This is a genomic window from Diaphorobacter limosus (genome assembly GCF_033100095.1).
In the GTDB taxonomy this organism is placed as follows: domain Bacteria; phylum Pseudomonadota; class Gammaproteobacteria; order Burkholderiales; family Burkholderiaceae_C; genus Alicycliphilus; species Alicycliphilus limosus.
The window spans coordinates 3177825-3233680 of the sequence record NZ_CP136921.1 but is presented as its reverse complement, the minus strand read 5'-3'; the positions used below and the strand labels follow the sequence as shown (position 1 = coordinate 3233680).

Annotated in this window: 55 protein-coding genes and 1 pseudogene (2 of these 56 cut by a window edge); 36 read left to right on the top strand and 20 right to left on the bottom strand. The window is 68.7% G+C overall.

Features of this window, described 5'->3' with window-relative positions; genetic code table 11:
- From P4826_RS15485 to P4826_RS15470, 4 genes are all read right to left on the bottom strand, one after another.
- Positions 1 to 768, bottom strand: partial view of an acetolactate synthase large subunit gene (locus P4826_RS15485; RefSeq protein WP_317701268.1) — the beginning only. The gene continues 888 nt to the left of window position 1, outside the view; the window shows 768 of its 1656 coding nt (coding positions 1-768); the start codon lies at positions 766 to 768; the stop codon falls past the left edge of the window.
- A 69-nt stretch (positions 769 to 837) separates the two neighbouring features.
- Positions 838 to 2328, bottom strand: a complete 1491-nt coding sequence (locus P4826_RS15480; protein ID WP_317701267.1) for a coniferyl aldehyde dehydrogenase — start codon at positions 2326 to 2328, stop codon at positions 838 to 840.
- Positions 2329 to 2338: 10 nt separating this feature from the next.
- Positions 2339 to 3973, bottom strand: coding sequence for a GMC family oxidoreductase (locus P4826_RS15475; protein ID WP_317701266.1), 1635 nt, complete (start codon positions 3971 to 3973; stop codon positions 2339 to 2341).
- Positions 3974 to 4028: 55 nt separating this feature from the next.
- Positions 4029 to 5639 (bottom strand): FAD-dependent oxidoreductase, encoded by a 1611-nt coding sequence (locus P4826_RS15470; RefSeq protein WP_317701265.1) that lies wholly within the window; start codon positions 5637 to 5639, stop codon positions 4029 to 4031.
- Between the two features lie 93 nt (positions 5640 to 5732).
- Between P4826_RS15470 and P4826_RS15465 the strand changes: the two genes are divergently transcribed.
- The 3 genes from P4826_RS15465 (at position 5733) to P4826_RS15455 (ending at position 7921) form a co-directional block, all read left to right on the top strand.
- Complete coding sequence (locus P4826_RS15465; RefSeq protein WP_317701264.1) at positions 5733 to 6767, top strand: AraC family transcriptional regulator; 1035 nt, start codon at positions 5733 to 5735, stop codon at positions 6765 to 6767.
- A 61-nt stretch (positions 6768 to 6828) separates the two neighbouring features.
- Complete coding sequence (locus tag P4826_RS15460; protein WP_317701263.1) at positions 6829 to 7203, top strand: CidA/LrgA family protein; 375 nt, start codon at positions 6829 to 6831, stop codon at positions 7201 to 7203.
- Positions 7196 to 7921 (top strand): LrgB family protein, encoded by a 726-nt coding sequence (locus P4826_RS15455; protein WP_317701262.1) that lies wholly within the window; start codon positions 7196 to 7198, stop codon positions 7919 to 7921. The genes P4826_RS15460 and P4826_RS15455 overlap by 8 nt, the downstream gene beginning before the upstream one ends.
- Positions 7922 to 8180: 259 nt before the next feature.
- Here P4826_RS15455 and lpdA read toward each other — a convergent pair whose 3' ends face one another.
- The 10 genes from lpdA to P4826_RS15405 all read right to left on the bottom strand — a co-directional run bounded on the left by lpdA (position 8181) and on the right by P4826_RS15405 (position 19098).
- Entirely contained in the window at positions 8181 to 9584 is a 1404-nt protein-coding gene (lpdA, locus tag P4826_RS15450; protein WP_317701261.1) for a dihydrolipoyl dehydrogenase, read from the bottom strand.
- 4 nt (positions 9585 to 9588) lie between these two features.
- Positions 9589 to 10881: a dihydrolipoamide acetyltransferase family protein gene (locus tag P4826_RS15445; RefSeq protein ID WP_317701260.1), complete on the bottom strand. Its 1293-nt coding sequence runs from the start codon at positions 10879 to 10881 to the stop codon at positions 9589 to 9591.
- 4 nt (positions 10882 to 10885) lie between these two features.
- On the bottom strand, positions 10886 to 11926 hold the full coding sequence (locus P4826_RS15440) for an alpha-ketoacid dehydrogenase subunit beta (RefSeq protein ID WP_317701259.1): 1041 nt from the start codon (positions 11924 to 11926) through the stop codon (positions 10886 to 10888).
- Between the two features lie 3 nt (positions 11927 to 11929).
- Positions 11930 to 13165 (bottom strand): 3-methyl-2-oxobutanoate dehydrogenase (2-methylpropanoyl-transferring) subunit alpha, encoded by a 1236-nt coding sequence (locus P4826_RS15435; RefSeq protein WP_317701258.1) that lies wholly within the window; start codon positions 13163 to 13165, stop codon positions 11930 to 11932.
- A 161-nt stretch (positions 13166 to 13326) separates the two neighbouring features.
- Positions 13327 to 14550 (bottom strand): beta-ketoacyl-ACP synthase I, encoded by a 1224-nt coding sequence (gene fabB, locus P4826_RS15430; protein ID WP_317701257.1) that lies wholly within the window; start codon positions 14548 to 14550, stop codon positions 13327 to 13329.
- Positions 14547 to 15068: a bifunctional 3-hydroxydecanoyl-ACP dehydratase/trans-2-decenoyl-ACP isomerase gene (gene fabA / locus P4826_RS15425; RefSeq protein WP_317701256.1), complete on the bottom strand. Its 522-nt coding sequence runs from the start codon at positions 15066 to 15068 to the stop codon at positions 14547 to 14549. Before fabA ends, fabB begins: the two co-directional genes overlap by 4 nt.
- A 117-nt stretch (positions 15069 to 15185) precedes the next feature.
- Positions 15186 to 16775, bottom strand: a complete 1590-nt coding sequence (gene lnt / locus P4826_RS15420) for an apolipoprotein N-acyltransferase (RefSeq protein WP_317701255.1) — start codon at positions 16773 to 16775, stop codon at positions 15186 to 15188.
- Positions 16775 to 17656, bottom strand: a complete 882-nt coding sequence (locus tag P4826_RS15415; RefSeq protein WP_317701254.1) for a CorC family transporter — start codon at positions 17654 to 17656, stop codon at positions 16775 to 16777. Before P4826_RS15415 ends, lnt begins: the two co-directional genes overlap by 1 nt.
- Positions 17657 to 17740: 84 nt before the next feature.
- Entirely contained in the window at positions 17741 to 18463 is a 723-nt protein-coding gene (locus P4826_RS15410) for a GNAT family N-acetyltransferase (RefSeq protein ID WP_425605178.1), read from the bottom strand.
- 149 nt (positions 18464 to 18612) lie between these two features.
- Positions 18613 to 19098, bottom strand: coding sequence for an Lrp/AsnC family transcriptional regulator (locus tag P4826_RS15405; protein WP_317701253.1), 486 nt, complete (start codon positions 19096 to 19098; stop codon positions 18613 to 18615).
- A 163-nt stretch (positions 19099 to 19261) separates the two neighbouring features.
- On the opposite strand from P4826_RS15405, the gene hppD reads away from it, so the two are divergent.
- Entirely contained in the window at positions 19262 to 20389 is a 1128-nt protein-coding gene (hppD, locus tag P4826_RS15400; protein WP_317701252.1) for a 4-hydroxyphenylpyruvate dioxygenase, read from the top strand.
- 1 nt (position 20390) lies between these two features.
- A complete protein-coding gene (phhA, locus tag P4826_RS15395) occupies positions 20391 to 21221 on the top strand; it encodes a phenylalanine 4-monooxygenase (protein WP_317701251.1) in 831 nt (276 codons plus the stop codon).
- A gap of 47 nt (positions 21222 to 21268) precedes the next feature.
- On the opposite strand, the gene P4826_RS15390 is transcribed toward phhA, so the two are convergent.
- The 3 genes from P4826_RS15390 to flgA all read right to left on the bottom strand — a co-directional run bounded on the left by P4826_RS15390 (position 21269) and on the right by flgA (position 22801).
- Positions 21269 to 21607 carry a hypothetical protein gene (locus tag P4826_RS15390; protein WP_317701250.1) on the bottom strand — a complete coding sequence of 113 codons (339 nt, stop codon included), beginning with the start codon at positions 21605 to 21607 and terminating at the stop codon, positions 21269 to 21271.
- A 42-nt stretch (positions 21608 to 21649) separates the two neighbouring features.
- The gene (gene flgM, locus P4826_RS15385; protein WP_317701249.1) at positions 21650 to 21973 is read right to left on the bottom strand and encodes a flagellar biosynthesis anti-sigma factor FlgM; all 324 of its coding nucleotides are present in this window, start codon (positions 21971 to 21973) and stop codon (positions 21650 to 21652) included.
- A 93-nt stretch (positions 21974 to 22066) separates the two neighbouring features.
- Positions 22067 to 22801 (bottom strand): flagellar basal body P-ring formation chaperone FlgA, encoded by a 735-nt coding sequence (gene flgA, locus P4826_RS15380; RefSeq protein WP_317701248.1) that lies wholly within the window; start codon positions 22799 to 22801, stop codon positions 22067 to 22069.
- A gap of 208 nt (positions 22802 to 23009) precedes the next feature.
- Here flgA and flgB point away from each other — a divergent pair, with 208 nt between their 5' ends.
- The 14 genes and pseudogenes from flgB to P4826_RS15310 all read left to right on the top strand — a co-directional run.
- Positions 23010 to 23426: a flagellar basal body rod protein FlgB gene (flgB, locus tag P4826_RS15375; RefSeq protein WP_317701247.1), complete on the top strand. Its 417-nt coding sequence runs from the start codon at positions 23010 to 23012 to the stop codon at positions 23424 to 23426.
- Between the two features lie 11 nt (positions 23427 to 23437).
- Positions 23438 to 23842, top strand: a complete 405-nt coding sequence (gene flgC / locus P4826_RS15370; protein WP_317701246.1) for a flagellar basal body rod protein FlgC — start codon at positions 23438 to 23440, stop codon at positions 23840 to 23842.
- Between the two features lie 16 nt (positions 23843 to 23858).
- A complete protein-coding gene (locus P4826_RS15365) occupies positions 23859 to 24521 on the top strand; it encodes a flagellar hook assembly protein FlgD (RefSeq protein ID WP_317701245.1) in 663 nt (220 codons plus the stop codon).
- Positions 24522 to 24562: 41 nt separating this feature from the next.
- On the top strand, positions 24563 to 25840 hold the full coding sequence (gene flgE, locus P4826_RS15360) for a flagellar hook protein FlgE (protein WP_317701244.1): 1278 nt from the start codon (positions 24563 to 24565) through the stop codon (positions 25838 to 25840).
- A gap of 25 nt (positions 25841 to 25865) precedes the next feature.
- Complete coding sequence (gene flgF / locus P4826_RS15355; protein ID WP_317701243.1) at positions 25866 to 26606, top strand: flagellar basal-body rod protein FlgF; 741 nt, start codon at positions 25866 to 25868, stop codon at positions 26604 to 26606.
- A 17-nt stretch (positions 26607 to 26623) separates the two neighbouring features.
- The gene (gene flgG / locus P4826_RS15350) at positions 26624 to 27406 is read left to right on the top strand and encodes a flagellar basal-body rod protein FlgG (RefSeq protein WP_317701242.1); all 783 of its coding nucleotides are present in this window, start codon (positions 26624 to 26626) and stop codon (positions 27404 to 27406) included.
- 10 nt (positions 27407 to 27416) lie between these two features.
- Positions 27417 to 28097 carry a flagellar basal body L-ring protein FlgH gene (locus P4826_RS15345; RefSeq protein ID WP_317701241.1) on the top strand — a complete coding sequence of 227 codons (681 nt, stop codon included), beginning with the start codon at positions 27417 to 27419 and terminating at the stop codon, positions 28095 to 28097.
- Positions 28098 to 29023: 926 nt separating this feature from the next.
- A complete protein-coding gene (locus P4826_RS15340) occupies positions 29024 to 30169 on the top strand; it encodes a flagellar basal body P-ring protein FlgI (protein WP_317701240.1) in 1146 nt (381 codons plus the stop codon).
- A complete protein-coding gene (flgJ, locus tag P4826_RS15335; protein WP_317701239.1) occupies positions 30169 to 31104 on the top strand; it encodes a flagellar assembly peptidoglycan hydrolase FlgJ in 936 nt (311 codons plus the stop codon). The genes P4826_RS15340 and flgJ overlap by 1 nt, the downstream gene beginning before the upstream one ends.
- A 13-nt stretch (positions 31105 to 31117) precedes the next feature.
- Positions 31118 to 33103 carry a flagellar hook-associated protein FlgK gene (flgK, locus tag P4826_RS15330; protein WP_317701238.1) on the top strand — a complete coding sequence of 662 codons (1986 nt, stop codon included), beginning with the start codon at positions 31118 to 31120 and terminating at the stop codon, positions 33101 to 33103.
- A 187-nt stretch (positions 33104 to 33290) separates the two neighbouring features.
- Positions 33291 to 34541, top strand: a complete 1251-nt coding sequence (flgL, locus tag P4826_RS15325; protein ID WP_317701237.1) for a flagellar hook-associated protein FlgL — start codon at positions 33291 to 33293, stop codon at positions 34539 to 34541.
- A gap of 64 nt (positions 34542 to 34605) precedes the next feature.
- Entirely contained in the window at positions 34606 to 35817 is a 1212-nt protein-coding gene (locus tag P4826_RS15320) for an HDOD domain-containing protein (RefSeq protein WP_317701236.1), read from the top strand.
- A gap of 211 nt (positions 35818 to 36028) precedes the next feature.
- Positions 36029 to 37429, top strand: a complete 1401-nt coding sequence (locus P4826_RS15315; RefSeq protein ID WP_317701235.1) for a sodium-dependent transporter — start codon at positions 36029 to 36031, stop codon at positions 37427 to 37429.
- 73 nt (positions 37430 to 37502) lie between these two features.
- Positions 37503 to 38471: pseudogene (locus tag P4826_RS15310) on the top strand (NAD(P)H-dependent flavin oxidoreductase); the annotation flags it as partial.
- Positions 38472 to 38599: 128 nt separating this feature from the next.
- On the opposite strand, the gene P4826_RS15305 reads toward P4826_RS15310, so the two are convergent.
- Positions 38600 to 40060, bottom strand: coding sequence for an aminotransferase-like domain-containing protein (locus P4826_RS15305; RefSeq protein WP_317701234.1), 1461 nt, complete (start codon positions 40058 to 40060; stop codon positions 38600 to 38602).
- A 117-nt stretch (positions 40061 to 40177) separates the two neighbouring features.
- Between P4826_RS15305 and P4826_RS15300 the strand changes: the two genes are divergently transcribed.
- From P4826_RS15300 to P4826_RS15280, 5 genes are all read left to right on the top strand, one after another.
- Complete coding sequence (locus P4826_RS15300) at positions 40178 to 40777, top strand: LysE family translocator (RefSeq protein WP_317701233.1); 600 nt, start codon at positions 40178 to 40180, stop codon at positions 40775 to 40777.
- Complete coding sequence (locus P4826_RS15295) at positions 40774 to 41685, top strand: DMT family transporter (protein ID WP_317701232.1); 912 nt, start codon at positions 40774 to 40776, stop codon at positions 41683 to 41685. The genes P4826_RS15300 and P4826_RS15295 overlap by 4 nt, the downstream gene beginning before the upstream one ends.
- A 120-nt stretch (positions 41686 to 41805) precedes the next feature.
- Complete coding sequence (locus P4826_RS15290) at positions 41806 to 42984, top strand: aminotransferase-like domain-containing protein (protein ID WP_317701231.1); 1179 nt, start codon at positions 41806 to 41808, stop codon at positions 42982 to 42984.
- A gap of 3 nt (positions 42985 to 42987) precedes the next feature.
- On the top strand, positions 42988 to 43956 hold the full coding sequence (locus P4826_RS15285) for a threonine dehydratase (protein WP_317701230.1): 969 nt from the start codon (positions 42988 to 42990) through the stop codon (positions 43954 to 43956).
- Between the two features lie 82 nt (positions 43957 to 44038).
- On the top strand, positions 44039 to 44710 hold the full coding sequence (locus P4826_RS15280; protein ID WP_317701229.1) for a histidine phosphatase family protein: 672 nt from the start codon (positions 44039 to 44041) through the stop codon (positions 44708 to 44710).
- Here P4826_RS15280 and P4826_RS15275 read toward each other — a convergent pair.
- Together P4826_RS15275 and P4826_RS15270 are read right to left on the bottom strand one after the other, a co-directional pair.
- Positions 44701 to 45900 carry a GGDEF domain-containing protein gene (locus P4826_RS15275; RefSeq protein ID WP_317701228.1) on the bottom strand — a complete coding sequence of 400 codons (1200 nt, stop codon included), beginning with the start codon at positions 45898 to 45900 and terminating at the stop codon, positions 44701 to 44703. The genes P4826_RS15280 and P4826_RS15275 overlap by 10 nt on opposite strands.
- Positions 45901 to 45996: 96 nt before the next feature.
- Positions 45997 to 46830 carry a creatininase family protein gene (locus P4826_RS15270; RefSeq protein WP_317701227.1) on the bottom strand — a complete coding sequence of 278 codons (834 nt, stop codon included), beginning with the start codon at positions 46828 to 46830 and terminating at the stop codon, positions 45997 to 45999.
- Between the two features lie 73 nt (positions 46831 to 46903).
- Between P4826_RS15270 and P4826_RS15265 the strand changes: the two genes are divergently transcribed.
- From P4826_RS15265 to P4826_RS15205, 12 genes are all read left to right on the top strand, one after another.
- Entirely contained in the window at positions 46904 to 49105 is a 2202-nt protein-coding gene (locus P4826_RS15265) for a protein-disulfide reductase DsbD family protein (RefSeq protein WP_425605177.1), read from the top strand.
- A gap of 61 nt (positions 49106 to 49166) precedes the next feature.
- Positions 49167 to 49541 (top strand): hypothetical protein, encoded by a 375-nt coding sequence (locus P4826_RS15260; RefSeq protein ID WP_317701225.1) that lies wholly within the window; start codon positions 49167 to 49169, stop codon positions 49539 to 49541.
- A complete protein-coding gene (locus P4826_RS15255) occupies positions 49542 to 50111 on the top strand; it encodes a GGDEF domain-containing protein (protein WP_317701224.1) in 570 nt (189 codons plus the stop codon).
- A 52-nt stretch (positions 50112 to 50163) separates the two neighbouring features.
- On the top strand, positions 50164 to 50388 hold the full coding sequence (locus P4826_RS15250) for an AbrB/MazE/SpoVT family DNA-binding domain-containing protein (RefSeq protein WP_317701223.1): 225 nt from the start codon (positions 50164 to 50166) through the stop codon (positions 50386 to 50388).
- Positions 50385 to 50771, top strand: coding sequence for a type II toxin-antitoxin system death-on-curing family toxin (locus tag P4826_RS15245; protein WP_317701222.1), 387 nt, complete (start codon positions 50385 to 50387; stop codon positions 50769 to 50771). Before P4826_RS15250 ends, P4826_RS15245 begins: the two co-directional genes overlap by 4 nt.
- Positions 50772 to 50847: 76 nt before the next feature.
- Entirely contained in the window at positions 50848 to 51117 is a 270-nt protein-coding gene (locus P4826_RS15240; protein ID WP_317701221.1) for a ribbon-helix-helix domain-containing protein, read from the top strand.
- Between the two features lie 6 nt (positions 51118 to 51123).
- A complete protein-coding gene (locus P4826_RS15235) occupies positions 51124 to 51453 on the top strand; it encodes a type II toxin-antitoxin system RelE/ParE family toxin (protein WP_317701220.1) in 330 nt (109 codons plus the stop codon).
- Between the two features lie 31 nt (positions 51454 to 51484).
- A complete protein-coding gene (locus P4826_RS15230; protein ID WP_317701219.1) occupies positions 51485 to 51850 on the top strand; it encodes a type IIL restriction-modification enzyme MmeI in 366 nt (121 codons plus the stop codon).
- Positions 51851 to 52051: 201 nt separating this feature from the next.
- On the top strand, positions 52052 to 54382 hold the full coding sequence (locus tag P4826_RS15220; RefSeq protein WP_317701218.1) for a class I SAM-dependent DNA methyltransferase: 2331 nt from the start codon (positions 52052 to 52054) through the stop codon (positions 54380 to 54382).
- Between the two features lie 129 nt (positions 54383 to 54511).
- Positions 54512 to 54685, top strand: coding sequence for a hypothetical protein (locus tag P4826_RS15215; protein WP_317701217.1), 174 nt, complete (start codon positions 54512 to 54514; stop codon positions 54683 to 54685).
- Positions 54686 to 54981: 296 nt separating this feature from the next.
- Positions 54982 to 55341: a toxin-antitoxin system HicB family antitoxin gene (locus P4826_RS15210; protein WP_317701216.1), complete on the top strand. Its 360-nt coding sequence runs from the start codon at positions 54982 to 54984 to the stop codon at positions 55339 to 55341.
- 83 nt (positions 55342 to 55424) lie between these two features.
- Positions 55425 to 55856, top strand: partial view of a L,D-transpeptidase family protein gene (locus tag P4826_RS15205; RefSeq protein WP_317701215.1) — the beginning only. Its footprint extends 591 nt past the window's final position; 432 of the gene's 1023 nt are visible here — the first part of the coding sequence; its start codon is at positions 55425 to 55427; its stop codon lies beyond the right edge, outside the window.

Here is a 55856-nt window from a genome sequence, read left to right as displayed (position 1 = left end):
CATTTCGGCCAGGTAGGCGATGCGTTCCACCGCCGGCAGGCCGGCGCCGCGCGTCAGGCGCGTGGGGAAGACCTCGGCCAGCAGCGGCACGCCGGCCTGCGCGGCGATGCGCGCGGCGGCCAGCAGGCCGGGTTTGCGCAGCGCCTGGCCGCCCAGCAGCAGGGCGGTCTTCTTGCCGGATCGCAGCAACTGGGCGATGGCCTGCACGCTGGCATCGTCGGCAGCGGGCGCCGCAGGCACGGCGGGCGGGGCGCAGGGCTGGGCGCCTTCGCCCCAGGAGACATCGGCCGGCAGGATCAGCGTGGCCACCTGGCCCGGCAGGCCGCGCGCGGCCTGCACGGCGTCCACCGCGTCCTGGCACAGCGCCTCGGTGCTGGCGCTGGTGCGCACAAAGCCGGGCGAGACGTTCCTGGCCACGGTTTCTATGTCGGACTGCAGCTGCGCGTCGTACTGGGTATGCGTGGTGGCGTGGTCACCGACGATGTTGACCACCGGCACCTTGCCCTTGCGTGCGTTGTGCAGATTGGCCAGGCCGTTGCCCAGGCCGCAACCCAGGTGCAAGAGCGTGGCGGCGGGCTTATCCGCCATGCGCGCGTAACCGTCGGCCGCGCCCGTGGCCACGCCCTCGAACAAGGCCAGTACGGCGCGCATGCGTGGCTCGCTGTCCAGGGCGGCGACGAAGTGCATCTCCGACGTGCCGGGGTTGGTGAAGCAGACCGCTATGCCGGCGTCGGCCAGGGTCTTCATCAATGCTTGTGCGCCGTTCATGGTGAACTCCTTTTTTAATAGCTGCATGCGATTGCTGGATAAGCGATAGCGGCTGTTTTTGTTCAAAATTTAACGGTTACGCCACAGCATGATGTTCAGCATCTTGCTGGCCAGGCCGGCATAGGGCGGCTGCAGGAAGTTGACGGTGCGCAGCGGCCCCTGTTGGAACACCGGGCGCAGCTTGGAGAAGGTCAGGAACCCCTCGTACCCGTGGTAGTGGCCCATGCCGCTGTTGCCCACGCCGCCAAACGGCAGGTGGTGCTGGCCCACGTGCAGCAAGGTGTCGTTGAGCGTGACGCCGCCCGACAGCGTTTGCGTCAGGTAATGCTGCTGCAGCGGGCGTTCGTGGCTGAACAGGTAGAGCGCCAGCGGGTGCGGCCTGTCGTTGATGTACTGCGTGACCTCGTCCCGGTTTTGGTAGCCGAGGATGGGCAGGATCGGGCCGAAGATCTCGCGCTGCATGACCTGCATGCCGTCGTGCACGTTCAAGAGCGCCACCGGCGGCATGATGCGCCGGGCCGCGTCGCCGCTCTTCCCCGGCGCCAGCGGTACGGCCTGCGCGCCCTGGGCGATGGCATCTTGCAGCATGGCCTGCAGCCGGTCGTACTGGCGCTGGTCGATGATGGCGGTGTAGTCGCCATTGCACAGGTCGGGGTAGCGCTCTTGCACGACGCGCTGTGCCTGTTGGATGAAGGCCTGCTCCTGGCCTGCGGGCACGAACAGGTAGTCCACATTGGTGCAAATCTGCCCGGCGTTGAGCATCTTGACCCACAGGATGCGCTCGGCCGCCTTATCGAGCGGGTAGTCGGGCGCGACGATGGCGGGCGACTTGCCGCCCAGCTCCAGCGTGACGGGCGTGAGGTTGGGCGCGCAGTTGGCCATCACGGCGCGGCCGGTCTGCGGCGAGCCGGTGAAGAACAGGTGGTTGAACGGCAGCTGGGTGAACAGCGGGCCTATGCTGCTGCCGTCTTCGCCACGATCGGCAAAGACGCTGACCTTGTCGGCCGCAAAGTAGCGCGGCAACACCTCTTGCAGCAGGCGCGCGAGTTGTGCCGAGTTTTCCGACATCTTCACCATCACCCGGTTGCCCGCCGCCAGCGCGCCAATCATGGGCTGCACGGCCATGGCGATGGGGAAGTTCCAGGGCACGACGACGCCCACCACGCCCAGCGCCTGGGGCTGCACCCAGGCCCTGGCCAGCGGGTACTGGCTGATGTCGAGCGGGCGCTTTTCGCGCCGCATCCAGCGCGGCAGGCGCTTGATGGCGTCCAGCAGCCCTTCCTGCGCCTGCAGCAGCTCGGTCATCAGGGTCTCGAAACGGCTCCTGCAGCCGTAGTCGCGGTTCACAGCGTCGACCAGGGCCTCGCGGTGGTCCACCAGCAGGCGGTGCAGGGCGCGCAGGTCGGCACGGCGTTCGGCCAGGCTGGGGCAGCGCTGCTTTTGAAAGGCGGCGTGCTGCGCGGCGAAGCAGTCGCGCAGGGGCTGGGGGATGTGGGTGGGCACGTTGGGCACGTTGGGCCGTTGAGGCAGCGGGGACAGGTGCTGGGCGTCGTTGTGCATGGGCTGGCCTTTACCCGAAGGAACCGGCGGAAGAGCGGGCGGGAGCGCGGGCGGCGGCGCGCAGCAGGTCGGCGCATTTCTCGCCGATCATGATGCTTGGCGCGTTGGTGTTGCCGGTGGTGATGTTCGGCATGACGGAGGCGTCGGCCACACGCAGCCCGGTGCAGCCGTGCACGCGCAGATCCGGCCCGACCACGGCGGCGGGGTTGTCGGCCGGCCCCATGCGGCAGGTGCCCACGGGGTGGTATTCGGTGTCGGCACTGCGCCGCAGCTCGCGCTCTATGCCGGCGGGGTCGTCGGCGCTGATGGGAGAGAGCATCTTGCCGCGCCAGGGTGCCAGCGCCGCGTCGTTCATGATGGCCAGCGACTTCTGCACGCCCTTGACCAGGCGCGGCATGTCGTCCGGGTGGCTGAAGTAGCGCGGGTCGATCAGCAGGCTCTGGCGCGCGTCGCTGCTGGCCAGGCGCACCTCGCCCCGGCTTTGCGGCCGCGTCAGCGTGACATGCAGGCCAAAGCCGTGGCCCCAGTGCAGCTTGCGGCTGTGGTCCTCGACGATGGCGGCGACGAACTCCAGCTCGATGTCGCTGGCGTGCAAACCGGCTTCGGTGCGAAAGAAGGCCCCGGCCTCGGCCACGTTGCTGGTGATGCAGCCGGTGCGCTGCGCCTGCCACTCGCGCATGCCGCGCAGCAGCGCCATGGCGCCCGAGGGGCAGACGCCAAAGCCGGCGTCGCTGCGCAGGCCCTTCCAGTTCAGCGATGCGGTGATGTGGTCCTGCAGGTTCTGCCCCACGCCGGTCAGCGCCTGCACCACGGCAATGCCCTGCGCCTGCAGCTGATCGGCCGGGCCCACGCCCGAGCACATCAGCAGCTGGGGCGAGCCGTAGGCGCCGCCCGACAGCACGATCTCGCGGCGCGCGCGCACCAGGCTTTGCTGGCCGCCGCGCACGATGTGCACACCCTCGGCGCGCCGGCCCTGCCACTGCAGGCGCAGGCACTGGGCATGGGTGAGCACGGTGAGGTTGCTGCGTCCCAGGTGCGGCGTGAGGTAGGCGCGCGCGGCGCTGCAGCGCTCGCCGCCGCGCTGCGTGACCTGGGCCGGCCAGCAGCCCTCTTGCTGCGCGCCGTTGTAGTCGGGCGTCTGCGCCAGGCCCTGCGCCGCGCAGGCGCGCAGGAACGCCTGCGAGGTGGGAAAAGGGCTGCGCAAATAGGCCACGCCCAGCGGCCCGCCCTGGCCGTGGTAGTCGGTGGCGCCAAAGCATTCGCTGTCTTCGGCGCGCTTGAAATAGGGCAGCACGCTGGCGTAGTCCCAGCCGGGGTTGCCCTCGGCCGCCCAGCGGTCGTAGTCGCTGCGGTGGCCGCGGCAGTAGATCATGGCGTTGATGGCGCTGCTGCCGCCCAGCACCTGCCCGCGCGGCTGAAAGCCCTGGCGCCCGTTCAGCCCCGGCTGCGGCACGGTGGTGTAGTGCACTGAGTTCTTCTTGAGCTGAGCCTCGGCCACAAAGCCCAGTGGCGCGCGCGTGAGGACGCTGCTGTCCGGCCCACCGGCCTCCAGCAGGCAGACCGTGACGGCGGGGTCTTCGCTCAGGCGGCTGGCCACCACCGAGCCGGCCGAGCCGGCGCCGATAACGATGTAGTCAAACTCCATATTGTCTCCTGAATTGCTTTTAATTTGATAGCTGTTTGCGCTTTACCAAAAAGCGCTAGAGTCCATTTTTTATATGATTTGCCGCAGCCTTCGCCGTGAGGATGCAGCCGGGCAGGAAGGTGCCCTCCAGCGACCGCTTTCCGCTGGCGCCGCCGCCGCCAAAGCCCGCCGCCTCGCCCACGCAGTACAGGCCGGGGATGGCTTGTTCTGCCGCATCCAGCACGCGGCTGTGCAAATCGGTCTGCAGGCCGCCCAGGCTTTTGCGCGTGATGAGCTGCATCTGGATGGCGATGAACGGGCCCGCACCTCTCATCTGCAGCGGCGCGGGTTTGCAGGTGCGCAGCCTGTCCGGCCCCCACTGGCGCGCATGCAGGATGCGGCGGATTTGCGCGTCGTCCTCGGGCTTGGCGCCGGGCGCAAAGTTCGCATCAAAAGCGTCGGCCGTGGCTTGTAGCTGCGCGGGGGCTATGTCGTGCGAGGCGGTGAGCGCGTTCATCTTCGCGGTCAGCTCGGCCAGGCTGTCGGCTACCAGGAAATGCGGGCTTTGCTGCTGCATCTGGCGCACCAGCCGATGGTTGCCCAGCAGCGTTTCCTTGAGGAAGGCCAGGAGCTGCCGGTCGCGGATGCGCTGGTTGTGCTCGGCGCCGGAGATGGCGAACTCCTTGGCCGCGATACGCCAGTTGAGCAGGTGCCAGGTCCAGGGCTTCTCTTGGCTTGCCACGCGCTGGCACAGCCAATGCGTGTCAAAGCCGGTGACCAGGGGCTCGGGACCGATGCGCTCGCCCCGGTGGTTCAGCCACAGGGCCGATTTGCACGGAATGGTGGACAGCCCATGGCCGGGGAAGTGCGGGAACGGGTGCGGAAAGCCCGCCGCGTAGTTCCACATCTCGCCAGCGTGGGTGATTTGTGCTCCCAGCTGGTCGGCGGCCAGGTGGTGCAGCCGGCCGTCGGCAAAGGGATGCGCGCCGTTGAGCATGGTTTTGGGCTGCGGCCGGTCGCTGGGCCAGTTGCGCCGCGCCTCCTCATGGCTGCCGTTGATGCCGCCCATGGCCAGCACGACGGCTGGCGCGCGCAAGTGCACCTCGGCACCCGTGGCCTCGTCGATGGCCAGCGCGCCGCTGACCCGCCCAGCGGTGTGTTCGAGCTGCGTCACGCGGTGGCGGTGCAGCAGCGTCAGCTTGCCGCCGCTGCCCGCCGCACGCAGTTGCTCAATCAGGCGCAGCGTCATGCAGCGCGAAGTGCCCCACAGCAGGTGGTAGCGCGCCACGCTGTTGCCCTCGCCGTTCCTGCCGCGCTCGACCAGATTCACGGCGGGCATGAACTTCACGCCCTCTTGCAGCAGCCAGTCGTAAACCTCTGTGGCCGAATGCTCGACGTAGTAACGCGCCCAGGCCTGCGGCCAGCGGCCGTTGGGGTCGAGCTCACCAAAACGCTGCCAATCGGCCAGCGCCCGCGCGGGGCTGTCGGGGATGTTTTTTTTGGCTTGCAGCCGGGTGCCCACCAGCGCCATGCCGCCAAAGGCCCACAGGGCCAGGCCGCCGAAACGCTCGGGGCTGTCGCGATCGACCAGAGCCACGCTGCGCCCGGCGCGCAGCGCCTCCAGCGCGGTGACGATGCCGGCCAGGCCGCCGCCCACGACCACCAGGTCTGCCTGCAATGCTGTCATGTGTTTGTCTCCCTGGGGCCAGCCTGCCCCTTCTTGTGGTGGCGAAGATAGCCGCTAAGATGGCCGGGTGATTGACTTTTCAGGACATCGCACTTGACTTTGCAGGCCACCGTATCCATGGGCTGGGTGGGCACCGTGCTGGCCGCTGCCGAGCGGCAGGGCGTGGCGCGCGGCGCGCTGCTGGCCCAGGCCGGCATTGCGCCCGAAGAACTGACGGCCGAGCGCTGGCCCATCGATCACATCACGCGGCTGTGGCGCGCCGCGGTGCACTGCACGCAGGATGCGGGCTTTGGCCTGAAGGCCGGCGCCGGCGTGGGGCCGGCCAGCTTCAACGTGGTGAGCTACCTGCTGCAGTCCGCGCCCACGCTGCGCGCGGCGCTGGCGCTGGTGCAGAAGTACCAGCGCCTGATCAGCGACGGCGGGCGCTTTCAGACCATCACCGGCCCCGAAGCCTGCTGGGTGGTCTATCACCCCCGCCAGGGCGCGCTGGCCTTCAGCCCGCACCAGATCGAGTCCGTGCTGGCGGCCGTGGTGGTGTTTGCGCGCTGGGTCACCGGCAGCGCACTGCGGCCCCAGCGCGTGCAACTGAGCCAGGCGCGCATCGGCCCGCTGGCCGGCTACCGCGAGGTGTTCCAGTGCCCGGTGGACTTCGAGCAGGCCTTCAGCGGCGTGCTGCTGGCCAACGCCCAGCTCGATGCGCCCCTGCCCCAGGCCAATGCCCAGCTGGCGCAAGCGCACCAGCAGCAGGCGGCCGCGCGCCTGGCGGCCCTGTCCCGGCAGGACGGGCTGGAGCAGACGCTGCGCATGTGGATCGCCAGCCAGCTGCAGGGGCAGGCGCCGGCGCGGGCGCAGGCGGCGCGCGCCCTGGGCCTGTCCGAGCGCACCCTGGCGCGGCGCATGCGGGCCGAAGGCCTGAGCTACTCCGCGCTGCTGGACGGCGTGCGGCGCGACGCCGCCCTGCAGGCGGTGGCGCAGACCACGCGCGCGCTGTCCGACATTGCGCTGGCCCTGGGCTATGCCGAACCCAGCGTGTTCACCCGCGCCTTCAGGCGCTGGACCGGTGCCACGCCCGGCCAGTGGCGCGGCCGGGGGGCGGCGGACATGCGCGCCCAGCCACCGGCCGCCTGACGATTGCAGTACAACAGCCACCCGCCGTCTCCATCCACCATCTCTCAAAGGAACCCAACCCATGCGCGCACTTCAAGGCATGACCTGGCTGCTGACGCTGCAGCTGGTCGGCGAAGCCCTGGCCCGTCTGCTCAGGCTGCCGTTTCCCGGCCCTGTCGTGGGCATGTTGCTGCTGGTGGCGTCGCTGCACTTTCGCGTGCTGCGCGAGCCGGTGCATGCCGCGGCCACCTATCTGCTGTCGCACCTGTCGCTGTTGTTCGTGCCAGTGGGGGTGGGCGTCATCACCCACCTTGATCTGCTGCGCGACTATGGCGTCAGGCTGATGCTGGTCATTGCCCTGTCCACCTGGGCCGGCATGGCCGTCACGACGCTGCTGGTACGCGCGCTGGTGCGCAACCCGCAGGATGCACGCAAGGAGGGATCTACCGATGCCTGATTTTGTCCAGCTCTGGGTTTACCTCTCGTCCGCGCCGCTGTTCGGCCTGACGGCCACGCTGGCCGTGTATGTGGTTGCACACGGGCTGTATGTGCGCTCCGGCCAGGCCCCCTGGGCCAATCCGGTGCTGTGGTCGGTGGTGGTGCTGGGCACGACGCTGATGCTCACCAAGGTGCCCTACCCCACCTATTTTGCGGGCGCGCAGTTCATTCACTTCCTGCTCGGGCCCGCGGTCGTGGCGCTGGGATTTCCGCTGTGGGACAGACGCGAGGAGCTGGCGCGCAACTGGGGCCGCCTGCTGATCGCGGCGCTGGCCGGGGGCGCCACGGCGGCCATCGTGGCGGTGCTGGCGGGCTGGGCCATGGGGCTGACGGGCGAGGTGCTGCGCTCGCTGGCGCCCAAATCCGTCACCGCCCCGGTGGCCATGGGCGTGGCCGAGAAAATCGGCGGCGTTCCGGCGCTGGCGGCGGTATTCGCCGTGCTGGCGGGCCTGGTCGGCGCGCTGTCGGCCAAGGCCTTGTTTCGCATTCTGGGCGTTGGCACCAGCGATGCCGATTGGATCGCGCGCGGCTTTGGCCTGGGCACGGTGTCGCACGGCATAGGTGCTGCGCGCGCCCTGCAGGTCAATGCCGACGCCGGCGCCTACGCCGGCCTGGCCTTGAGCCTGCAGGTGCTGCTGGCCGCGCTGCTGATACCGCTGGTGGCCCGCTACTTCTAGTGCAGTGTTTGATGCTTGATGGAACAAATAAAACCGATGGATTTTTGGTCTGGGCTAGGCGCAAACCGTAGCGATAGCCGTAGCTATCGCGAGGATTTGCAACGCCGTCCGGGCCGAAAAGGCGCGGTTTTATGTTCCAGATAGCGCCGAACACTGCACTAGTGGTCCGCATCCGCTGATGCGGCTCTCCCGCAAGCGGCGACGGGCCCATGCCAGCGCCGGTCGACTGCCGGCCGAGGCGCTGGATGCGCAGCAGGCATCAGATATGCAGCGCCTGCCCCAGCGCACGCAGCGCCGCCTCCTGCACCGCCTCGCCCAGCGTGGGGTGGGCGTGGATGGTGTGGCCCACGTCCTCCAGGCGGGCGCCCAGCTCCAGCGACTGGCCGAAGGCGGCGGCGAGCTCGGACACGCCGCGGCCCACGGCCTGCCAGCCGAGGATGACATGGTCGCTCTTCCTCGCCACCACGCGCACGAAGCCGCCGGTGGCCTCCAGCGTCATGGCCCGGCCGTTGGCGGCGAACGGGAAGGCGGCATCGATGCAATCGATGCCGGCGGCGCGTGCCTCGCCCGGGGTCTTGCCGGCCACCACCACCTCGGGGTCGGTGAAGCACACGGCAGGAATGGCCACGGGGGCGAAGCTGCGGTTCTTGCCGGCGATTTGCTCGGCCACGCATTCGCCCTGGGCCATGGCGCGGTGCGCCAGCATGGGCTCGCCGGTCACATCGCCAATCGCCCAGACATTGCGCATCGAGGTGCGGCAATGCCCGTCGATGGCCACATGGCGCCCGGCCATGGTCAGCTGCAGCGATTCGAGGCCAAAGCCCGCGGTACGCGGCCTGCGGCCGACGGCGACCAGCACGCGCTCGGCGGGCAGGGCGAATTCCTCGGCGCGCTCGTCGCTGCGCACATGCACGCCATGCTCTGCATCCCAGCCCTGCACGCTGCAGCCCAGGTGCAGCACGATGCCGCTTTTTTGCAGCGCGTCCAGCACGGGTTGGGTCAGCTCCTCGTCGTAGCCGGGCAGCACGCGCTGCGCGGCCTCGACCACCGTCACGTCCACGCCCAGCTTGCGGTAGGCCATGCCCAGCTCCAGGCCGATGTAGCCGGCGCCGACGACGACCAGGCGTTTGGGCAGGATGTCGGGCGAGAGCGCGTCCGTCGATGACCAGATCGGGCCTCCAGGGCCGCCAAAGGGCATGCTGGGCAGCTCGACCGGCTCGGAGCCGGTGGCCAGCAGCAGATGCTCGCAGCGCACGCGCACGGCCTCGCCGTCCACCTGCACGATGGCCGTCTTGCCGTCCTCGATCTGCGCCCAGCCCTTCAAGACCTTGACGCCGGCCTTGCGCAAGAGCGCGCCCACGCCGCCCGTGAGGCGGGTGACGATGCCGTCCTTCCAGCGCACGGTTTGCGCGATGTCGATCTGCGGGTCGGCCACGCGTATGCCCAGCTGCGAGCCCGCGGCCTGGTGGCGCGCGGTTTCGAACTGCTCGGCCGCATGGATCAGCGCCTTGGACGGTATGCAGCCAATGTTCAGGCAGGTGCCACCCAGCTGCACTCCTTCAGCCAGCACCGTGGGTATGCCCAACTGGCCGGCGCGTATCGCGGCCACATAGCCGCCGGGACCACCGCCGATGACCAGCAGTTTGGTAGTCAATTCCTTCATCACATCACTCCACAAACAGCAGGGCCGGGGTTTCAAGTAGCTGGCGTATCGCCTGGATGAACTGCGCCGCGTCCATGCCATCGACCACGCGGTGGTCGAACGAGGACGACAGGTTCATCAGCTGGCGCGCCACCACCTGGCCATTGCGCAGCATCGGGCGCTCGACCATGCGGTTGACGCCGACGATGGCCACCTCGGGGTGGTTGATCACCGGAGTGCTGACGATGCCGCCCAGGGCCCCCAGGCTGGTCAGGGTGATGGTGGAGCCCGAGAGCTCGTCACGCCCCAGCTTCCCGCTCTTGGCGCCCTCGGCCACGCGGGCGATGCCGGCGGCGCAGGCCCACAGGTCCAGGCTTTCGGCATGGCGCAGCACCGGCACCATCAGGCCGCCATCGGTCTGCGCGGCGATGCCTAAGTGCACGCCCTCGTGGCGCGTGACCACGCCGGCGTCGTCGTCAAAGCGCGCGTTGATCTGCGGGAAGTCGCGCAGGGCCAGCACCATGGCGCGGGCCAAAAACGGCAGCAGCGTGAGCTTGCCGCGCGTGGCGCCGTGGATCTTGTTGAGCTGCTGGCGCAAGGCCTCCAGCTCGGTCACATCCACCTCTTCGACATAGCTGAAATGCGGGATGCGGCGCTTGGCGTCCTGCATCTTCTGCGCGATCTTGCGGCGCAGGCCGATGACGGGAATCGCCTCCTCGCCATGGCGCTCGACGTACTGCGAGCCCACGGCCGCGGCCTGGCCGCCGCCGGCGGCAAAGGCGTCCAGGTCATGGTGCTCGATGCGCGCGGCCGGGCCGCTGCCGTGGACCAGGCGCAGGTCAATCCCCAGATCCAGCGCGCGCCGGCGCACCGAGGGCGCAGCCAGCGGGCGCTCGCCCTCCTTGCGTGCCACCGCGGCGGGGCGTGCGGCCCGGGCGGGCGCGGCCTTGGGCGCGGGGGCGCTGGCAGGCGGCGCCACCGGGGTCGCCACTGGCGCAGGTACAGCTACTGAAACAGGAGCTGCTTGCGCTTTACTGGTGGGCGTTGGAGCCGAATTTTCCTTTAGATTGCCCTCGCCCTCGACCTCCAGGCGCACCAGTTCGGCGCCCACGGCCATCACCTGGCCCACGGCGCCGCCCAGAGAAATCACCTTGCCGTGCACGGGCGACGGCACCTCGACGGTGGCCTTGTCGGTCATCACGTCGGCCAGATGCTGATCCTCTGTCACGCTGTCGCCCGGCTGCACATTCCAGGTCACCAGCTCCACCTCGGCTATGCCCTCGCCAATGTCGGGCACGCGAATTACATAAATACCCATGATGTCATGCCTCCACTGCGCGCTTCAGGGCCTCGGCGACGCGCGCCGGGCCGGGGAAATACGCCCATTCCTGGGCGTGCGGATAGGGGGTGTCCCAACCCGTCACGCGTTCTATGGGGGCTTCGAGGTGATAGAAGCAATGCTCCTGCACCAGCGCGGTCAGCTCGGCGCCAAAGCCGCTGGTGCGCGTGGCCTCGTGCACCACGACGCAGCGGCCGGTCTTCTTCACCGACTCCAGAATGGTGTCCAGATCCAGCGGCCAGAGGCTGCGCAGGTCGATGATCTCGGCGTCCACGCCGGCCTCGCGCGCGGCGGCCTCGGCCACCCAGACCATGGTGCCGTAGGCCAGCACCGTCACCGCCTTGCCGGGGCGGAACACCACGGCCTTGTCCAGCGGCACGTTGTAGTAGCCCTCGGGCACGCGGCCCATGTCGTGCTTGGACCAGGGCACGACGGGTTTGTCGTGGTGGCCGTCGAAGGGGCCGTTGTACAGGCGCTTGGGCTCCAGGAAGATCACCGGGTCTTCGCACTCGATGGACGAGATCAAGAGGCCCTTGGCGTCATACGGGTTGCTCGGCATGACCGTGCGCAGGCCGCAGACATGGGTGAAGAAGGCCTCGGGGCTCTGGCTGTGCGTCTGCCCGCCATAGATGCCGCCGCCGCAGGGCATGCGGATCACCATGGGGGCGCTGAAGTCGCCCGCCGAGCGGTGGCGCAGGCGCGCCGCCTCGGAGACGATCTGGTCGGTGGCCGGGTAGAAGTAGTCGGCGAACTGGATCTCGACCACGGGCTTCAATCCGTAGGCCGCCATGCCGATGGCCGTGGCGACGATGCCCGATTCGTTGATCGGCGCGTCAAAGCAGCGCGTCTTGCCATACTTGGCCTGCAGGCCCTCGGTGACACGGAACACGCCGCCGAAGTAACCCACGTCCTCGCCGTAGACGATGACGTTGTCGTCGCGACCCATCATCACGTCCAGACCCGAGCGCAGCGCCTGGATCATGGTCATGGGGACGCCGCCCTGGACTTGGTTGTGTTCTGCCATGGCTTAGACCCCCATCTGCTGACGCTGCCGGCGCAGGTGCTCCGGCATGTCCTTGTACACATCGTCGAACATGGTCGCGGCGCTGGGCACGCGGCCATCGAGCAGCGAGCCGTGGCGCTCGGCCTCTTTCTGCGCGGCCATGACCTCGGCTTCGAGCTCCTTGTGCGCGGCCTCGTGCTGCGCCTCGCTCCATTCGCCGATGACGATCAGGTGCTGTTTCAGCCGCTCTATCGGGTCGCCCAGCGGGAAGCGCTGCCAGTCGTCGGCGGGGCGGTATTTGCTCGGGTCGTCCGACGTGGAGTGCGGGCCGGCGCGGTAGGTTTCCCACTCGATCAGGGTCGGGCCGCAGTTGCTGCGGGCGCGCTCGGCCGCCCATTGCGAGGCGGCGTAGACGGCCAGGAAGTCGTTGCCATCGACGCGCAGCGAGGCAATGCCCACGCCCACGCCACGCTGGGCAAAGGTGGTGCCCTCGCCGCCGGCAATGGCCTGGAAGGTGGAGATGGCCCACTGGTTGTTGACCACGTTGATGATCACCGGCGCGCGGTAGACATGGGCGAAGGTGAGCGCGGTGTGAAAGTCGCTCTCGGCCGTGGAGCCGTCGCCGATCCAGGCCGACGCAATCTTCGTGTCGCCCTTGATGGCCGACGCCATGGCCCAGCCCACGGCCTGCGGCACCTGGGTGCCGAGGTTGCCCGAGATGCTGAAGAAACCGGCGCGCTTGTACGAGTACATCACCGGCAGCTGGCGGCCCTTGATGGGGTCGGCCTCGTTGCTCATCAGCTGGCAGATCATCTCGGCCATGGAGACGTCGTCGCGCGCCAGCAGCAGGCCCTGCTGGCGGTAGGTGGGAAAGCGCATGTCCCCGTCCTGCAGCGCCATGGAATGCGCCACGGCGATCGCCTCCTCGCCCAGGCATTGCATGTAGAAGGAGAGCTTTTTCTGCCGCTGGGCAAGCAGCATGCGCGCGTCGAAGATGCGCGTCTTCATCATCGCGCGCAGGCCGCGGCGCATGCGTTCGGGGTGCATGGCGGGAGCCCAGGGGCCTTGCGCCTTGCCATCGTCATCGAGCACGCGCACCAGGCTGGTGGCCAGGTCGGCGGTGTCTGCGGGGGCGGTATCGGGTGGGGGTCTGCGCACGCTGCCTGCGGGCGAGACGGAGAGGTAGGAAAAGTCGGTCTTGCAGCCCGGCCTGCCAGTAGGCTCGGGCACATGCAGCCGTAGGGCTGTGTGCGGGGTCATCCACTATTCTCCTTGTGCCAAATTGTGTCGGGCACAGCGTTAGGAACAGAACAGGGCGCCAGATCGTGGCGCCCTGTCCCTGAAGCGCCAAAAGCGCAACCGTAGATTCTAGGTGGTGGAGTTGTCGCCAGACCCCCGGGTTTCTACCGGGGCGGCAAAAATCAGCGGCCCTGCCAGCGGCGCAACACCAGGCTGGCGTTGGTGCCGCCAAAGCCGAAACTGTTGGACAGCACCTGGGTCAGCTGCGCATCGCGCGTGGCGGTGACCAGCGGCATGCCGTCGAGCTCAGGGTCCGGCGTCTCGACGTTGACCGAGCCGGCGATGAAACCCTTGTTCATCATGATCAGGCAGTAGATCGCCTCCTGCACGCCGGTGGCGCCCAGCGAGTGGCCGGTCAGCGACTTGGTGCTGGAAAACGGCGGCACCTGGTCGCCAAACACGGCGCGCATGGCGCGCACCTCCTGCATGTCGCCCACCGGCGTGGAGGTGCCATGGGTGTTGATGTAGTCGATGGGGCCGGCCAGCCCCTCCATGGCCTGGCGCATGCAGGCCACGGCGCCGTCGCCGGACGGCGCGACCATGTCCTCGCCGTCGCTCGTCGCACCAAAGCCCACGACCTCGGCCAGGATGGTGGCGCCGCGCGCCAGGGCATGTTCCAGGCTCTCCAGCACCACGGCGCCGCCGCCGCCGCCGATCACAAAGCCGTCGCGATGGGCGTCATAGGCGCGGGACGCCTTGTCGGGCGTGGCGTTGTACTTGGCCGACATGGCGCCCATGCCGTCGAACAGCAGCGCCATGCCCCAACTCAATTCCTCGCCGCCGCCGGCAAACATCACGTCCTGCATGCCCCAGGCGATCTGCTGCGCCGCCGCGCCTATGCAGTGCGCCGACGTCGAGCAGGCCGAGGTGATGGAGTAGTTGATGCCCTTGACCTTGAAGTTGGTCGCGAGGCAGGCCGACACCGTGCTGCTCATGCAGCGCGTGACCTGGTACGGACCGACGCGGCGAATGCCCTTCTCGCGCAGCGTGTCGGCGGCCTCGATCTGGTTGGCCGGCGAGCCGCCGCCCGAACCCATGATCAGGCCGGTGCGCGGGTGGCTGACCTGTTCGGGGCTCAATCCGGCCTGTTTGATCGCATCTTCCAGCGCGATCTGCGCGTAGGCCGCGGCGTCGCCCATGAAGCGCAATTGCTTGCGGTCTATGCGCGCCTCGATGTCGATCTCGGGCCGGCCGGCCACCTGGCTGCGCAGGCCCAGCTCGGTGAACTTCTCCACCGCGCGGATGCCGCTCTTGCCCTGGCGCAGCGAGGCCTCGACCGTGTCCAGGTCGTTGCCAATGCAGGAGACGATGCCTGCACCCGTGATGACGACGCGCTTCTTGCTCATGCTGCTTCCTTTGCCCCTTCCTCGCGCAGGAACAGCCCCACGCGCAGGTCGTTGGCGACGTAGATTTCCTTGCCGTCGGCGAGCAGGCGCGCATCGCCTATGGCCATGTTCAGCTTGCGCTTGATGACGCGCTTGATGTCGATCTCGTAGGTCACCAGCTTCACGTCGGGGCCGACCTCGCCGGTGAACTTGACCTCGCCCGCGCCCAACGCGCGCCCGCGCCCGGGCAGGCGCAGCCAGGTCAGGTAAAAGCCGATCAGCTGCCACATGGCATCCAGCCCCAGGCAGCCGGGCATGACCGGGTCGCCCTGGAAGTGGCAGTCGAAGAACCACAGGTCGGGCTTGACGTCCAGTTCGGCCACGATCTTGCCCAGGCCGTGCGCGCCGCCGTCGGCGTCGATATGCGTGATGCGGTCGAACATCAGCATCGGGGGCAGGGGCAGGCGGCCACTGTCGGGGTTGAACAAGCGGCCCTCGCCGGAAGCAATCAGTTGTTCGTAGGAAAAGGAATCAGCCATTGATGCTTGTGATTTTTGTAGAGGGTAGGCCCCACACCGCAGGGCCTTGAAAAGTGTCCATTATCCAGTGTCCCGATAGCCTGGCTAGATATACCTTGCCCTTTGTGCCCGCCGCGGTCAATGCCTGCGCCGGCGCAGCCAGGCCCAGGCGGCCAGGCCCAGGCCCAGCGCCCACAGTGGCGCCAGTCCCCAGCGCGACACCCACCAGGCATAGGGCGTGACGGCGCCGCCGCGCCCCTGCACCTGCGCGTTGAGCGCCTTGCGCTGGAAGGCCGGCAGGCGGTGGGTGACGCGCGCGCGATGGTCTATCACGGCCGTGGCGCCGGTGTTGGTGGCGCGCAGCATGGGACGCTCGAACTCCAGCGCGCGCAGGCGGCTGATGGCCAGGTGCTGGTCGATCGCCACGGTGTCGCCAAACCAGCCGATGTTGCTCATGTTGGCCATGATGGTGGGGGCGCTCGCCGGGTCGCGAAAGCGCGCGCCCAGCTCCTCGCCAAACAAATCCTCGTAGCAGATGTTGGGCGCGATGCGCTCGCCCGCCCAGGGTAGCGAGGGCTGGCCCACGGCGCCGCGGTTGAAGTCGCCCAGCGGGATGTTCATCATCTCGGTGAACCAGCGGAAGAACGGCGGTATGAACTCGCCAAACGGCACCAGATGGTGCTTGTCGTAGCGGTAGGGCGGCTGCTGGCCCGGCGCGAAGCCGAGCACCGAGTTGGTGTAGCCCTGCTCCAGGTTGCCCAGCGGTATGCCCAGCAGCAGCGCCTGGCGACCGCTGGAGAAGCGCTCGGCAATCTCCTCCAGGTAGCCCGGCACCAGTTGCTGGGGCAGCAGCGGGATCGCCGTCTCGGGCGCCACCACCAGGGCGGCATCGGTAAAGCGCACCTGCTCGTAGTACCAGTGCAGGGCCAGGGGTACGCCGCTGCCGGGCTGGAACTTCTCGTCCTGCGGGATATTGCCCTGCAACAGCGTGACGGACAGGCTTTTGTGCTCCTCTGCCGGCGCGCCGCAGCCCTCGACGGCGCAATGGCGCTGCCAGGCCAGGCCCGCCCAGGCGAGCAACAGCAGTGCCAGGCCGGCCCACCAGCGCCACCGGCGCAGGTCCGCCAGTCGCCACCGCGCCAGGCCCATGGCCAGCGCCGCCGCCACAAAGCCCATGCCGTACACGCCGACGCTGCGCGCCAGCACGGCCAGCGGCCCATCGGCATGGGCGTAACCACCCGCGCCCCAGGGAAAGCCGGTCCACCACTGGCCGCGCGCCAGCTCGGCCAGCAGCCACAACGCAGCAAAAATCATAGCTGCCTGCGCCCTGCAGTTGGGCGCCACACGCCAAAACAATGCAGAAACTGCCGCATAGTAACTGGCCAGAAAGAGCGCCAGCGCCAGCACCGCCAGCGCCGCCAGCGGCGCGGCCAGGCCGCCATAGGTGTGCATGGAGATGAACAGCCACCAGAAGGTGCCAACCAGCCAGCTGGTGGCGAACAGCCAGCCCAGCAGGGCCGCACGCCGCGCCGAGCCGGCGCCAAGCAGCACGCGCCCCAGCAGCGCCAGCGACAGGATCTGCAGCCACCACAGCGGCTGCCCGGCCAGGCTACCCGGCCCAGGCCAGGCCAGCGACGCGGCCTGCGCCAGGCCGGCGCCCAACGCCAGCAACCAGGGCAGCGGCCCGCGGCTTGTGGCCGGGGCCTCCAAAAACAAGGCGCGCGTCATCAGGAGTTAGTCGCGCTCTCGTCTGCCGCAGCCGGCGTGACCTTGAACCAGCGCACCAGGCCGCCCTTGGTGTGCAGCACCACGAAGCGCAGGCCGCCCAGCAGCAGCACCTCGCCCTTGCGCGGCACGCGGCCGAGCTCATGCGCGATCAGCCCGCCTATGGTGTCGAAAACCTCATCCGGGTCGCTGGAGCGCAGCGTCACCTCGAAGGCCTCGGCCACGCGCTCCACGGGGGTTTCGCCGCTCACGCGGTAGCTGTGGTCGGGCAGGCCGAAGATGTCGCCCTCGTCCTCGTGGATGTCGAACTCGTCCTCGATCTCGCCGACGATCTGCTCGATCACATCCTCGAAGGTGACCAGGCCGGCAATGCGGCCGAACTCGTCGATGACGATGGCCATGTGGTTGCGCGTGCTGCGGAACTCGCGCTCCAGCGCCTGCAGGCCCTTGCTCTCGGGCACGAACAGCGCCGGGCGCACCAGGGTGCGGATATTCAGGTCGGGCGAGCGCCAGAGCTTGAGCAGGTCCTTGGCCAGCAGGATGCCGATGATGTGCTCGCGCTCTCCCTGGTACACCGGAAAGCGCGAATGCGCCGTGCGCAGCACCTGGTACATCAGCGCATCCAGCGGCGCGTCGATGTCCAGCATGTCCATGCGCGGGGCGGGCACCAGCACGTCGGCGGCCGTCATCTCGGCCATGCGCAGCACGCGCTCGAGCATCACGCGCTCATCGGTGTTGATGACCTGGTTGTCCTCGGCATCGGCCAGCGTGGCGATGAGCTCGGCGGTGGAGTCCGGCCCGGGGCTGATGAACTCGACGAGGCGCTGCAGCAGCGTGCGCTTGTCTTGCCTGGCAGGCGGGCGCGCAGGATAGGGGTCGGACACGGGCGGCGGGTGCAGGGCGTGCAAAGTGGTGGGACAGGGGCCCAAGGATAGCGGATCGCCCCGGCCGCGATCCGCCGCGCGGTGCTACTCGGCCGCCTGGTGGCGCCCGTCCTGCACGCCCTGGCGGATTTCCTGCATGTCGGCCAACAGGCTCCAGAACTGGCGCGCCTGCTTCTTGAGCTGATAGTCGACCTCGCCGAAATGCTCGGCCACGATCTTGGACATGCGCGTGTCCAGCCCCGCGGGCGGCAGCTGCAGATAGGCCTGGGACTCGGAGCCGTCCTGGTGCACGCGGGCGCCGGCGTTGCGCGCGATCTTCAGCATGGCCGTGTTCTCGGTCAGCGCGTGGATGAACATCATGCTCACGCCGCGGTTGCGCGCCAGGGTCACGGCGCGGTCGAACAGCAGCCCGCCGTAGCCGCGCCCGCGCGCGCTGGCCAGCACCGAGACGCCAAACTCGGCGCAGCTTTGCGTGTCCTCGGACTGGGCATAGGCCACATGGGCCATGGCGATGAGCTGCAGGCGGCGGTTGAAGATGCCGAACACCTCGTCGCGCTCGAAGTCCAGCAGCTCCGCGTAGCGGCGCACCTGCTCGTCGCTGGCGCTGTAGCCAAAGCGCAGGTAACGGTCGCGCTCGGTCAGCGCCAGCAGATGGTTGGCGACGCGTTCGCGATGCTGTGCGCCCAGGGCGCGTATGGGGACGATGCTGTTCATGGCAAAGCCTCGGTGAGCACGCCGCCCGGCGGGCAGCAGCATGTGGCGGCCGGCAAGAAGGGTTGTGCGCAGCCAATGGTGGGGAGAAAGCATGATGCTGTGAATTCTAGGGTTTTCCCTAGTTTTCGCGCATGCACATGTTGCATTGCAGCATACTTTGTCGGGGTTTTGCAACCAGCATCAAATATGGCCGTAGCGCTTGTCCAAAAAGCGCTACAAGCTATATTAATGATAGTATACATTCAGACCGGCACGGCGGTGGTGGCCTTGACGCGGTCGAGCACGAAGCTGGTCTTGCAGTCCTGTACGCTGGGGTGCTTGAGCAGGGTGTCCATGATGAAGCGGCTGTAATGCGCCATATCCTGCACCACCACGCGCAGCAGGTAGTCCATCTCGCCGGTCAGGGCGGCGCATTCCACCACCTCGGGCCAGGTCTGCACGCTGGCGCGAAACAGATCCATGGGGTTGCGCTTGTGGCTCTCGGTGTGCTTTTCCAGGCGCACGTTCAGGTAGGCGGTCAGGCCCAGCCCCACGCGCTCGGGGCGCACCAGGGCCACGTAGCGGTCGATCACGCCCTCCTCCTCCAGCCTTTTGGCGCGGCGCAGCACGGCGCTGGGTGACAGGCCCACCTGCTCGCCGATCAGGTCGTAGGTCTCGCGGCCGTTGTCCTGCAGGCGGCGCAGGATGGCGCAGTCGAGCTTGTCCAGGGCAACGGTGCGTTCGGTCATGGCAAGGGATTTTAATCAGCCAACGCCAAATAGCTGCACATTGCAATGATGTTGCGCAACATTCCTGCACATTGAGAATCGAACCAGGATGCATTCGCCAGAAACATGAGCCAGCAGACGCCTACAGTGGCATGTTTACACCAATCATCGGAGACAAAACCCCATGACCGCAGCCCCGCCCAGCCAAGCCACCCGCGACACCACTGCCTGGGAGAACCCCATGGGCCTGATGGGCTTCGAGTTCGTCGAGTTCACCTCGCCCCAGCCCGGCGTGCTGGAGGCGGTGTTCGAGAAGCTCGGCTTCACCCTGGTGGCAAAACACCGCTCCAAGGACGTGCTGCTGTACCGCCAGAACCAGATCAACTTCATCCTGAACCGTGAACCGCACAGCCAGGCGGCCTACTTTGGCGCCGAGCATGGCCCATCGGCCTGCGGCCTGGCCTTCCGCGTGAAAGACGCGCACAAGGCCTACAAGCGCGCGCTGGAGCTCGGCGCCCAGCCCATAGAGATTCCCACCGGCCCCATGGAGCTGCGCCTGCCGGCCATCAAGGGCATAGGCGGCGCGCCGCTGTACCTGATCGACCGCTTCGAGGACGGCAAGTCCATCTACGACATCGACTTCGAATGGCTGCCCGGCGTCGAGCAGCGCCCAGCGGGCCATGGCCTCAACGAGATCGACCACCTGACGCACAACGTCTACCGCGGCCGCATGGAGTTCTGGTCCAAGTTCTACGAGAGCCTGTTCAACTTCCGCGAGCTGCGCTACTTCGACATCCAGGGCGAGTACACCGGCCTGTCGTCCAAGGCCATGACGGCGCCCGACGGCAAGATCCGCATCCCGCTGAACGAGGAGGCGCGCCAGGGCGGCGGCCAGATCGAGGAGTTTTTGATGCAGTTCAACGGCGAGGGCATACAGCACATCGCGCTGATCTGCGACTCGCTGGTCGAGGTGGTGGACAAGCTGGGCCTGGCCGGCGTACCGCTGGCGCCCGCACCCAACGATGTGTACTACCAGATGCTGGAAAAGCGCCTGCCGGGCCATGGCCAGAACGTGAACGACCTGCAGGCGCGCGGCATTCTGCTGGACGGCACCACGGCCGACGGCACGCCGCGCCTCTTGCTGCAGATCTTCTCCACGCCCATGCTGGGCCCGGTGTTCTTCGAGTTCATCGAGCGCCGCGGCGACTACCGCGAGGGCTTTGGCGAGGGCAACTTCAAGGCACTTTTCGAGTCGCTGGAGCGCGACCAGGTGAACCGCGGCGTGATCGACACCGGCGCCAAGGAAGCCTGACATGGCCGTGCAACCCGCCGTCTATGGCGCCAGCGAGCGCCCGCCTCGCGGCGACTACACGCGCGCCGCCGACGACTACACCTGCGCCCAAAACTGGGCCGCCTACACCGCGCAGGACCACGACACCTACCACCGCCTGTACCTGCGGCAATGCGAGCAGCTGCCCGGCCTGGCCAGCGCGGCCTTCATCGCCGCCCTGCCCCAGCTGGGCGCCAAGGAGCGCATTCCGCGCTTCGATGACATCAACGAGCGCCTGTACAAGGCCACGCGCTGGCAGCTGGTGGCCGTGCCAGGGCTGATCCCCGAGGTGCCGTTCTTCCAGCTGCTGGCGAATCGCAAGTTCCCGGTGACCGACTGGATACGCCGGCCCGAAGAGTTTGAGTACATCGTCGAGCCCGACGTGTTCCACGACCTGTTCGGCCATGTGCCGCTCTTGTTCAACCCCATGCTGGCCGACTACATGCAGCGCTACGGCGAGGGCGGCCTGAAGGCCGCGCGCCTGGGCTCCTGCGAGATGCTGGCGCGGCTGTACTGGTACACCATCGAGTTCGGCCTGATCAGGGAAAGCGCGGGCCTGCGCGCCTATGGCGCGGGCATTTTGAGCTCGCACGGCGAGCTGCCCTACAGCGTACACAGCCCCGAGCCCCAGCGCCTGCCGCTGACATTGGAGCGCACCATGCGCACGCGCTACAAGATCGACAGCTACCAGCAGACCTACTTCGTCATCGACAGTTTCGAGCAGCTGTTCCAGCTCACCGAGGGCGACTTCACGCCACTGTACGAACGCCTGCGCGGCCTGCCCGAGTTCGCGGCCGACGAGCGCAACCCGTAATTGGGGTCACGTAATTGGGGTCAGATTCCAATTAACCCAACCGGAGACTACCCCGGCGCCCGATAGATGCGCGCACCCTGCGCGCCGGAAGATGGCCCATAGGTCACGCCCTGCACGGGGGGCAGCAGCGACGCCGCCTGCCGCTCGGTCAGGGCCAGCACGCGGGCCAGCTGGTCGCGCACCAGGGTCAGGCGCGTGGCGATGGACTGGATGCGCTCGGCAGCAGCGGCAGGCAGGCCGGCACCTGCGGCCTGCGCCAGGCTGGTGGCCACCTGGCGCAGTTGCGCGGCCGTTTGCTCCAGAGCCTGGGGGTCGGAAGACAAAAGCGCAGCCTGCATGTCCTGCAGCTGCGCTTCGATAAGGGAAAGGGTGTTGTCGATAGACATGGGGCAAGTCCAGAGCCGACCACCCCGTCAGGCAGGCAGCACTCAGCCGCGCGAGCGCGACAGGGTTTCCTCGGCGTTGGCCAGCAGCTTGTCGGCGACGGCCTCGGCGTTGACCTTGAAAGTGCCGTTCTCTATGGCCGCCTTCACGGCCTTGACCTTGCCGGCGTCGAAGTCGGCGCTGCTGCGGCTGGCATCCGCGCCACGCACCGTGGCCGACAGCGTGACGGGAACCCCCGCCGCGGTGCGCGACGCACCCTGGGCGGCGGCCTCGGCGGCCGGCGCGGGTGCGGCCGCCTTGGCCTGCTGCCTGGCGGCTGCGGCCTGCGACAAGAGATTCGCGGTGTCCGGGTTGTTTCCTATTTTCATCACACTCTCCACTACCCCGATCTGCTGCGGGGCCAGTAGCCATGTTTTCGGCCAGTGGTGGGCGGACTTTAGCGCTTTGTGCGGCTCAATGGTTCACAGAGTGGCCTCTATTGTCCCATCTTCCTGAACAATGCCCGATACAAAGCGGCCATTACTCATGCGTACACGCACATTCTGCCCCTGCGCGCCGGCGCTCAGCGCCTGGCCCGAGGCTGTCACGGCATAGCCCTGCCCCTGCACCACCACGCGCACCGAGGCGCCGGACTGAAACAGGTCGGGCGCGCGCAGCATGTTCTGGCGCAGCGCCTGGCCCGCCTGCAGCGGCCGCGCCGCAATCAGACCCACCCAGGCTTCGGGCCTGGCGACGATGGCGGCGCTCTCGGCGGCCCAATCGACCTCGGACTCGATGGCGTCACCCTCCTTGAGCACAGCGCCCGCGGCCACGCCGCCCGCCAGCACCCAGGCCGGGCCGAAGGCCTTGACGGTGATGGGCAGGTACACATTCCAGCGCACCGCCCCCTCCACGCAGCGCAGCCCCAGCCGGGTGCGCCCCCACAGGCGGGCGCCGGCGGGCAGATGCGGCTCGACACGCGCGCAGGGCGCCAGGCGCAGGCGCGGATCGAGCTGCCCTACGCTGACCTCCATGCGCAGCGGCAATGCGCCCTGATCCTGGGCCAGGGCCGCATCCAGCCAGCGCTGGGTGATGGCGCCCAGCTCGGGCGTCTGCTCCTGGGCACGCGCCGGCACGGCCAGCGCCGCCAGGCCAGCCAGGCAAGCCCAGGCCAACCAGGTGGCGGCACGTTGTCGGCGGAATGGTGAATGCGGCATGGCGTGACTCCGGCAAACGACGCGACAGGCGCCGTTTCTCAGCCGTCACTGTAGGCGCGACCCCACGGCGATAACACGCAAACAAAGGGCCAATGCCCGCGTTCTTCGGGCTTTAGAAAAGCGGGGCGATTTCCATAATCGACGCACGCCACAAAAGCCCCCGGGCCGTGGCGCCGCAAGCCCCCAACCACAAGGACTGCAGGCCCCCATGCTCGACAAGCTGACCCAGCGACTGGACTTTCACGGCAACGCGCTGCTGCTGCGTGCCGAGCGCCAGCGCACCATTGCCAGCAACATCGCCAATGCCGACACGCCGGGCTTTGTGGCGCGCGACTTCAAGTTTGCCGACGCCATGCGCGCCGTGGACGAGGGCCGCAGCCCCGGCACGCTCACGCGCCAGAGCGTGAGCGATGCGCGCCATATCCCGCTGCCCGCCGCGCGCACGGGCAGCGGCGACAGCACGCTGGGCTATGCCGTGCAGACCCAGCCCAGCCTGGACAACAACACGGTGGACATGGATAGAGAGCGCGCCGCCTTCGTAGACAACGCCGTGCGCTACGAGGCCACGCTGCGCTTCATCAACGGCAACGCCAAGACCATGCTCAGCGCCATCCAGGGTCAATAAGGAGCCTTCGCATGTCGATGTTTTCCATCTTCAACGTCTCGGGCAGCGCCATCAGCGCGCAGTCGCAGCGGCTGAACGTCGTCGCCAGCAACCTGGCCAACGTGGACGCCGTGGCCGGCCCCGACGGCCAGGCCTACAAGGCGCGCCAGGTGGTGTTCCAGACCACGCCCATGGGATCGGACGGCGCCGCCGGCGTGCGCGTCACCGGTATCCAGGAGAGCGACACGCCCGGCCGGCGCGTGCATGACCCCATGAACCCCATGGCCGACGCCGAGGGCTATGTGACGCACGCCAACGTGAACGCGGTGGAGGAGATGGTGAACATGATCTCGGCCTCGCGCTCGTACCAGAACAACGTCGAGGTCATGAACACGGCCAAGTCGCTGCTGCTCAAGACCCTGCAGATGGGCCAATAAGGCCGGGAGGACAAGCATGAACATTTCCCCCATCGACACCAGCGCGCTGGACAACGGCGCCAACACCACGTCCAAGACGCGCGACTCATCGACCGACCCGAGCGCGATGCAGGACCGCTTCCTGAAGCTGCTCGTCGCCCAGCTGAACAACCAGGACCCGATGAACCCGCTGGACAACGCGCAGATGACCACGCAGATGGCGCAGATCAACACCGTCACCGGCCTGCAGACGCTGAACCTGACCATGCAGACCATGGCCGAGCAGTTCAGCACCATGCAGCAGATCCAGGGCATTTCGCTGATCGGCCGCTCGGTGCTGTCCGAGGGCGACCGCATGAGCCTGGACGACAAGACCGGCAAGGGCATGTTCGACCTGGCCGGCGCCGCCAGCAGCGTCAAGGTGGAGATCGTCACGCCCGGCGGCGTGGCCGTGGACACCATAGACATGGGCGCGCAGGAGGGCGGGCGGCTGAACTTTGAATGGGACGCCAGCAAATACCAGGGCAACGCGGCCGAGCTGCGCTTTCGCGTCACCGCCGCCAATGGCGAGACCGCGGTCAAGGCCACGCCGCTGACCCAGTCGCAGGTGCTGGCCACCGGCTCCAAGTCCGGCGCGCTGACCCTGACCCTCGCCGACGGCAGCACCGTCAACTACGCCAACATCCTCGGCGTGCTCTAACGCCATCACGCCAGCCACCCCTCACCGACAAGGAGCACACCATGGGTTTCCAGCAAGGCCTCTCGGGCCTCAACGCCTCCAGCAAGAACCTGGACGTGATCGGCCACAACATCGCCAACTCGGGCACCGTGGGCTTCAAGGCCTCGCGCACCGAGTTTGCCGCCATGGTGGCCAACGCCATCGGCACGGCCGGCTCGGGCAACGCCGGCATAGGCGTGCAGGTGGGCGCCGTGGCCCAGCAGTTCACGCAGGGCAATATCTCGGTGACCGGCAACAACCTGGACGTGGCCATCAACGGCAATGGCTTCTTCAGAATCCAGCAGCCCGACGGCAGCACGGCCTATACGCGCGCCGGCAACTTCAAGCTGGACGACAAGGGCAACGTGGTCACCAACAACCACGGCAAGGTCATGGGCTACCCCATGGATCCCGTCACCAGAACCCGCACCGCCAGCACGCCGCAGCCACTGTCCTTTCCGACGGGCGTACCCATCCCGGCCAAGGAGAGCACGACCATCAAGGCCTCGTTCAACCTGGACGCGCGCGCGCCCGACGCCGCGGGCAATGCCGCGGCCACGCCACCGGTGGCGCCGACGCCGCGCTCGACCTATGGCACCTCGATCAATGTCTATGACAGCCAGGGCGTGGCCACGCCGGTGAGCCTGTATTTCCAGAAGAACGGCGCCAACACCTGGGACGTCTACGACAAGCTCGACGACCCGAACGCCACGCCGCCCATCGTGGCCACGCCCATTGGCCAGATCCAGTTCGACAACAACGGCAACATCATCGGCCCCGCCGCCACGCCACCCGCCACGGGTTTTCAGATGCCGGTGACCATCGCTCCACCCACCCCAAACCCGAACAACCTGCCGGCCTACACGGTGCAAGTCAACCTGGACGGCGTGACCCAGTTCGGCACCAAGTTCGCCGTCTCCGAGCTCACGCAGGACGGCTACACCGCCGGCCAGCTCACCGGCATCAATATCGGCAACGACGGCACCATCATGGCCAGCTACTCCAACGGCGTGACGCGCGCCGAGGGCCAGGTGGCGCTGGCCAGCTTTCGCAACACCCAGGGTCTGGCGGACATCGGCAACAACCTCTGGCAGGAGACCTTCGAGTCCGGCCAGCCCGTCATGGGAGTCCCCACCGAGGGCGCCTTTGGCGCGCTGCGCTCGGGTGCGCTGGAGGACTCCAACGTCGATCTGACGGCCGAGCTGGTGAACATGATGACCGCGCAGCGCGCCTACCAGGCCAACGCGCAGACCATCAAGACGCAGGACCAGGTGCTGTCCACGCTCGTCAACCTGCGCTGAAGACGCCTGAGCAGGAGACCCCGCCATGGATCGCATCATCTACACCAGCATGACCGGCGCCAGCGCCGCCGCGCACCGGCAGGCGGTGCTGTCCAACAACCTGGCGAATGTCTCCACCCAGGGCTTTCGCGCCGAGATGGCCAACTTCCGCTCGGTGCCGCTGCAGGGCAGCGGCTCGACCACACGCGTGTTCGCGTTGGAGGCCACCTCCGGTCATGTGGACACCCCCGGCCCGGCGCAGACCACCGGCCGCCCGCTGGACGCCATGGCCGTGGGCAATGCCTGGTTTGCCGTGCAGGGCCTGGACGGCACCGAGGCCTATACCCGCGCCGGCCATTTCGAGCTCAACGCCGAGGGCCAGCTCACCACCCCCGGCGGCCTGGCCGTGCTGTCCGACGGCGGCGCGCCCATCACCGCGCCGCAGGGCGCCGAGCTGAGCCTGGGCGCCGACGGCACCATCAGCGCCCAGATACCTGGCCAGCAGCCGCAGAACCTGGGGCGCATCAAACTGGCCACGCCCGATGCACAAGACCCGCTCAAACGCGGCGACGACGGCCTGTTTCGCACCACCTCGGGCGAGCCCATGGGCAATGACAACCAGGCGCGCATGGTGTCCGGCGCGCTGGAGGGCTCGAACGTGAACCCGGTCGAGGCCATGGTCGGCATGATCGCCGCGGCGCGCCAGTTCGAGCAGCAGATGCGCCTGATGCAGACCGCCGAGAACGACGACAAGAGCGCCGCCCAGCTGCTCAGCCTGAACGGCTAAACACCGAGGAGAACACCATGATCAATTCCCTGTGGATCGCCAAGACCGGCATGACCGCCCAGCAGACGCAGCTGGACGTGATCTCGCACAACCTCTCCAACGTCTCCACCACCGGCTTCAAGCGCAACAACGCGGTGTTCGAAGACCTGATCTACCAGAACCTGCGCCAGGTGGGCGCCCAGACCAGCGAGGAAAACCAGCTCCCCACCGGCCTGCACTTAGGGCTGGGCGTGCGCACCGTGGCCACCAGCCGCAACTTCACCCAGGGCAGCCTGCAGCAGTCGAGCAACAGCCTGGACGTGGCGATCAACGGCAACGGTTTCTTTGAAGTGCAACTGCCCGACGGCACCATTGGCTACACGCGCGACGGTTCGTTCCAGCTCGACTCGCAGGGGCGCCTGGTCACCTCCGGCGGCCTGCCGGTGGCCAACGGCATCACCGTGCCGCAGGGCGCGACCAGCATCAGCATCAGCGAGAGCGGCGTGGTCAGCGCCACGCTGGCCGGCAACCCGCAGCCGCAGCAGCTGGGGCAGCTGGCCATGTCCAGCTTCATCAACGCCGCCGGCCTGCAGCCCGTGGGGCAGAACATGTACAAGGAGTCCGCCGCCTCCGGCGCGCCGCAGCAGGGCCAGCCGGGCACCAACGGCCTGGGCGTGATGCGCCAGGGCTTTCTGGAGACCTCCAACGTCAACGTGGTGGAGGAGCTGGTGACCATGATCCAGACCCAGCGCGCCTACGAGATGAACTCCAAGGCCATCCAGACCAGCGACCAGATGCTGGCCAAGCTGTCGCAGCTGTAAGGGAGCCGCCATGACCGCCGCCGCGCGCCTTGCCGCCACCGCCGCCCTGGCCCTGCTGACGGGCTGCGCCACGTTGAACCCGCCGCCGCCGGTGGATCTGCTGCCCACCACGCCGCCGCCCGTGGCCGCCACCCCGAGGCCCCAGGTGGCGACCACCGGCAGCCTGTTCCACGCCGCCAGCTACCGCCCGGCGTTTGAAGACCGGCGCGCGCGGCTGGTGGGCGACATCGTCACCATCCAGATCGTGGAGAAGGTGACGGCCAAGCAGAACTCCAGCTCCAACGTCGATCGCAGCTCCGAGACCTCGGCCGGCGTCTCTGCCTTCCCCTTCCTGAAGGCGAATGTGCTGGGCAAGCTGGGCCTGGGGGCCAAGAGCGAGAACGCGTTCTCGGGCAAGGGCGGCACGGAGAACAGCAACACCTTCACCGGTTCCATCACCGCCACGGTGGTCGAGGTGCTGCCCAACGGCCATCTGGTAGTCGCCGGCGAGAAGCAGATCGGCGTGAACGAGAACGTGGACGTGCTGCGCTTCTCGGGCACGGTGGATCCGCGCTCGCTGCAGCCGGGCAGCGTGGTGGCCTCCACCCAGGTGGCCAACGCCCGCGTGCAGTCGCGCGGGCGCGGCGCGCAAAGCGAGGCCCAGGCCATGGGCTGGCTGTCGCGGGCGTTCAACTCGGTGGCGCCGTTTTAGGGGTTAATTGGGGTTTAATTGGGGTCGGATTCCAATTAATTTGGGTTTAATTGGGGTCGGATTCCAATTAATTTTGGCCTCTAGCGCTTGGTGGTATTGCGTGGGTAGCTCTTCTTTTTGATTTTGGCTGGCCGGGTCTCGCCCCGGCGGGCGACCTCCTTTCTTGCTCGTGCAAGAAAGGAGGCAAAGAACACGCCCCCAAGTCTGCGACCCCTTCGCTGCGCTACGGGGCAAACCTGGGTCGGGGCGCTTGCGGGGTGTGCCGCAGAACTCACTGCGCGCTACGCGCTTCGTTCAGACAACTGCGGCAAATCAGTCTACGCAAGCATGCGCGCTTCGACGCGCATGCTCACCCCGCAAGCGCCCCGCCCCAGGCGCAGCCCCAGGGGGTTGAATAGCCCGACACGGGCCATCGCTGCGCTCGGCCCCGCGCGGGGCACGCCTTTTGCCGGGCCAAGCACAGCGATGGCCCGTGTCGTCCCCCTCCCTTCTGGCCGTGCCGAGAAGCGCAGGGCGCGGGGCGGGCTGGCGCCGCAGGACGCCAGCCTTCGTGAACTGACTTGCCGCAGTTGTTTGAACGAAGCGCGCAGCGCGCAGTGAGTTCTGCGGCACGCCCCGTGACCGAGCATCGCAGGTTGCCCGTAGCGAAGCGAAGGGACACGGACAGTAGGGTCGTCTTTCTTTGGCCTACCTTTCTTTGACGAAGCAAAGAAAGGTAGGTGCGCCGCCGGGCGCACATCCCGGCCAGCAACATCAAAAAGTAGAGCTACCCACGCAATACCACCAAGCGCTAGAGGCCAAAATTAATTGGAATCTGACCCCCATTAATTCCGATTAGTTCTTGGCGTCGGTGTCCGGCAATTAACGGGCTTTCCGGCATCTTTTCGGCGCTTTGCATGGCGGGGCACACGCCCACAATCATTGCCATGACCACGCTTGCCCTGCCCCTTTCATCGACGGCCATCGGCGCGCTGCGGCAGCTGGCCGTGTTCGGGCTGCTGGCGCTGGCTGCGGCTCAGCCGGCGCATGCGCTGCGCATCAAGGAGGTGGCGGCGGTGCAGGGCGTGCGTAGCAACCAGCTCACAGGCTACGGCCTGGTGGTGGGGCTGGACGGCACGGGCGACCAGACCACGCAGATGCCTATCACCACCCAGGCCATGCAGAACTACCTGCAACAGGCCGGCATCAGCCTGCCCGCGGGCGCCACGGCGCCGCAGCTCAAGAACGTGGCCACGGTGATCGTCACCGCGCAGTTGCCGGCCTTTGCCCAGCCGGGGCAAAGCATCGACGTGACCGTGGCCTCGATGGGCAATGCCAAGTCGCTCAAGGGCGGCACGCTGATTGCCACGCCGCTGCGCGGCGCGGATGGCGAGATCTACGCCCTGGCCCAGGGTAACGTGGTGGTAGGCGGCGCGGGCGCATCGGCAGGCGGCTCCAAGGTGCAGGTCAACCATTTGAGCGCCGGCCGCGTGCCCGATGGCGCCCAGGTAGAGCGCAGCGTGCCCACGCCGCTGCACGAGGGCGAGACCATCAAACTGGGCCTGAACGCATCCGACTTCCAGACCGCGCGCAAGGTGGCGCGCGTCATCAACGAGCGCCTGGGCGGTGGCACGGCCACGGCGCTCGACGGTCGTACGGTGCAGGTACAGGCACCGCAAGACCCCGGTGCGCGCGTGAACTTCATTGCCGAGCTCGAAGAGCTGCCGCTGCCCGATTCCACCCCTGCGGCCAAGGTGGTGATCAACCCGCGCACCGGCTCCATCGTGCTCAACCAGGCGGTGACGCTGGGGCCCTGCGCCATCGCCCATGGCAACCTGTCCATCACCATCAGCAGCACGCCGGTCATCAGCCAGCCGGCACCGCTGTCGCAGGGCCAGACCGTGGTCGCACAAAAGAGCGACATCCAGATCAAGCAGGACGGCGGCAAGGTGCTGCAGGTGCCGGCCTCGCCGCAACTGGCCGACGTGGTGCGCGCCCTCAACACCCTGGGCGCCACGCCGCAGGACCTGCTGGCCATCCTGCAGGCCATCAAGGCGGCGGGCGCGCTGAATGCCGAGCTGGAGGTGATCTGATGAGCATCCCGCTGAACCCCAGCACCACGGTCAACGCCCGCCAGGCGCTGGCCGTCGATGGGCGCTCGCTGAATGCGCTGAAATTCCAGTCCACCCAGGGCGACGCGCAGGCCACCCAGGGTGCGGTGCAAGAGGCCGCCAAGCAGCTCGAATCGCTGTTCATGCGCGAGCTGATCAAGAGCATGCGCGAGGCCACGGCCAAGTCCGGCCTGCTCGATGGCGCCGAGGGCAACCTGGCGAATGACCTGCTCGACCAGCAGCTGTCGGTGCAGATGTCGGGCCTGCCCGGCGGCCTGTCGGACGCCATCCAGCGCCAGCTGTCCAAGCAGCTCGGCGGCGACGGCCAGACCGCCCTGGTGCCCGGCTCCACGCTGAGCCTGGACACCACGCTGCGCAAGGCCGCCCCCGCGGACAACCCGCGCGTGCGTGGCCCCAAGGGGCGCGACGACTTCGTGCAGCACCACCGCGCCGCCGCCGAGCGCGTGGCGCAGGACAGTGGCATTCCCGCCAGCTTCATGCTGGGCCAGGCCGGCCACGAGACCGGCTGGGGCAAAAGCGAGATCCGCAACAAGGACGGCAGCAACGCCTTCAACCTGTTCGGCATCAAGGCCGGCAAGGGCTGGACCGGCAAGGTGGCCGAGGTGACCACCACCGAGTACGTGAACGGCGTGCCGCGCAAGACGGTGGCCAAATTCCGCGCCTACGACTCCTACGAGGACTCGTTCAAGGACTACGCGCGCCTGATCAACGACAGCCCGCGCTACGAGAAGGCGCGCGCCAAGACCCATTCGGCCGTGGCCTTTGCGGCAGAGCTGCAAAAGGCCGGCTACGCCACCGACCCGCAATACGCCACCAAGCTCAGCCGCGCCATCCAGAGCACGCACGGCATAGCGCGCTCGCCGCTGCTGGCCCGGGCCACAGGCACACAGGCCTGACAAGGGGTAGATCATGAGCCTGCTCAGCGTCGGTGCCCGCGCCCTGCTCGCCAACCAGACGGCCCTGCAGACCACGGGGCACAACATCGCCAACGTCAGCACCGCCGGCTATTCACGCCAGAGCGTGCACCTGCAGACGGTGCAGGGCCAGTTCAGCGGTTCGGGCTATATCGGCAACGGCGTCAACGTGGTCACCATCATGCGCAACCACAACGAGCTGCTGACGCGCCAGGCCGCCGCCGCGCAGGCCGTGCAGGCCGGCGACACGGTGCGCGCCGAGCGCCTGACGCAGCTGCAGGACGTGTTCCAGGGCGGGGCCACCGGCCTGGGGGCGGCGATATCCGACATGCTCAACTCGCTGGTGGACGTGGTGGCCGCGCCCTCCGACATCACGGCGCGCACCGTCACGCTGACGCGCATGAACGAGATGGCATCGCGCATGCGCAACAGCGGCAATCAGCTGCACGAGCTCGAATACTCGGTGAACGAGCAGCTGAGCAACAACGCCACGCGCATCAACCAGCTGGCGCAAAGCATTGCCGAGGCCAACGAGCAGGTGGCGCGCGCCAAGGGCAACGGCCAGTCGCCCAACGACCTGCTGGACCGGCGTGACCAGCTGATACGCGAGCTGAACCAATACATACAGACCACGCAGATCCCGGCCGACGACGGCTCCATCGGCGTGTTCATCGGCGGCAGCCAGGCGCTGGTGCTGGGCAACCAGGCGGCATCGGTGTCGGTGGCCGAATCACAGCTGTTCACGGGCAGCAACCAGATGCGCCTGTTCTTCAACCGCCCCGGCGCCACGCCGTCGGAGATGCAGGAGGACATGCTGGGCGGCGGCGAGATGGTCGGCCTGCTGAAGTTTGCCAACAACGACCTGGTGGAGGGGCGCAACCTGCTCGGGCGCATGGCGCTGGCCATAGGCATGAGCATGAACGCGCAGAACAGGCTGGGCCTGACGCTGGACGGCAAGCCCGGCGGCGACCTGTTCACCGTGCCCGCCGGCGCCAATGGCTACACCAGCAGCGCCGGCCTGGCGGGCAGCAATGTCAGCTACGCCGACCCGACGCGCTTCGCCGCCTCGGACTACGAGGTGCGCTTTACCGGAGCCAATGCGGGCCAGGTGGTGCGCCTGTCCGACGGCAAGACCACAGGCTTCACCAGCCTCACGGATCCGAGCCTGCAGAACATCGACGGCCTGACGTTCAACCTCACCGGCGCGGGCGCGGCGGGCGAGCGCATCCTGTTCAAGCCCTTTGCCGACGCCGCGGCCAACATCAAGTCCCTGGTCAACTCGCCGCGCGATCTGGCGGCGGCCAACCCCATCAACGCCGCCATGGGCACGTCCAATGGCGGCACGCTGCAGCTCGCGGGCCTCAAGGCCACCGGCATGCCAGCGCTCACACCGCCGGCCATCGGCACCCCGGTGACGCTGAGCTTCAACGGCTCGGGCTTTACAATCGCCGGCACGACCGGCACGCCCGTGGATATTTCGACCAATCCGCCCACGCCCATCGCTGCCCTGCCCTCGCCTCCCGCGCCGCCCGCAACCTACGGTTTCACCTCGGGCCAGGCGATCAACATCGACGGCTGGTCTGTCACGCTGCAGGGCACGCCCAAGAACGGCGATACGGTGAACATCGGCAACGCCAAGGATCCGCTATACGGCGACATCTACACCCGCAACGCCGGCAATGCCTCGGCGCTGATGGCGCTGCGCGACGTGAAGATGTTCGACGAGTCCAAGCTGTCCGACGGCTACGCCGGCCTGATGGCCCAGATCGGCACGCGCACGCAGAGCGCCAGCTACGCCGCCGAGCTGTCCAACTCGATTGCCAGCAACCTGGAGGCGGATCGCACGGCCGTCTCCGGCGTCAACCTGGACGAAGAGGCCGCGCGGCTGATCCAGTACCAGCAGGCCTACCAGGCCTCGGCCAAGATGCTGCAGATCGCGCAGAACATCTTCGACAACCTGATCCAGAGCATGGGACGCTGAGATGAAGACCAACCCCCTGAGCGGCTGTGCCGCTTCCCCCTTCTCTCGCATCGCTACGCGCTGCGGGAAGGGGGACGCCGCCAGCGCGGCGGGGCGGCCCTTGCGCGGCGGCCCTCGCCTGGGTTGCGCCAGTTGCATGGATCATGGGTCGCGCGCAGCGCAATGAGTCATCGATAGGAATACCGCCATGAGCAGCTCCTTCTTTCGCGTCAGCACCGCCAACATGTACGACAGCTCGGTGCGCAACCTGAGCACACGGCAAAAGACCCTGGTGGATCTGCAGGAGAACCTGACCTCCGGCAAGCGCGTGGTGCGCCCCAGCGACGATCCCGTGGCCGCCGCCCAGGCCGAGCGCGCCCTCACCCGCATCAGCCGCATACAGACCGAGCAGCGCGCGCTGGAGGTGCAGCGCAACGCCATCACCCAGGCCGAGACTACGCTGGGCGACGCCATCGGCCTGGTGCAGGAGATGCGCCAGCTCATGGTGGGCGCCGGCGGCGGCGCGCTGAAGAACGAAGACCGCAAGACCTACGCCAACCAGATCCAGAGCCTGCAGGAGCAGCTGCGCGACGTGATCAACCGCAAGGACACCAACGGCATCCCGCTGCTGGGCGCCCTGGGCAGCGCGCTGCAGCCCTTCACCGGGCCACTGACCGGCAGCCCCGACTACCAATTCATAGGCCAGCCCGGCCAGGCCAGCAGCGACAGCACCAGCATCGCCACCACGGTGGACGGCCATGCGGCGCTGATGTTCGACCCGGTGCGCGACGGCATCTATGGCGCCAGCGTGACGCAGGCCCCGGGCAGCTCCCTGGTGACCAGCGCCGTCACCACCTCCAACCGCGACGTGCTGGCTGGCGCCGGCTACGAGCTGCAGATCGGCGGCGTGACCACCAGCGGTGGCAACACGCAGGTGCAGTACAGCCTGACGAAGAACGGCGTTGCCGTCCCCGGCGGCCCCTTCACGGCATCCGCCGTCACCGGCCAGCCGATACCGATCACCATCACCGACGGCGGCGTTTCGGTGATGAACTTCAGCCTGCAGGGCACGCCCGTCGTGGGCGACAAGGTGGGGCTGCAGCCTAGCCCCAGCCTGATGAGCTCGATCGACAGCGCCATCAAGGGCATCACCAACGCCACCAGCAGCACCCAGGCCGCGCAGACCGTCAGCCAGGCGCTGGCCCACATGGACGCCGGCATCGAGCGCCTGAGCAATATCCGCGGCTACGCCGGCGAGCTGCTCAACCGCGCCGACCGCATCACGGGCGACCAGGAAAGCCGTTCCATCCAGCTGGAGGCCGACCGCTCGCGCGCCGAAGACCTGGACATGCTCAAGGGCATCTCCGACTTCCAGAACGCCAACGTCGGCCTGGAGGCGGCCCTCAAGTCCTATGCCCAGGTGCAGCGCCTGTCGCTGTTCAACTACGTCAACGGATAGGGCCTGGAGCATGTTCGAAGGCGCGACAATCGCAGCCATCATCTCCATTGCCTGACCCCACCCCATGGTCCAATCCGTCCTAGGCAGCCTGGTACTGGGCTACCGCCCTCTATGGAATGCCGCGCGCAAGCTCGCCGGCGTGCAGCTGTACGTGCATGGCCATGGCAGCCAGCGGGTCGATGCCGCGCACCTGCTGCGCACCCTGCAAGAGCTGTGGAGCGCCGCGTCCGCGCCGCTGCTGCTGTCGCCGCGCTCGCAGGCGCTGCTCATCGATCTGCTGCAGCACGCCCCGCGCGGCGCGCCCTGGATAGCGGTGCCGGGCGACTGGCTGGCGCTGCCCGCCGTGCGCGAGAACGTGCAACGCGCCCATGGCCGCGGCCTGCGCCTGGTGTGGAGCGGCACCTTGAGCCGCCTGCCCGACGCCGACACCGCGCGCCTGTTCGACAACAGCCTGCTGCAGCTGTCCGGCAGCGATGCCGCCGCCGCGCTGCAGGCAGCCGGCGGCAAGCAGCCCAGCCCGCTGATCGCCGGGCAGATGTACGACAACGTGGCCAGCCGCGCGCTGCTCTCGCAATGCCTGGACCAGGGCCGTGCCCTGGCCGTGGCCGGCTGGCCCATGGAGGATGTGCTGCACAGCCTGCGCCACCAGCCGCTGGCGCCGGCGCACGAGGTGGTGCAGAAGCTGCTCAAGGCCATAGACGATGACCAGTCGATAGACCGCCTGGAGCAGATCCTGGGCCAGGACCCGCTGCTGGCCCACCGCTTCCTGGTCTATACCAATTCGGCGGCGCTGGGCCTGCGCACGGGGGTGGATTCGCTGCGCCGCGGCCTGGTGATGATGGGCTACGGTTCGCTCTCGCGCTGGCTGTCCGACCAGCTGCCGCATTGCGCCACCGAGCCCGACCTGCGCCCGATACGCAGCGCCATGGTGCTGCGCGCGCGCCTGACCGAGCAGCTGCTGCAGGCCGGCGCCGGCACCGAGCTGCGCGGCGAGGTGTATCTGGCCGGCCTGTTCTCGCAACTCGACGAGCTGCTGCACGAGAACCTGGGCGCCATATTGCACCGCCTGCCGCTGTCCGAGCGCATCTACAACGCCGCCGTGCTGCGCACCGGCGCCTACGCCCCCAGCCTGGAGCTGGCCTGCGCGCTCGAGGGCGACAGCGCCGGCGCCATCGTCCAGCTGTGCGAGGCGCATGAGCTGGAGCTGGAAGACATCAACCGCGCGCTGCTGCGCGTGCTGTCCGAGCTGGCGGTGGAGCGGCCCGCCGGGCATTGAGGCTTTTTTGCCTGACTGGCGACATGCCTCAGATACGGTGGCGGCCCTCACCCCCACCCTCTCCCAGAGGGAGAGGGAGTAAAAACCGGCGCAACCGATCGCCCTCGCCCCTTTGGGGAGAGGGAGGGGTGAGGTCCCTCTGCGGCATGTACATAGTCAGGCCTTTTAGGCCCACAGCGCCCGTACACTGGGCGCAAACAGCTATCAAATCATGAGTTCACCAGACTCCCCCGGCACGCCGCCGCACCATGCGGGCGCCGGCCGCGCCGGTTTTTCCTCCAGCCTGGGCGTGCTCGCCGCCACGCTGGGCTCGGCCGTCGGGCTGGGCAATATCTGGAAGTTCCCCTCGCTCACCGGCGCCAACGGCGGGGCGGGCTTTTTGCTGGTCTATCTGCTGTCCACGCTGCTCATCGGCCTGCCGCTGATGGTGGCCGAGATCGCCATCGGCCGCCAGGCGCGCGCCAACCCGATCTCGGCGCTGCGCCAGCTCGCGCCCCGCGGCGCGCCCTGGTGGCTGGTCGGCCTGGGGGGCATGGCGGCGGCCTTCCTGATCCTGTCGTTCTACTCCGAGGTCGTCGCCTGGGTGTTTGCCTATGTGGCCAAGGCGCTCGCCGGCAGCCTGCTGTCCGCCGACCCGGCGCAGACCCAGGCCAGCTTCGACGCCCTGGTCACAGACCCGGTGCAGTCGCTGCTGTGGCAATGGGTGGTGCTGGCCTTCATCGGCTCCATCCTGCTGCTGGGCGTGACCAAGGGCATAGAGGCGGTGACCAAGAAGCTGATGCCGCTCTTGTTCCTGCTGCTGCTTCTGCTGTGCGGCTACAGCCTGACGCTGCCGGGCGCGGGCCTGGCGCTGTCGTTCCTGTTCGCGCCCGAATGGCACAAGATCACGCCCGCCGTAGTGCTTACCGCCATGGGGCTGGCGTTCTTCAAGCTGTCCATCGGCATGGGCACGATGATGACCTACGGCAGCTACTTCACGCCCGGGCAGAACATTCCGGCCACCGCCACGCGCGTGATGCTGGCTGACCTGTCGGTGTCGCTGCTGGCCGGCATGGCCATCTTTCCGGCGGTGTTCAGCTTCGGCTTCGCGCCCTCGGCAGGGCCGTCGCTGGTGTTCATCACCATCCCCGCGGTGTTCGCGCAGATACCGGGCGGCCAGGTGCTGCTGGCGGCGTTCTTCATCCTGATCGCGATTGCCGCCACCGGCGCCATGCTGTCCATCATGGAGGTGCCGGTGGTGATACTGCACGAGCGCTGGGGCCTGGCGCGGCCCCGGGCCACGCTGCTCACGCTGCTGATCCTGATGCTGCTAGGCACGGGCTGCGCCCTGAGCCAGAGCCTGCTGGCCCATATCCGCCCCGGCGGGCGCACGCTGTTCGACTGGGCCGACTACCTCTCGTCCAACCTGCTCATGCCCATGGGCGGCATCGCCATCGCCCTCTTCGTCGGCTGGGCCTGGGGTGAGCAGGCCTTTGCCGCGCAGCTGTCCAACCAGGGCCAGCTGCACAACCGCGCCCTGGCGCGCGCACTGAGCCTGCTGCTGCGCTGGGTCACGCCGGTGCTGATCGGGCTGGTCATGCTGGCCGGGCTGGGGGTGTTTGGCAGCGCCTGATGTCCGGGGCGCTTGCACCACTGGCGATGGCGCCGCATCATGGCCGGCCCGTCAGCCGCCAACAGGAGATGCCATGCCAGCCACCCTCAGCCCCACCCCACTGTGCCAGCTGCTGGGCTGCCGCCTGCCGCTGCTGCTGGCCGGCATGGGCGGCGTCTCGCGCCATGAGCTGGTGGCCGCGGTCACCGAGGCCGGCGGCTTTGGCTTCCTGGGCATGGTGCGCGAGCCGCTGGCGCTCATCGAGCGCGAGGTGGCCCAGTTGCGCGCACGCACCGACCGGCCCTTTGGCGTCAACCTCATCCCCGCCGGCACGCCCGCCGCGCTGCTGCAGAGCCAGGTGGATCTGTGCATTGCGCTCGGCGTGCCCGTGGTCGGCCTGTTCTGGGACGTGGACCGGCCCCTGATCGCGCGGCTGCGCGCCGCCGGCATCACCGTGGTGCACCAGGTGGGCTCGCTGCAGGACGCGCTGGACGCCCAGGACGCCGGCGCCCAGGCCCTCATCGCCCAGGGCGTGGAGGCCGGCGGCCATGTGCGCGGGCGCCAGCCGCTGATGCAGCTGCTGGCCGAGCTGCTGCCCCACGCGCGCGTGCCCGTGGCCGCCGCCGGCGGCCTGGCCGATGGCCGTGACGTGGCGCGCGTGCTGGCCCAGGGCGCCCAGGCCGCCGTGCTGGGCACGGCCCTGATCGCCACGCCGGAATCCTTTGCCCACGACTACCACAAGCGCCGCCTGGTCGCCGCCCGCGCCAGCGACACCGTGCTGACCGAAGACTTCCACATCAACTGGCCGCCCCACGCCGCCGTGCGCGTGCTGGCGAGCAGCGTCACCCGCGGCGAGCGCGGCGACCCCTTCAGCGCCGCCGCCCGCACCACCATTGGCGAAGAAGAGGGCCGGCCCATCTACCTGTTCAGCACCGACTCGCCGCTGCGCTCCATGACGGGCGATTTCGAAGGCATGGCCCTGTACGCCGGCCGGGGCGTGGATCGCATCGGCGACGTAGAGCCCGCGGGCGAGCGCGTGCGGCGCATTGCCGAGGATGCGGCGCAGGAGCTGCACCCGGCCTGCTGACCCGGCAACAAAGGGTTGACCGTCATCCCGGCGAAAGCCGGGATCCAGGGGCACCCTTGGCCAGCGCGGCCGTTGAATCCCTCTCCGCTCGCTGGCCAGGCGGCTTATTTCACCGACGCCACCACCCGCTGCCACGCCCGCCAGAACGCCGGCTCCTGCGTGTTACCAAAGTTGATGCGCATCAGCGTGCAGGGCTGGCGCGTGGCGTGGAACAGGGCGCCGGGGGCGATCAGGTAGCCCTCGTCCAGCAGGCGCTGGGCCAGCATGTCGGTGTCCACGCCGGTGTCCACCCAGCCGAACATGCCGGCGGGCTCGGCGGCGAAGCGGCAGCCGGCCGCCAGGGCCAGCTGCACGCTGCGCGTGCGCGCCTGGGCGATGCGCTGGCGCATGCGCTCGGCGTGGCGGCGCAGCTGGCCCTGGTCTATGCACAGCGCCAGCGCCTTTTCCAGGATGGCGGGGGTGGTCAGGGTGGACAGCAGTTTGGTGTCCAGCATGCGCTCCACCAGGTCGGGCGGCGCCGCCAGGTAGCCTATGCGCCAGTTGGGCGCCAGGATCTTGGCGAAACCGCTCACATAGATGGTGCGGCGCAGGCCGTCGAGCATGGACAGGCGCGTGGCGCGCTCGGGCGCGATATGGCCGTAGGTGTCGTCCTCGACGATGTGAAAGTCGTGCCGCTGCGCCAGCTGCAGCACCTGGTGCGCGCCGGCCGGCGACAGGCTGTAGCCCGTGGGGTTGTGCAGCACGCTGACGCTGACGAACAGCCTGGGCGCGTGCAGCTCGCAGTAGCGCGCCATGACGGCCAGGTCCGGCCCCTCGGGGCCGCGCGGCACGGGCAGCACGCGCATGCCCAGGGCTTCGAGGCGCGCGAACTCCACGCTCCAGCCGGGCTCCTCCACCATCACCGGGTCGCCGGCCTTGAGCATCGTGCGGCTGACGATGTCCAGCGCCTGCGTGGCGCCCACGGTGGTGATGATCTGCCCGGGCCGGGCGGGGATGTGGATGTCGGCCATGCGCCGCGCCAGCGCCTGGCGCAGGCCGGCGTCGCCCATGGGCTCGCCGTAGCTCAGCGAGCCGCCCTGCAGCGCCGGGCCGGCGGTGATCTTGCGCACGGCGGCGCTCAGGAAGCGCGCCTCTTCCAGCCAGGCCACGGGCAGCACGCCCGAGCCAGGCTGGGGCTTGTTCGAGACCTGGTGGAACATGCCGCGGATCAGCGCCGTGGCGTTGATCCGCGAGCCCGGCAGGCACAGGCCCATGGGGCCCAGTGGGGATGCCGCTGTTGCTTCTGAAAGAATAGCTGTCTGCGCTTGCCCATCCTGCCCTAGCGGCATTTTTTGCACTATGTCGCGCACATAGAAGCCGCGCTGGCGCCGAGCCTCCACCAGCCCCTGGGCCAGCAGCTTGTCGTAGGCCGCGACCACGGTGTGGGGGCTCACGCCCTGCTGGCGCGCGCATTCGCGCACCGAGGGCAGACGCGCGCCGGCGGGCAGCAGGCGCGTGCGTATGCGCTCGGCAAAGCGCTCGGCGAGTTGTTCGGTCAGGCTGCGGTCGGGGCTGCGGGTAAGCATGGCTGTGTCAGTGGATGAACCGGTACAGTTGCTTCATGTGTGGGTTTGACTGTACCGGTACTGTAATGGCGTCTGCCCCTACAGTACAGCCTTCCTGCCCCTGCCCCACAACGCCCCATGCCCCTGGTTGAATTCACCGCCCTGCTGGTGCTGGCCACCGCGATGAGCTTCACGCCCGGCCCGAACACCACCCTGTCCACGGCCCTGGCGGCCAACCGCGGGCTGCCGGCGGCGATGCGCTTCGTGCTGTCGGTGCCCGTGGGCTGGAGCGCGCTGCTGCTGCTGTGCGCCGGCGGGCTGGGCGCGCTGGTGCTGGCGCTGCCGGCGCTGCGCTGGGCCATCAAGGCCGTGGGCATCGGCTACCTGCTGTGGCTGGCACTGCGGCTGGCGCGCTCGGGCCAGCTGTCCGAGGCCGACGCCGCGCGCCTGTCGGTCGGCTTCTGGCAGGGCACGCTGCTGCAGTTCGTGAACATCAAGGCCTGGCTGCTGGCGCTGACCATCGTCGCCGGCTGGGTCGTCGGGCAACCGGATCATCTGCAGCGCCTGGCCCTGGTGCTGCCGGTGATGATGGCCTTTGCCTTCGCCAGCAACCTCACCTACGCCGCCGCGGGCGCGCTGCTGCGCCACTGGCTGGCCCAGGGGCGGCGGCTGCTGTGGTTCAACCGCGTGATGGCGGCAGTGCTGGTGGCCACGGCGCTGTGGATGGTGGCGGCATGAACAACGCCGGCTCGCACCGTGATCAAACCCTGGGCCTGTGGCTGGGCGTGCTGGGCGTGGCGATCTTTGCCGTGACCCTGCCGGCCACGCGGCTGGCCACCGGCACGGCCGAGCAACCCCAGCTCTCGCCCTGGTTCGTGACACTGGGCCGCGCCGCGCTGGCGGGCCTGCTGTCGGCGGCCTTTCTGCTCGTCACGCGCTCGCCACGGCCAGAGCGGCAGCATTTCAAACATCTGGGCTGGGCCGTGCTGGGCAACACGCTGGGCTATCCACTGTTGCTGGCCTATGCGCTGCGCAGCGTCACGGCCAGCCATGCCGCGGTGGTCACGGCGCTGCTGCCGCTGGTGACGGCCGTCGTCGCCGTGCTGGTGCTGCAGCAGCGCGCGCGCCTGGGTTTCTGGGTCTGCGCCGTGCTGGGCAGCCTGCTGGTGGTGGCGTTTTCGCTGTTGCGCGGCTGGCAGCAGGGCCATGGCTTCAGCGTCGAGGCGGCCGATGCCCTGCTGGTAGGCGCGGTGGTGGCGGCCTCGGTCGGCTACATCCACGGCGCGCGCATCACCCCGGCGCTGGGTGCCGAGCGCGTGATCTGCTGGGTCTGCCTGCTGGCGCTGCCCGTCACCCTGCCGGCCGCGCTGTGGCTGTGGCCCACGCACAGCGTGGCGCCCTCGGCCTGGGGCGGCTTCATCTACGTGGGCGTGTTCTCGATGTGGGCCGGCTTCTTTGCCTGGTACCGGGGGCTGGCCCTGGGCGGGGCGCTGCGCGTGAGCCAGACGCAGCTGCTGCAGCCGTTTTTTTCCATCCTGGCGGCGATTCCGCTGCTGGGCGAGCCGCTGGACATGGTGACGCTGGGCTTTGCCGCCGCGGTGGTGGCCACGGTGGCCATCGGCAGGCGCATGCCAGTAGGGAATTAGGCTTGCGGTTATGCTGCGCGCGCGACCGGCTACCCCCGCCGGCCGCGCACCGCCGCACAACGGCATTTTTTTTGAGCAGATGGATGGCGCAACACCCGCGCGCCTATTGGAGATAAACCCATGACGAACTGGACCCTGGCCGCACGCGCGGCAAAGATGAACCCCTCGGTGATCCGCGAGATCCTCAAGGTCACCGAGAAGCCCGGCATCATCAGCCTGGCGGGCGGCCTGCCCTCGCCCAAGACCTTCCCGATACAAGAATTTGCCCAGGCCTGCGCCAGCGTGCTCGCGCACGACGGCCAGTCGGCCCTGCAGTACGCCGCCAGCGAGGGCTACCCCGCGCTGCGCGAGGCCGTCGCCAGCTGGCTGCCCTGGGATGTGGACCCGGCCCAGGTCTTGATCACCACCGGCTCGCAGCAGGGCCTGGACCTGGTGGCCAAGGTTCTGGCCGATACCGGCAGCCGCGTGCTGGTCGAAACACCCACCTACCTGGGCGCGCTGCAGGCCTTCACGCCCATGGAGCCGCATATCGTCAGCGTGGCCAGCGACGACCAGGGCCCGCTGGTGGAAGATTTTGTGGCCCAGGCCGGCAGCGGCGCCGATGCGGCCCGCTTCATGTACCTGCTGCCTAACTTCCAGAACCCCACCGGCCGCACCATGAGCGAGGAGCGCCGCGCCGCGCTGTCGGCCAAGGCCGCCGAGCTGGGCATCCCGCTGGTCGAAGACAACCCCTACGGCGACCTGTGGTTCGACCAGCCGCCGCCCGCACCGCTGACGGCGCGCAACCCCGAGGGCTGCATCTATCTGGGCAGCTTCTCCAAGGTGCTGGCCCCGGGCCTGCGCCTGGGGTATGTGGTGGCGCCCAAGGCCATCTACCCCAAGCTGCTGCAGGCCAAGCAGGCGGCCGACCTGCACACGCCCAGCTTCAACCAGCGCATCGTCGCCGAGGTGCTCAAGGACGGCTTCCTGGCGCGCCATGTGCCCACCATTCGCGCGCTCTACAAGCACCAGCGCGACGCCATGCTGGCCGCGCTGGAGCGCGAGATGGCCGGCCTGGGCGTGCAATGGAACAGCCCCGCCGGCGGCATGTTCCTGTGGGTGCGCCTGCCCGAGGGCATGAACGCCATCGAGCTTTTGCCAAAGGCCGTGGAGCGCAACGTGGCCTTCGTGCCCGGCGCCGCCTTTTATGCCGACCATGGCGACCCGCGCACGCTGCGCCTGTCCTTCGTCACGGCCAGCGCCGCGCAGATCGACACCGGCATTGCGGCCCTGGCCGCCACCATCCGCCAGGCGCTCTAGACCATGACCGCGCCGCTGCCCACGCTGGCCGAGATCGAGGCCGCGGCGCAGCTCATCTACCGGCAGTTCCAGCCCACGCCCCAGTACCGCTGGGGTCTGCTGGCCGAGCGCCTGGGCGCCGAGTGCTGGCTCAAGCACGAGAACCACGGCCCCGTGGGCGCGTTCAAGATCCGCGGCGGCCTGAGCTACTTTGCCCAGCTGGCGCAAGACGGCCGGCTGCCGCGCGAGGTCATCAGCGCCACGCGCGGCAACCATGGCCAGAGCATTGGCTGGGCCGCGCGCCTGCATGGCGTGGCCTGCACCATCTGCGTGCCGCATGGCAACTCGGTGGAAAAGAACGCCGCCATGCGCGCGCTGGGCGTCAACCTGGTGGAGCATGGCGAGGACTTCCAGGCCGCGCGCGAGCATGCGCTCCAGCTGGCCGGGCAGCGCGGCGCCCACATGGTGCCCAGCTACCATCCGGCCCTGGTGCGCGGCGTGGCCAGCTACTGGTGGGAATTCCTGCGCGCCGTGCCGCACATGGACTGGGCCTATGTGCCGATCGGCCTGGGCTCGGGCGCCTGCGCCGCCGTGGCGGCCAAGCGCGCCCTGGGCCATGGCGTGCGCCTGGTGGGCGTGGTCAGCAGCGGCGCGCTTACCTATGCCGAGTCGTTTGCCGCCGGCCGCGTGGTCGAGTCGCCCGTCAGCACCCAGCTGGCCGACGGCATGGCCGTGCGCCTGGCCGACCCCGATGCTCTCGCCATCCTCAGGGACGAGCTCGATCACCTGGTGCAGGTCACGGACGAAGAGGTGGCCGCCGCCATGCGCGCGCTGTTCACCGACACCCACAACGTGGCCGAGGGCGCGGGCGCCGCGGCCCTGGCCGGCGCACTGCAGGAAAAGGACATGCTGCACGGCCAATGCGTGGGCCTGGCGCTGACCGGCGGCAATGTGGACGCGGCCATGTTCGCGCGCGTGCTGGGCGCGCTCTGAGATCGCCCTGAAACTATTAAATTGATAGCTGCTGTCGCACACAGGACAAGTGCCAGCGGCCTGTTTTGTCAAAATCGGCGGCATGGGAACCCTCTACCTCGTGCGCCACGGCCAGGCCTCGTTTGGCGCTGCCGACTACGACCAGCTGAGCGCGCGCGGCCGGCAGCAGTCCGAGCGCCTGGGCGCCTACTGGCGCGAACGCGGCCTGCGCTTTGACGCCGTGCTCTGCGGCACGCTGCGCCGCCACGCGCAGACGCTGGCGGGCATAGCCCAGGGCCTGGGCGCCATGCCCGAGCCCCAGCTGCTGCCCGGCCTGAACGAATACAACAGCCAGGCGCTGATAAGCGCCATCCACCCCGCGCCCCTGCCGCGCCCGGACACACCCGAGCTGTACAGGCAGCATTTCCGCCTGCTGTGCGACGCGCTGGCACAGTGGATGGCCGGCACCATCAGCCCGGCGGGCATGCCCGGCTGGGATGGGTTTTCAGGCGGCGTGCGCGCCGCGCTGGAGCAGGTGCGGCGCCAGCATGTGGGGGGTAGCGTGCTGCTGGTCTCCAGCGGCGGGCCGATTGCCGCCGCCGTGGGCGAGGTGCTGCGCACGCCGCCCGAGGTGACGATTGCGCTGAACATGCGCATCCGCAACAGCGCCGTCACCGAGTTCAGCGTGAGCCCCAAACGCCTGATGCTGCAGACCTTCAACAGCCTGGCGCACCTGGACGCGCCCGAATACGCGGGCTGGGTCACTCACGCCTGAAGCGCCGCCTCCCAGTGGCAGCGGTCGCGCCCGTTGTTCTTGGCCTGGTAGAGCACCCGGTCGGCGCGTGCAAACAGCGTCTGCGGGCGGTCTTCGGGCTGCACCATGGCGCCGCCCACGCTCACCGTGACCACATCGGCCACCGGTGAAGCCCCATGGGCCAGCGCGCGTTGGCGCACGCCGGCCACCAGGCTTTGTCCCAGCGCCCGGGCGTGTTCGGCGCTGCTGCCGTACAGCAGCACGGCAAACTCCTCGCCGCCCACGCGCGCTGCTATGTCCAGCGGCCGGCCAATGCAGGCCAGGCCGACCTGCGCCACCTGCTGCAGCACGGCGTCGCCCTGCGGGTGGCCATGGAGGTCGTTGTAGGCCTTGAAGTGATCCACATCGACGATCAACAAGGCCAGCGGCTGGCCCTCGCGCCGCGCCTGGGCCATGACCTGCTCCAGGTGGTGGTTGAACATGCGGCGGTTGTACAGGCCGGTGAGCGCATCGCGCATCGCCAGCCAGTGGGCGTCGCCGCGGTACAGGAACTGCTCGCGCCGCTGGTGCTCGCGCCAGTAGGCGGCAAAGCTGAACACCAGCGCCGCCAGCGCCAGCTCCACGCCCAGGCGCAGCATCTGCGCCTGCACCTCGGGCTGCGGTGCCACCCAGGCCAGCGCACCCACGCAAGCCAGATACAGCGCGGCCATGGCCAGTTGCGCCCACAGGTTGATGGCGAACGGCGAAAACAGGCCCAGCATGATCATCACCAGAACGGCCGTCTCATGCGGCACGCCGAACACCTTGTAGGCATACACCGCAAACGCCGCACCACAGCTGAGCGCCACGCCCAGCCCCATCAGCGCCCCATGCAGCCAGCGCATGGGCGCGCGCCACAAGGCGCCGACCAGCACCAGCGCAATCGCCACCGTGACGGCCACGCGCGTCACGCGCAGGGCGGTCAACAGCGGCTGCTGCCCGGCGCCCAGCCGCGCGGCATCGATGCGCCACAGGTCAAACAGCCCGTAGCCACCCCACAGCAACAGGCAAAGGGCGCTGAACCACAGCACGCGCACATACTCGTCGCTGTGGCTATAGGCGCGGTACTCGGCCTCCAGCGGCGCATCGAAGCGCAGCCAGCGAAAGCCCCGGCGCAGCTGCTGTGCGTACTTGGTGGTGGATGCCTGCAAGGGCGGCCTGATCTGAAGCATGCGGTTGATTCTCCCAATGCGGCCGGTTGTACCACTGTGCTTCATTTTGCGCCTTGATGTGCGCTATCACAGTAGTGCCAAGCCAGCACCGGCCGGCTACGGCGGCCCCGGCCTGGGCGCCAGGGTGGACAGCGGCAGCGCATGCAGCTCGGCCAGGAGCTGCGCCAGCGCGGCGCCCGCCGCCTGCACCACGGCCTGGCCCTTGTCGGCGCTGGCGGCGGCGGCGTTGCCCACGGCGCCGGCGCTGTGGTAGTCCTCCATGGCCCAGCCCATCTTGGCGCTCTTGCCGTTGCCCAGGATGGCATGGCGCTCGGCGCGATCCTGGGATGTCGAGCGCCAGTGGCGCGCGTGCTCCATGTGCACGGTCTCGGGCGCCAGGTGCAGCATCATCGACGTCTCGATCTCGCCGCCGTGGATGCCAAAGCGGTGCTCCTGCGCGCTGAACAGCCCGCTCACCGCGTCCGGCAGCGGCAGGCCGAACCAGCTGCTGCTGTAGACCAGCAGGCCGCAGCGCTGGCGCAGCTCGCGCGCCACGATGTCCATGGGGCTCACGTTGCCACCATGGCCGTTCAACAGCAGCAGCTTCTTGATGCCGGCGCGCGCCACGCATTCGCCCAGCTCGGTCCACAGCGCGATCAGCGTGCTGGGCGACAGCGTCAGCGTGCCGGGGTAGGAGCGGTGCTCGGTGGACAGGCCCAGCTGCTGTGGCGGCAAAAACAGCACCGGCAACTCGGCCGGCAGCAGCGGCAGCGCCGCCTGGATCACGCCGTCAAGCAACGCAGCGTCAACCGACAGCGGCAGATGCGGCCCATGCTGCTCCACCGCCGCCACGGGCAGCACAGCCACGGTCTGCGCGGCCAGGCCCCAGGTACGCGCCTCGGCAAAGTCACGCGTGGACAGGTCGGCCCAGAAACGGGAGGGGTATGACATGCCAGCCATCTTAATGTGGCTCTACCATTGCCCCAAGGAACCAAACGGCGCCCCGCCGCTCCCACCCTGCGACATGCTTCACCGACTTCTACGGCAGATCCTGCCAACTATTGTTTTTATAGCTGTCAGCGCGCTAGCCATGGGCGCCAACAGCCAAATTCAGCTCAAAACCACGGCCATGGCCGGCACCAGCGTGGTCACCACCCCCCAGGTGCGCGCCGAGCTCGTCGCCCAGGCCCCCGAGGGCGTGGCCCCGGGCCGGCCGCTGCAGCTGGGCCTGCTGCTGACCCATACCAAGGACTGGCATACCTACTGGAAGAACCCCGGCGACTCGGGCCTGCCCACGCAGCTGGAATGGCAGCTGCCCGCCGGCCTGGATGCGGGCGAGATCGCCTGGCCCGTGCCCAAAAAGATCTCCATAGGCCACCTGGCCAACTACGGCTACGAGGGTACGGCACTGCTGCCCGTGCCCGTGACCGTGTCGCCGGCCTTCAACCCCGGCCCGCTGGCGCAGGAGGTCACCATCCGGCTCAAGGCCTCGTGGCTGGTGTGCCGCCAGGAATGCATTCCCGAGGACGGGGAATTCACCCTGCAGCTGCCTATACAGGGCACGACCGCCCTGCACGCCGCGGCCTTTGACGCCGCCGCCCGGGCCCATCCGCAAAACCTGCCCGCGCACGCGGACAGCGGCGCGCGCGTGGACGGCGGCGCCGTGCTGCTGCGCGTGGCCGGCCTGCCCGCCGCGCTGCAGGGGCAAAAGCTGGAGGTCTTTCCCGAGACCAGCGGCGTGGTCGAAACCGCCGCCACGCCCACGCAGCAATGGGACGGCGCCACCTGGACGGCGCGCGTGCCGCTGGCGCGCGACCGCAGCGAGGGCCCCGAGCCCATGCCCCTGGTGCTGGCCCACGCCGGCCAGGGCTGGCGCATGGAGCTGCCCGTGGCCGGCGGCTGGCCCGCCGTGGCGCCACTGGCCGCCATGTCGCCGGCGCTCGAGGCCGCGCTCAAGGCCAACGCCGCCAACGCGCAGCCCCTGCCCCTGGCACACACCCCGGCGCCGCTGGCCACCTGGCTGCTGGCGCTGGCCGGCGCGGTGCTCGGCGGCCTGATCCTCAACCTCATGCCCTGCGTGTTCCCGGTGCTGGCCATCAAGGTGGTGGGCTTTGCGCGCCACGCGCAGGACGCGCGCGCGCACCGCGTCAGCGGCCTGGCCTATACCGCCGGGGTGCTGCTGTCGTTTCTGGCGCTGGGCGCGTTGATGCTGGCCCTGCGCGCCGCCGGCGAGGCCGTGGGCTGGGGCTTTCAGCTGCAGTCGCCGGCCGTGGTGGCGGCACTGGCCGCGCTGTTCACGCTGATCGCGCTGAACCTGGCCGGCATGTTCGAGTTCCGCGCCATGCTGCCATCGTCGCTGGCCGGCCTGCAGGCGCGCCACCCGGTGCTGGATGCGTTCCTGACCGGCGTGCTCGCCGTCGCCGTGGCGTCGCCCTGCACGGCGCCGTTCATGGGCGCGTCGCTCGGCCTCACGGCCCAGCTGCCGGCCGCGCAGGCGCTGTCCATCTTCGCCGCCCTGGGCCTGGGCCTGGCCCTGCCCTATCTGCTGGCCAGCTGGCTGCCGGCCTTTGCCCGCGCCCTGCCCCGGCCCGGCGCCTGGATGGAGACACTGCGCCGCTTCCTGGCCTTTCCCATGTTCGCCACCGTGGTCTGGCTGGTCTGGGTGCTGGGCCAGCAAAGCGGTATCCACGGCGCGGCCGCGCTGCTGGCGCTGCTGGTGCTGCTCGCCATGGCCGTCTGGGCGCTGACGTTGCGCGGCCTCAGCCGGGCCGTGCTTGCTCCACTATCCATAGCTGCCTGCGCTTGGTTCACATGGGCCTGGGGCCCAAAAATCATTGAACTGACGCCCCATGCCAGCGAAACCGCAACCGCGGCCCCGGTAGGCGCATCCGCCTGGCAGGCCTGGCGCCCGGGCCTGGCCGATGAACTGCTGGCCCAGGGCCGCCCGGTGTTCGTGGACTACACCGCCGCCTGGTGCGTGACCTGCCAGTACAACAAGAGCACCACCCTGGCCAAAACCGAAGTGCTGGGCGACTTTGCCGCCAAGCAGGTGGCCCTGCTGCGCGCCGACTGGACGCGGCGCGACCCGGCCATCACCGCCGCCCTCGCCGCGCTGGGCCGCAGCGGCGTGCCGGTCTACGTGCTGCACGCGCCGGGACGCGAGCCGGTGGTGTTCTCCGAGATCCTGAACGCCGACGCGCTGCGCGCGGCCGTGCATGGGCTGTAGACGGCACCCCGGGCAGCCGATATCGTTATGATGCATGTAATAAATTGATACATATTCATGCATGTCTGGCTGCCTCCCGCCCTCCGCAAGCTCACTACCGGCATCGTGCGACGCCCTGCCCGCCGTGGTGCTGGAGCTGCTGCAGGCCAGCGAACAGCTGATAGGCATCTTTGACGCGCAGGACATCCTGCGCTTTGCTAATCCGCCCTTCCAGCAGGCCTACCATGCGCGCCCCGATGGCCGCCGCACCTGGGGCGACATCATGCGCGCCAACTACCTGCAGCAGCGCGGCACGCCGGTGCAGACGCAGGACTTCGACCGCTGGCTGGCCTCGGCGCGCTCGCGCCGGGGCAAGCAGGCCTTTCGCGCCTTCGAAACCGAGCTGCACGACGGCCGCTGGATCTGGATGGCCGAAACCACGCTGGCGGGCGGCTGAATGCTGTGCGTGGCCAGCGACATCACCGCCCTGAGCCAGGACGGCCGCAGCCTGCGCCAGACACGCGACCAGGCCCTGCGCGCCGCGCACACCGACGACCTTACCGGCATCAGCAACCGCGCCCATATGCTGCAGCAGGCCGGCGCCCTCATCGCCCAGGGCCAGCCCCTGGTGCTGGTGCTGCTGGATCTGGACCATTTCAAGGGCATCAACGACCGCTTTGGCCACCCCGCCGGCGACGAGGTGCTGCGCGACTTTGCGCGCCAGCTGCAGGCCAGCACCCGGCGCGACGACGGCTGCGGGCGCATCGGCGGCGAGGAATTCATGATGCTGCTGCCCGGCACCGACCTGCCCCAGGCCCGCGCCGTGGTGCAGCGCCTGCTGGAGCATGTACGCGCCGCCCGCCCGCTGGCCGAGGCACCGGCGCAGGGCAACACCACCAGCGCCGGCCTGGCCCTGCACCGCGCCGGCGAATGCACCGGCGCGCTGTACCGCCGCGCCGACCAGGCCCTGTACCGCGCCAAGCAGGCCGGGCGCGACCGGCTGGTGTGCGACGGCGCTCCTGCATAGCGCGCGAGGCGGTGCTAGTATTACAAACGTAATAACGTTTGTGAGGCACCCCATGCACCAGCTCAAACTCACCCAGATCGGCAATTCCGTCGGCGTCATCCTGCCCAAGGAGGCCCTGGCCCGCCTGAAGCTGCAAAAGGGCGAAACGGTGTTTCTGACCGAATCCCCAGAAGGCTTCATCCTCACGCCCTACGACCCGGCGCTGGAAGAAGAAATCACCGCCGGCCGCGACTTCATGCGCGAATACCGCGGCACCTTCCACGAGCTGGCCAAATGAGCTGGCGCTGGATCAGCAAGCAGGCCCTGCTGCTGCTGCACGCCGAAAGCCTGGCCGAGCACGGCGGCGGCCAGGGCCTGCGGGACGAAGGCCTGCTCGACTCCGCCCTAACCAGGCCGCAAAACCTGGCCGCCTATGGCAATCCCGACCACGCCGCCCTGGCCGCCAGCTACGGCCTGGGGCTGGCCAAGAACCACGCTTTCGTCGATGGCAACAAGCGCGCCGCCCTGCTGGCCACGGGCCTGTTCCTGTACCTCAACGGCTGGCGCCTCACCGCGAGCCAGGCCGACACCACACTGGCCATGCTCAGCCTCGCCGCTGGCGAGCTGAGCGAAGACGCGTTCGCCGCCTGGCTGCGCGCGCACAGCGTGCCGCGTGCATGACGCGCTGCACACCCGCTTGCAACCGTTCAGTTCTTTGATGAAGTAGGATTAAATCCCACCAACTCAGGAGCCCGCCATGCGCACCACGCAGCAAATGAGCATTACCCTGCCCAACGAAATGGCCGACGCGGTCAAGGCCAAGGTGCGCAAGGGCGAGTACGCCAGCGAAAGCGAGGTGATCCGCGATGGATTGCGCGCCCTCATGGCGCGTGATCGCGCCGTCGAAAGTTGGCTGCACCAGCAGGTCGGCCCGGCCCATGACGCGTTGCGGGCCGACCCCTCGCGCGCGGTGACGGCCGACCAGGTGCGTGCGCGCCTGGCCGCCGAGCGTGCCAAGGCCGGTTGAGGCGCAATGCGTCACCGCGTCGTCTTCAGCCCCGAAGCCCTGGAACAGCTGGCCGAACTGTTCCGCTACATCGCCCACGCCGCCTCGCCCGAGGTAGCGGCGCGCTACATCGAGGCCATCGTGAGCTACTGCGAGAGCCTGTGCACCTTTCCCCTGCGCGGAACCCGGCGCGATGACGTGCGGCCCGGCCTGCGCATCACCCACTACAAAAAGAGCGCCGTGATCGCCTTCCATGTGGACGCCGAGGTGGTCGCCATCATCGGGATCTTCTATGGCGGCCAGGACTACGAAACACTGTTGCACGGCGACCCCGAAGACGGCGGCGCCGACGGCTGAACCCGAACGCCCCCCGCTATCATCCCCGCGCATGGGAGATAGCCACCACGCCAGCAACGCGGCCGCGCCAGCCGACGCCGCCGACAACCACGCCGCCGCCACCTTCATCGACCGCTGGCAGGGCACCACCGCCAGCGAACTGGCCACGGCGCAAAGCTTCGTCATCGAGCTGTGCCAGCTGCTCGGGGTGGACAGGCCCCACCCCACGCCCGCGCAGGACTACATGTTCGAACGCCCCATCACCTTCTGGCATGGCGACGGCGCCAGCAGCAGCGGGCGCATCGACTGCTACAAACCCGCCACGCTGCAAAAAATGCTGGCCATCCTCTGTGCCGACATGGACAGGGGCGGCTTCTGCGGCGCACTCGCCAAAGACGTGCTGCACTTCAACGGCTAGCTCTTCAAGGGCGCGGGCCAGGACGGCTACAGCCTGCTGCTCACCCCCGCGCAGATCGACCTGCTGACCCAGGCCGCGCGCGCCAACTGGCGCGAGGTCGAGCCCGCCATCTTCGGCACCCTGCTCGAGCGCGCCCTCGACCCCACCGAGCGCCACGCGCTTGGGGCCCACTACACCCCGCGCGCCTATGTCGAGCGCCTGGTGCTGCCCACCGTCATCGCCCCGCTGCGCGCCGAATGGGCCAACGCCCAGGCCGCCGCCCTGGCGCTGACCTACGAGGCCGACACCCTGGAGGCCGCCGCCCCCGCCGTCAAGACCAAAAGCGACTTTGCCGCCCTGGATCGGCACAACGCCGCCGTGCGCGCCAAGCGCAAGGAAGCCGTACAGCAGGTGCAGGACTTTCTGCACCGCCTGTGCAGCCTGCGCGTGCTGGACCCGGCCTGCGGCAGCGCCAACTTTCTCTACGTCACACTGGAGCATTTGAAGCGCCTGGAGGGCGAGGTGGTGAACCTGCTCGAAGAGCTGGGCCAGCAGCAGGGCCAGCTCGGCTTCGAGGGCGAAACCGTCACCCTGCAGCAGCTGCTGGGCCTGGAGCTGAACCCGCGCGCCGCGGCGCTCGCCGAGCTGGTGCTGTGGATAGGCTGGCTGCAATGGCATGTGCGCACGCGCGGCCTGGCCAGCGTGGCCGAGCCCGTGGTGCACAACTACGGCAACATCGCATGCCGCGACGCCGTGCTGGCCTGGGACAGCCAGGAGCCGGCCTATGACAGCGCCGGCCGGCTGCTGAGCCGCTGGGACGGCACCACCTACAAAACGCACCCCGTCACCGGTGAACCCGTGCCCGACGAAGCCGCGCAAGTGCCGCAGTGGCGCTACACCGGCGCCCGCAAGGCCGACTGGCCGCGGGCGGATTTCATCGTCGGCAACCCGCTCTTCATCGGCGCCGCCGCCATGCGCGAGGCCCTGGGCGACGGCTACGTGCAGGCCCTGCGCGCCGCCTGGCAAGAGGTGCCCGACAGCGCCGACTTCGTCATGTTCTGGTGGCAGCACGCCAGCGCGCAGGTGGCCGCCGGCCACACGCAGCGCATGGGCCTGATCACCACCAACAGCCTGCGCCAGACCTTCAACCGCCGCGTGGTGCAGGCCGCGCTGGACGCGGGCACGCACCTGCATCTGGCCATAGCCAATCACCCCTGGGTGGACGCCGCCAGCGGCGCCGCCGTGCGCATTGCCATGACAGTGCTGGCCGCCGGGCCGGGCGAGGGCCAGCTGCTGGCCGTGACCGACGAGCAGGCGGGGGAACATGGCGAGGTGGCCGTGCAGCTGCAAGGGCGCACCGGCCTGATCCACGCCGACCTGAGCGTGGGCGCCAACGTGGCCGCCGCCCAGCCGCTGCGCGCCAATGAAAACCTGAGCAACCGGGGCGTGCAACTGTTTGGCGCCGGCTTCATCGTCACCCCCGAGCAGGCCGCTGCCTTACTCCCTCTCCCTCTGGGAGAGGGCGGGGGTGACGGCAAGCAGCAGCTGATCCGCCCCTACCGCAACGGCCGCGACCTGACCGACAGGCCGCGCGGCGTACAAGTCATAGACGCCTTCGGTTGGACAGCCGAGCAATTGCGCGACCAGCAGCCCGCTGTTTACCAATGGCTGCAGGAGCGCGTGAAACCCGAACGCGACCAAAACAACCGCGAAAGCCGGCGCAAGAACTGGTGGTTGTTTGGCGAAACCAACCCCAAGCTGCGCAAACAGCTCGCCGGCCTGCCGCGCTACATCGCCACCGTCGAAACCGCCAAGCACCGCACCTTCCAGTTCCTGGACGCGGCCATCCTGCCGGACAACATGCTGGTCGCCATCGCCCTTCAAGATGCCTACACCCTGGGCGTGCTCTCCAGCCAGCCGCACATCGAATGGGCGCTGGCGACGGGCGGAACGCTGGAAGACCGGCCCCGCTACAACAAAACCCGCTGCTTCGAAACCTTCCCCTTCCCCAGCGAAGACACCGGCCTGACCCCGCTGCTCCATGCACGCATCGCCGAGCTGGCGGAAAAGATCGACGCGCACAGAAAGCGCGTGCTGTCCCCACTCCCTCTCCCGCAGGCGGGAGAGGGCAGGGGTGAGGGTGCAGGCAGCGGGCGCAGCGCCAGCACACCCCCTCACCCCCACCCTCTCCCCCAAGGGGGCGAGGGAGTGAATACCGAAGCAGCGCGCCTGTCAGCGGGCGAGGGAGTAAATACCGCGCCCGGCCTGACCCTCACCGGCCTGTACAACGTGCTGGCCGCCCTGCGTGAGGGCCGCCCCCTGACGCCCAAGGAAAAGACCATCCACGCCCAGGGCCTGGTAGGGGTGCTGCGCGAGCTGCACGACCAGCTGGACGCCGCCGTGCTGGCCGCCTACGGCCTGCCCGAGGGCAGCAGCGGCGACGCCCTGCTGGAGCCGCTGGTGCGCCTGAACGCCCAGCGCGCCCAGCAAGAGGCCCAGGGCCAGATCCACTGGCTGCGCCCGGCCTATCAAAATCCGCAGAAAACGCATTAAAATCAAGAGCTACCAGCGCTTGATACACAAGCGCAAGAACCTGATTTTGATAATGAAAAATCACTATTAAAACAAGAGCAACCGGCGCCAACCCCCTGGCCCGCCACCCTGCCCGAGCAGGTGCGCGCCGTGGCCGACCTGCTGGCCGCCAGCCCTGCGCCCCTGCCCCTGGCGGCGATAGAGGCCCGCTTCAAGGGCCGCGGCCCCTGGAAGCGCGGCCTGCCCACGCTGCTGTCCACCCTGGAGGCCCTGGGCCGCGCGCAATGCGTGCCGCAAGACGGCGCCAGCGCCTGGCGCGCCTGACCGGGAGCGCCGGCGTCCCGCCGGCATGGTTGATGCGCAGTATCACCAGGAATACTATTCAACCCATGAACACCGCCGCAAAGCTGCTTGAAGCCATGCACCACCAGCCGCTGGACTGGCGCATCGAACAGCTTCAGACGGTGGCCCGGCAACATGGAATTGACTAGCGGCACGATGGCGGCAGCCATTGCGTGTTTGTGCGCGCAGACGGCACAACCCTGCCGGTGCCCGCGCACCGCCCGATCAAGCCCATCTATGTGAAGAAATTTCTGGCCCTGGTCAGCGGAGCGTGAGCGATGAAAAACCTGGACGACTACCCGTTTGAGATTCGACCCCTGGCGGCGGCCGAGGGCGGCGGTTTCCTGATCTCTTTTCCGGATTTTTCAGAATGCATCTCGGACGGCGAGACCATAGAAGAAGCAATCGCCCATGGCCGCGTCGCACTGGCCGCCACCATGGCCGCGCTGCAGGCCAAGGGCCTGCCGGTGCCCGCGCCCAAGAGCGGCGGCGTGGCCTCGGGCAAGTTTGTCGCCCGCGTGCCCAAGACAATCCATGCGCAGCTGGCGGCCAGGGCCAAGGCCGAGGGCGTTTCACTCAACACCCTGGTGCTGGCCTTCATCGCCGAGGGCCTGGGGCGGCGCGAGCACCTGGCCTGACAGGGAGCGCCGGCATGGACACGCTGCACCTCTTGAGCGCGCTCAACCATCCCCGGCGCCAGGCTTCGGGATAATCCCGCCCCATGTGTTTTTCGCGCCGTCCCCTTCCCCTGCTCGCCGCCCTGTGCGGCCTGGCCACCCTGTTTGCCTTGCCCGCCCTGGCCGGCTCCCTGCATGGCGACGCCACGCCACGCCCCTTCAGCCAGCCGGCGCCGCTGGCGCAGGAGCTGCGCCACAAGATGGAGCACCCCCTGGTGCGCGAGCTGCAGGTGCGGTTGCGCCATGCCAAGTACCTGGCGCTGTATGACGTGGACGATCGCTTCGGCCTGAAGACGCGCGAGACGGTGCGCAAGTTTCAGAAGGATCACGGCCTGCGCGCCACCGGCATCGTGGACCAGGCCACCTGGGACAAGCTGCTGCCCAAGTCGCACCAGCCCACGGCCGCCGAGCTGAACAACACCGACGTGGGCGCCTGGTTCACCGGCCCCGGGCAGGCGGGCTACATCAAGGAGCTG

Excerpts from the sequence above, each read along its gene's own strand:
- P4826_RS15290 (WP_317701231.1), top strand. The coding sequence starts at position 41,806 with ATGACGAACTGGACCCTGGCCGCACGCGCGGCAAAGATGAACCCCTCG.
- P4826_RS15300 (WP_317701233.1), top strand. The coding sequence starts at position 40,178 with ATGCCCCTGGTTGAATTCACCGCCCTGCTGGTGCTGGCCACCGCGATG.
- flgG (WP_317701242.1), top strand. The coding sequence starts at position 26,624 with ATGATCAATTCCCTGTGGATCGCCAAGACCGGCATGACCGCCCAGCAG.
- P4826_RS15435 (WP_317701258.1), bottom strand. The coding sequence starts at position 13,165 with ATGACCCCGCACACAGCCCTACGGCTGCATGTGCCCGAGCCTACTGGC.
- P4826_RS15390 (WP_317701250.1), bottom strand. The coding sequence starts at position 21,607 with ATGTCTATCGACAACACCCTTTCCCTTATCGAAGCGCAGCTGCAGGAC.
- P4826_RS15410 (WP_425605178.1), bottom strand. The coding sequence starts at position 18,463 with ATGCTTTCTCCCCACCATTGGCTGCGCACAACCCTTCTTGCCGGCCGC.
- flgK (WP_317701238.1), top strand. The coding sequence starts at position 31,118 with ATGAGCCTGCTCAGCGTCGGTGCCCGCGCCCTGCTCGCCAACCAGACG.
- flgE (WP_317701244.1), top strand. The coding sequence starts at position 24,563 with ATGGGTTTCCAGCAAGGCCTCTCGGGCCTCAACGCCTCCAGCAAGAAC.
- P4826_RS15305 (WP_317701234.1), bottom strand. The coding sequence starts at position 40,060 with ATGCTTACCCGCAGCCCCGACCGCAGCCTGACCGAACAACTCGCCGAG.
- flgF (WP_317701243.1), top strand. The coding sequence starts at position 25,866 with ATGGATCGCATCATCTACACCAGCATGACCGGCGCCAGCGCCGCCGCG.
- flgM (WP_317701249.1), bottom strand. The coding sequence starts at position 21,973 with ATGAAAATAGGAAACAACCCGGACACCGCGAATCTCTTGTCGCAGGCC.
- P4826_RS15235 (WP_317701220.1), top strand. The coding sequence starts at position 51,124 with ATGCGTCACCGCGTCGTCTTCAGCCCCGAAGCCCTGGAACAGCTGGCC.
- P4826_RS15270 (WP_317701227.1), bottom strand. The coding sequence starts at position 46,830 with ATGTCATACCCCTCCCGTTTCTGGGCCGACCTGTCCACGCGTGACTTT.
- P4826_RS15405 (WP_317701253.1), bottom strand. The coding sequence starts at position 19,098 with ATGACCGAACGCACCGTTGCCCTGGACAAGCTCGACTGCGCCATCCTG.
- fabB (WP_317701257.1), bottom strand. The coding sequence starts at position 14,550 with ATGAGCAAGAAGCGCGTCGTCATCACGGGTGCAGGCATCGTCTCCTGC.
- P4826_RS15440 (WP_317701259.1), bottom strand. The coding sequence starts at position 11,926 with ATGGCAGAACACAACCAAGTCCAGGGCGGCGTCCCCATGACCATGATC.
- P4826_RS15315 (WP_317701235.1), top strand. The coding sequence starts at position 36,029 with ATGAGTTCACCAGACTCCCCCGGCACGCCGCCGCACCATGCGGGCGCC.
- P4826_RS15480 (WP_317701267.1), bottom strand. The coding sequence starts at position 2,328 with ATGCACAACGACGCCCAGCACCTGTCCCCGCTGCCTCAACGGCCCAAC.
- P4826_RS15475 (WP_317701266.1), bottom strand. The coding sequence starts at position 3,973 with ATGGAGTTTGACTACATCGTTATCGGCGCCGGCTCGGCCGGCTCGGTG.
- P4826_RS15345 (WP_317701241.1), top strand. The coding sequence starts at position 27,417 with ATGACCGCCGCCGCGCGCCTTGCCGCCACCGCCGCCCTGGCCCTGCTG.
- P4826_RS15295 (WP_317701232.1), top strand. The coding sequence starts at position 40,774 with ATGAACAACGCCGGCTCGCACCGTGATCAAACCCTGGGCCTGTGGCTG.
- P4826_RS15365 (WP_317701245.1), top strand. The coding sequence starts at position 23,859 with ATGAACATTTCCCCCATCGACACCAGCGCGCTGGACAACGGCGCCAAC.
- fabA (WP_317701256.1), bottom strand. The coding sequence starts at position 15,068 with ATGGCTGATTCCTTTTCCTACGAACAACTGATTGCTTCCGGCGAGGGC.
- P4826_RS15230 (WP_317701219.1), top strand. The coding sequence starts at position 51,485 with ATGGGAGATAGCCACCACGCCAGCAACGCGGCCGCGCCAGCCGACGCC.
- hppD (WP_317701252.1), top strand. The coding sequence starts at position 19,262 with ATGACCGCAGCCCCGCCCAGCCAAGCCACCCGCGACACCACTGCCTGG.
- P4826_RS15340 (WP_317701240.1), top strand. The coding sequence starts at position 29,024 with ATGACCACGCTTGCCCTGCCCCTTTCATCGACGGCCATCGGCGCGCTG.
- flgJ (WP_317701239.1), top strand. The coding sequence starts at position 30,169 with ATGAGCATCCCGCTGAACCCCAGCACCACGGTCAACGCCCGCCAGGCG.
- P4826_RS15285 (WP_317701230.1), top strand. The coding sequence starts at position 42,988 with ATGACCGCGCCGCTGCCCACGCTGGCCGAGATCGAGGCCGCGGCGCAG.
- flgB (WP_317701247.1), top strand. The coding sequence starts at position 23,010 with ATGCTCGACAAGCTGACCCAGCGACTGGACTTTCACGGCAACGCGCTG.
- P4826_RS15460 (WP_317701263.1), top strand. The coding sequence starts at position 6,829 with ATGCGCGCACTTCAAGGCATGACCTGGCTGCTGACGCTGCAGCTGGTC.
- lpdA (WP_317701261.1), bottom strand. The coding sequence starts at position 9,584 with ATGAAGGAATTGACTACCAAACTGCTGGTCATCGGCGGTGGTCCCGGC.
- flgC (WP_317701246.1), top strand. The coding sequence starts at position 23,438 with ATGTCGATGTTTTCCATCTTCAACGTCTCGGGCAGCGCCATCAGCGCG.
- P4826_RS15445 (WP_317701260.1), bottom strand. The coding sequence starts at position 10,881 with ATGGGTATTTATGTAATTCGCGTGCCCGACATTGGCGAGGGCATAGCC.
- P4826_RS15260 (WP_317701225.1), top strand. The coding sequence starts at position 49,167 with ATGTCTGGCTGCCTCCCGCCCTCCGCAAGCTCACTACCGGCATCGTGC.
- P4826_RS15255 (WP_317701224.1), top strand. The coding sequence starts at position 49,542 with ATGCTGTGCGTGGCCAGCGACATCACCGCCCTGAGCCAGGACGGCCGC.
- P4826_RS15210 (WP_317701216.1), top strand. The coding sequence starts at position 54,982 with ATGAAAAACCTGGACGACTACCCGTTTGAGATTCGACCCCTGGCGGCG.
- P4826_RS15470 (WP_317701265.1), bottom strand. The coding sequence starts at position 5,639 with ATGACAGCATTGCAGGCAGACCTGGTGGTCGTGGGCGGCGGCCTGGCC.
- P4826_RS15280 (WP_317701229.1), top strand. The coding sequence starts at position 44,039 with ATGGGAACCCTCTACCTCGTGCGCCACGGCCAGGCCTCGTTTGGCGCT.
- P4826_RS15265 (WP_425605177.1), top strand. The coding sequence starts at position 46,904 with ATGCTTCACCGACTTCTACGGCAGATCCTGCCAACTATTGTTTTTATA.
- P4826_RS15245 (WP_317701222.1), top strand. The coding sequence starts at position 50,385 with ATGAGCTGGCGCTGGATCAGCAAGCAGGCCCTGCTGCTGCTGCACGCC.
- lnt (WP_317701255.1), bottom strand. The coding sequence starts at position 16,775 with ATGACGCGCGCCTTGTTTTTGGAGGCCCCGGCCACAAGCCGCGGGCCG.
- P4826_RS15275 (WP_317701228.1), bottom strand. The coding sequence starts at position 45,900 with ATGCTTCAGATCAGGCCGCCCTTGCAGGCATCCACCACCAAGTACGCA.
- P4826_RS15240 (WP_317701221.1), top strand. The coding sequence starts at position 50,848 with ATGCGCACCACGCAGCAAATGAGCATTACCCTGCCCAACGAAATGGCC.
- flgL (WP_317701237.1), top strand. The coding sequence starts at position 33,291 with ATGAGCAGCTCCTTCTTTCGCGTCAGCACCGCCAACATGTACGACAGC.
- P4826_RS15250 (WP_317701223.1), top strand. The coding sequence starts at position 50,164 with ATGCACCAGCTCAAACTCACCCAGATCGGCAATTCCGTCGGCGTCATC.
- P4826_RS15455 (WP_317701262.1), top strand. The coding sequence starts at position 7,196 with ATGCCTGATTTTGTCCAGCTCTGGGTTTACCTCTCGTCCGCGCCGCTG.
- phhA (WP_317701251.1), top strand. The coding sequence starts at position 20,391 with ATGGCCGTGCAACCCGCCGTCTATGGCGCCAGCGAGCGCCCGCCTCGC.
- P4826_RS15320 (WP_317701236.1), top strand. The coding sequence starts at position 34,606 with ATGGTCCAATCCGTCCTAGGCAGCCTGGTACTGGGCTACCGCCCTCTA.
- flgA (WP_317701248.1), bottom strand. The coding sequence starts at position 22,801 with ATGCCGCATTCACCATTCCGCCGACAACGTGCCGCCACCTGGTTGGCC.